The organism is Synechococcus sp. PCC 6716 (genome assembly GCF_022570815.1).
Lineage (GTDB): Bacteria > Cyanobacteriota > Cyanobacteriia > Thermosynechococcales > Thermosynechococcaceae > Thermosynechococcus > Thermosynechococcus lividus.
The window spans coordinates 1-57,346 of record NZ_JAKLTU010000010.1; the positions used below are offsets into that span (position 1 = coordinate 1).

57 protein-coding genes (1 of these 57 cut by a window edge) are annotated in these 57,346 nt (G+C 54.2%); 32 read left to right on the plus strand and 25 right to left on the minus strand.

The features are described from left to right. The 3 genes from L5220_RS06820 to L5220_RS06830 form a co-directional block, all read right to left on the minus strand. The coding region (locus L5220_RS06820) for an RNA-guided endonuclease InsQ/TnpB family protein (protein WP_499572546.1) at nt 1-499 on the minus strand (499 nt) is incomplete at its 3' end. Between the two features lie 149 nt (nt 500-648). Then, nucleotides 649-2,187, minus strand: a complete 1,539-nt coding sequence (locus tag L5220_RS06825; protein ID WP_499572548.1) for an NAD(P)H-quinone oxidoreductase subunit N — start codon at nt 2,185-2,187, stop codon at nt 649-651. 101 nt (nt 2,188-2,288) lie between these two features. Continuing rightward, nucleotides 2,289-3,020: a lipid-binding SYLF domain-containing protein gene (locus L5220_RS06830; protein WP_499572551.1), complete on the minus strand. Its 732-nt coding sequence runs from the start codon at nt 3,018-3,020 to the stop codon at nt 2,289-2,291. A gap of 284 nt (nt 3,021-3,304) precedes the next feature. Here L5220_RS06830 and L5220_RS06835 point away from each other — a divergent pair, with 284 nt between their 5' ends. The 9 genes from L5220_RS06835 (at nt 3,305) to sbcD (ending at nt 15,695) form a co-directional block, all read left to right on the plus strand. After that, nucleotides 3,305-5,278: an NAD(P)H-quinone oxidoreductase subunit 5 gene (locus L5220_RS06835; protein ID WP_499572554.1), complete on the plus strand. Its 1,974-nt coding sequence runs from the start codon at nt 3,305-3,307 to the stop codon at nt 5,276-5,278. 70 nt (nt 5,279-5,348) lie between these two features. Further along, a complete protein-coding gene (gene ndhD1, locus L5220_RS06840; RefSeq protein WP_499572556.1) occupies nt 5,349-6,929 on the plus strand; it encodes a photosynthetic/respiratory NAD(P)H-quinone oxidoreductase subunit D1 in 1,581 nt (526 codons plus the stop codon). Next, entirely contained in the window at nt 6,929-7,756 is an 828-nt protein-coding gene (locus L5220_RS06845; protein ID WP_499572558.1) for an alpha/beta hydrolase, read from the plus strand. Before ndhD1 ends, L5220_RS06845 begins: the two co-directional genes overlap by 1 nt. A 278-nt stretch (nt 7,757-8,034) precedes the next feature. Next, on the plus strand, nt 8,035-9,399 hold the full coding sequence (ftsY, locus tag L5220_RS06850; RefSeq protein WP_099798511.1) for a signal recognition particle-docking protein FtsY: 1,365 nt from the start codon (nt 8,035-8,037) through the stop codon (nt 9,397-9,399). Nucleotides 9,400-9,401: 2 nt separating this feature from the next. Further along, a complete protein-coding gene (locus tag L5220_RS06855) occupies nt 9,402-10,580 on the plus strand; it encodes an LL-diaminopimelate aminotransferase (protein WP_499572560.1) in 1,179 nt (392 codons plus the stop codon). Between the two features lie 136 nt (nt 10,581-10,716). Further along, nucleotides 10,717-12,528 (plus strand): translation elongation factor 4, encoded by a 1,812-nt coding sequence (lepA, locus tag L5220_RS06860; protein WP_448526177.1) that lies wholly within the window; start codon nt 10,717-10,719, stop codon nt 12,526-12,528. 11 nt (nt 12,529-12,539) lie between these two features. Further along, nucleotides 12,540-12,719 carry a hypothetical protein gene (locus L5220_RS06865; protein ID WP_499572563.1) on the plus strand — a complete coding sequence of 60 codons (180 nt, stop codon included), beginning with the start codon at nt 12,540-12,542 and terminating at the stop codon, nt 12,717-12,719. A 61-nt stretch (nt 12,720-12,780) separates the two neighbouring features. Beyond that, nucleotides 12,781-14,415, plus strand: coding sequence for an alpha-D-glucose phosphate-specific phosphoglucomutase (locus L5220_RS06870; RefSeq protein WP_499572565.1), 1,635 nt, complete (start codon nt 12,781-12,783; stop codon nt 14,413-14,415). A gap of 2 nt (nt 14,416-14,417) precedes the next feature. Further along, a complete protein-coding gene (gene sbcD / locus L5220_RS06875) occupies nt 14,418-15,695 on the plus strand; it encodes an exonuclease subunit SbcD (RefSeq protein WP_499572567.1) in 1,278 nt (425 codons plus the stop codon). Nucleotides 15,696-15,812: 117 nt separating this feature from the next. Here the strand turns inward: sbcD and L5220_RS06880 are convergent, their stop codons facing one another. Further along, the gene (locus L5220_RS06880) at nt 15,813-15,995 is read right to left on the minus strand and encodes a hypothetical protein (RefSeq protein ID WP_448526181.1); all 183 of its coding nucleotides are present in this window, start codon (nt 15,993-15,995) and stop codon (nt 15,813-15,815) included. Between the two features lie 39 nt (nt 15,996-16,034). Between L5220_RS06880 and L5220_RS06885 the strand changes: the two genes are divergently transcribed. Together L5220_RS06885 and L5220_RS06890 are read left to right on the plus strand one after the other, a co-directional pair. Continuing rightward, nucleotides 16,035-17,465 (plus strand): mechanosensitive ion channel domain-containing protein, encoded by a 1,431-nt coding sequence (locus tag L5220_RS06885; RefSeq protein WP_499572569.1) that lies wholly within the window; start codon nt 16,035-16,037, stop codon nt 17,463-17,465. 167 nt (nt 17,466-17,632) lie between these two features. Next, nucleotides 17,633-17,818: a hypothetical protein gene (locus L5220_RS06890; RefSeq protein WP_099798517.1), complete on the plus strand. Its 186-nt coding sequence runs from the start codon at nt 17,633-17,635 to the stop codon at nt 17,816-17,818. On the opposite strand, the gene L5220_RS06895 is transcribed toward L5220_RS06890, so the two are convergent. Continuing rightward, entirely contained in the window at nt 17,815-18,381 is a 567-nt protein-coding gene (locus L5220_RS06895) for an L-threonylcarbamoyladenylate synthase (RefSeq protein ID WP_499572571.1), read from the minus strand. The two genes, L5220_RS06890 and L5220_RS06895, sit on opposite strands and share 4 nt — an antisense overlap. Nucleotides 18,382-18,415: 34 nt before the next feature. Next, on the minus strand, nt 18,416-20,239 hold the full coding sequence (ggt, locus tag L5220_RS06900; protein ID WP_499572575.1) for a gamma-glutamyltransferase: 1,824 nt from the start codon (nt 20,237-20,239) through the stop codon (nt 18,416-18,418). 102 nt (nt 20,240-20,341) lie between these two features. Here ggt and L5220_RS06905 point away from each other — a divergent pair, with 102 nt between their 5' ends. The 7 genes from L5220_RS06905 to L5220_RS06935 all read left to right on the plus strand — a co-directional run bounded on the left by L5220_RS06905 (nt 20,342) and on the right by L5220_RS06935 (nt 25,372). Further along, nucleotides 20,342-20,683 carry a hypothetical protein gene (locus L5220_RS06905; RefSeq protein ID WP_499572577.1) on the plus strand — a complete coding sequence of 114 codons (342 nt, stop codon included), beginning with the start codon at nt 20,342-20,344 and terminating at the stop codon, nt 20,681-20,683. 12 nt (nt 20,684-20,695) lie between these two features. Continuing rightward, a complete protein-coding gene (locus L5220_RS06910) occupies nt 20,696-21,271 on the plus strand; it encodes a PD-(D/E)XK nuclease domain-containing protein (RefSeq protein WP_499572579.1) in 576 nt (191 codons plus the stop codon). A 298-nt stretch (nt 21,272-21,569) separates the two neighbouring features. Beyond that, nucleotides 21,570-22,352: a Fe-S cluster assembly ATPase SufC gene (sufC, locus tag L5220_RS06915; RefSeq protein WP_099798521.1), complete on the plus strand. Its 783-nt coding sequence runs from the start codon at nt 21,570-21,572 to the stop codon at nt 22,350-22,352. Further along, nucleotides 22,349-23,641 carry a Fe-S cluster assembly protein SufD gene (gene sufD, locus L5220_RS06920; protein WP_099798522.1) on the plus strand — a complete coding sequence of 431 codons (1,293 nt, stop codon included), beginning with the start codon at nt 22,349-22,351 and terminating at the stop codon, nt 23,639-23,641. Before sufC ends, sufD begins: the two co-directional genes overlap by 4 nt. A gap of 84 nt (nt 23,642-23,725) precedes the next feature. After that, a complete protein-coding gene (locus L5220_RS06925) occupies nt 23,726-24,328 on the plus strand; it encodes a 2OG-Fe(II) oxygenase (RefSeq protein ID WP_448526188.1) in 603 nt (200 codons plus the stop codon). Between the two features lie 16 nt (nt 24,329-24,344). After that, on the plus strand, nt 24,345-24,878 hold the full coding sequence (locus tag L5220_RS06930) for a hypothetical protein (protein WP_499572581.1): 534 nt from the start codon (nt 24,345-24,347) through the stop codon (nt 24,876-24,878). Between the two features lie 41 nt (nt 24,879-24,919). Beyond that, nucleotides 24,920-25,372, plus strand: coding sequence for a hypothetical protein (locus L5220_RS06935; protein ID WP_099798525.1), 453 nt, complete (start codon nt 24,920-24,922; stop codon nt 25,370-25,372). Here the strand turns inward: L5220_RS06935 and L5220_RS06940 are convergent. Further along, nucleotides 25,350-26,036, minus strand: coding sequence for a phosphorylase family protein (locus tag L5220_RS06940; protein WP_499572583.1), 687 nt, complete (start codon nt 26,034-26,036; stop codon nt 25,350-25,352). The genes L5220_RS06935 and L5220_RS06940 overlap by 23 nt on opposite strands. 264 nt (nt 26,037-26,300) lie before the next feature. Between L5220_RS06940 and L5220_RS06945 the strand changes: the two genes are divergently transcribed. From L5220_RS06945 to L5220_RS06965, 5 genes are all read left to right on the plus strand, one after another. Further along, nucleotides 26,301-27,356 (plus strand): phytoene/squalene synthase family protein, encoded by a 1,056-nt coding sequence (locus L5220_RS06945; RefSeq protein WP_499497802.1) that lies wholly within the window; start codon nt 26,301-26,303, stop codon nt 27,354-27,356. Between the two features lie 97 nt (nt 27,357-27,453). Then, on the plus strand, nt 27,454-28,326 hold the full coding sequence (locus tag L5220_RS06950; RefSeq protein ID WP_499572585.1) for a 6-carboxytetrahydropterin synthase: 873 nt from the start codon (nt 27,454-27,456) through the stop codon (nt 28,324-28,326). A gap of 3 nt (nt 28,327-28,329) precedes the next feature. Further along, nucleotides 28,330-28,740 carry an MAPEG family protein gene (locus L5220_RS06955; RefSeq protein WP_499572587.1) on the plus strand — a complete coding sequence of 137 codons (411 nt, stop codon included), beginning with the start codon at nt 28,330-28,332 and terminating at the stop codon, nt 28,738-28,740. Nucleotides 28,741-28,791: 51 nt separating this feature from the next. Next, complete coding sequence (gene sufU, locus L5220_RS06960; RefSeq protein ID WP_448526742.1) at nt 28,792-29,271, plus strand: Fe-S cluster assembly sulfur transfer protein SufU; 480 nt, start codon at nt 28,792-28,794, stop codon at nt 29,269-29,271. Continuing rightward, complete coding sequence (locus L5220_RS06965; protein WP_099798531.1) at nt 29,271-29,753, plus strand: Ycf51 family protein; 483 nt, start codon at nt 29,271-29,273, stop codon at nt 29,751-29,753. The genes sufU and L5220_RS06965 overlap by 1 nt, the downstream gene beginning before the upstream one ends. A 73-nt stretch (nt 29,754-29,826) precedes the next feature. Here the strand turns inward: L5220_RS06965 and L5220_RS06970 are convergent, their stop codons facing one another. Together L5220_RS06970 and L5220_RS06975 are read right to left on the minus strand one after the other, a co-directional pair. Then, complete coding sequence (locus tag L5220_RS06970; protein WP_099798532.1) at nt 29,827-30,675, minus strand: inositol monophosphatase family protein; 849 nt, start codon at nt 30,673-30,675, stop codon at nt 29,827-29,829. A 3-nt stretch (nt 30,676-30,678) separates the two neighbouring features. After that, a complete protein-coding gene (locus tag L5220_RS06975; protein WP_099798533.1) occupies nt 30,679-31,065 on the minus strand; it encodes a 2Fe-2S iron-sulfur cluster-binding protein in 387 nt (128 codons plus the stop codon). A gap of 221 nt (nt 31,066-31,286) precedes the next feature. Between L5220_RS06975 and wecB the strand changes: the two genes are divergently transcribed. The 4 genes from wecB to L5220_RS06995 all read left to right on the plus strand — a co-directional run bounded on the left by wecB (nt 31,287) and on the right by L5220_RS06995 (nt 34,538). Then, nucleotides 31,287-32,414 (plus strand): non-hydrolyzing UDP-N-acetylglucosamine 2-epimerase, encoded by a 1,128-nt coding sequence (gene wecB / locus L5220_RS06980; RefSeq protein WP_499572589.1) that lies wholly within the window; start codon nt 31,287-31,289, stop codon nt 32,412-32,414. A 5-nt stretch (nt 32,415-32,419) separates the two neighbouring features. Continuing rightward, nucleotides 32,420-33,073 (plus strand): diacylglycerol/polyprenol kinase family protein, encoded by a 654-nt coding sequence (locus tag L5220_RS06985; RefSeq protein ID WP_099799838.1) that lies wholly within the window; start codon nt 32,420-32,422, stop codon nt 33,071-33,073. 12 nt (nt 33,074-33,085) lie between these two features. Then, the gene (locus L5220_RS06990) at nt 33,086-33,523 is read left to right on the plus strand and encodes an acyl-CoA thioesterase (protein WP_499572591.1); all 438 of its coding nucleotides are present in this window, start codon (nt 33,086-33,088) and stop codon (nt 33,521-33,523) included. A gap of 133 nt (nt 33,524-33,656) precedes the next feature. Continuing rightward, a complete protein-coding gene (locus L5220_RS06995; protein ID WP_448526745.1) occupies nt 33,657-34,538 on the plus strand; it encodes a universal stress protein in 882 nt (293 codons plus the stop codon). A 40-nt stretch (nt 34,539-34,578) separates the two neighbouring features. On the opposite strand, the gene L5220_RS07000 is transcribed toward L5220_RS06995, so the two are convergent. From L5220_RS07000 to glyA, 7 genes are read right to left on the minus strand one after another with little or no spacing between them, the layout of a single operon-like run. After that, nucleotides 34,579-35,025, minus strand: coding sequence for a hypothetical protein (locus L5220_RS07000; protein ID WP_448514283.1), 447 nt, complete (start codon nt 35,023-35,025; stop codon nt 34,579-34,581). Then, on the minus strand, nt 35,015-35,617 hold the full coding sequence (locus tag L5220_RS07005; RefSeq protein ID WP_099798538.1) for a D-glycero-alpha-D-manno-heptose-1,7-bisphosphate 7-phosphatase: 603 nt from the start codon (nt 35,615-35,617) through the stop codon (nt 35,015-35,017). Before L5220_RS07005 ends, L5220_RS07000 begins: the two co-directional genes overlap by 11 nt. Further along, on the minus strand, nt 35,610-36,572 hold the full coding sequence (locus L5220_RS07010) for a glycosyltransferase family 9 protein (protein WP_499572595.1): 963 nt from the start codon (nt 36,570-36,572) through the stop codon (nt 35,610-35,612). Before L5220_RS07010 ends, L5220_RS07005 begins: the two co-directional genes overlap by 8 nt. A gap of 34 nt (nt 36,573-36,606) precedes the next feature. Beyond that, nucleotides 36,607-37,035: a hypothetical protein gene (locus L5220_RS07015; protein ID WP_499572597.1), complete on the minus strand. Its 429-nt coding sequence runs from the start codon at nt 37,033-37,035 to the stop codon at nt 36,607-36,609. Continuing rightward, on the minus strand, nt 37,032-38,282 hold the full coding sequence (locus tag L5220_RS07020; protein WP_499572599.1) for a competence/damage-inducible protein A: 1,251 nt from the start codon (nt 38,280-38,282) through the stop codon (nt 37,032-37,034). Before L5220_RS07020 ends, L5220_RS07015 begins: the two co-directional genes overlap by 4 nt. 4 nt (nt 38,283-38,286) lie before the next feature. Continuing rightward, complete coding sequence (locus tag L5220_RS07025) at nt 38,287-39,333, minus strand: glycosyltransferase family 4 protein (RefSeq protein ID WP_099798542.1); 1,047 nt, start codon at nt 39,331-39,333, stop codon at nt 38,287-38,289. A gap of 33 nt (nt 39,334-39,366) precedes the next feature. After that, complete coding sequence (gene glyA, locus L5220_RS07030) at nt 39,367-40,644, minus strand: serine hydroxymethyltransferase (protein ID WP_499572601.1); 1,278 nt, start codon at nt 40,642-40,644, stop codon at nt 39,367-39,369. A gap of 279 nt (nt 40,645-40,923) precedes the next feature. Here glyA and L5220_RS07035 point away from each other — a divergent pair, with 279 nt between their 5' ends. The 3 genes from L5220_RS07035 (at nt 40,924) to lipA (ending at nt 46,722) form a co-directional block, all read left to right on the plus strand. Continuing rightward, nucleotides 40,924-44,703, plus strand: coding sequence for a PAS domain S-box protein (locus tag L5220_RS07035; RefSeq protein WP_499572603.1), 3,780 nt, complete (start codon nt 40,924-40,926; stop codon nt 44,701-44,703). A gap of 85 nt (nt 44,704-44,788) precedes the next feature. Continuing rightward, complete coding sequence (locus L5220_RS07040; protein WP_227517585.1) at nt 44,789-45,826, plus strand: permease; 1,038 nt, start codon at nt 44,789-44,791, stop codon at nt 45,824-45,826. 2 nt (nt 45,827-45,828) lie between these two features. Then, nucleotides 45,829-46,722, plus strand: a complete 894-nt coding sequence (gene lipA / locus L5220_RS07045) for a lipoyl synthase (protein WP_499572605.1) — start codon at nt 45,829-45,831, stop codon at nt 46,720-46,722. Nucleotides 46,723-46,796: 74 nt separating this feature from the next. Here lipA and L5220_RS07050 read toward each other — a convergent pair whose 3' ends face one another. After that, on the minus strand, nt 46,797-47,447 hold the full coding sequence (locus L5220_RS07050) for an FHA domain-containing protein (RefSeq protein ID WP_448513961.1): 651 nt from the start codon (nt 47,445-47,447) through the stop codon (nt 46,797-46,799). Nucleotides 47,448-47,625: 178 nt separating this feature from the next. Here L5220_RS07050 and L5220_RS07055 point away from each other — a divergent pair, with 178 nt between their 5' ends. Next, complete coding sequence (locus tag L5220_RS07055) at nt 47,626-48,711, plus strand: hypothetical protein (protein ID WP_448526750.1); 1,086 nt, start codon at nt 47,626-47,628, stop codon at nt 48,709-48,711. A 34-nt stretch (nt 48,712-48,745) separates the two neighbouring features. On the opposite strand, the gene pth is transcribed toward L5220_RS07055, so the two are convergent. Genes pth through psbH form a run of 3 tightly spaced genes read right to left on the minus strand, consistent with a single transcriptional unit; the run spans nt 48,746 to nt 49,809 of the window. After that, the gene (gene pth, locus L5220_RS07060; RefSeq protein WP_448513963.1) at nt 48,746-49,366 is read right to left on the minus strand and encodes an aminoacyl-tRNA hydrolase; all 621 of its coding nucleotides are present in this window, start codon (nt 49,364-49,366) and stop codon (nt 48,746-48,748) included. A 5-nt stretch (nt 49,367-49,371) separates the two neighbouring features. Further along, nucleotides 49,372-49,605, minus strand: coding sequence for a TatA/E family twin arginine-targeting protein translocase (locus L5220_RS07065; protein WP_099798550.1), 234 nt, complete (start codon nt 49,603-49,605; stop codon nt 49,372-49,374). Between the two features lie 3 nt (nt 49,606-49,608). Then, the gene (psbH, locus tag L5220_RS07070; protein ID WP_099798551.1) at nt 49,609-49,809 is read right to left on the minus strand and encodes a photosystem II reaction center phosphoprotein PsbH; all 201 of its coding nucleotides are present in this window, start codon (nt 49,807-49,809) and stop codon (nt 49,609-49,611) included. Nucleotides 49,810-49,897: 88 nt separating this feature from the next. Here psbH and psbN point away from each other — a divergent pair, with 88 nt between their 5' ends. Continuing rightward, entirely contained in the window at nt 49,898-50,029 is a 132-nt protein-coding gene (gene psbN / locus L5220_RS07075; protein ID WP_099798552.1) for a photosystem II reaction center protein PsbN, read from the plus strand. On the opposite strand, the gene L5220_RS07080 is transcribed toward psbN, so the two are convergent. From L5220_RS07080 to alaS, 5 genes are all read right to left on the minus strand, one after another. Next, nucleotides 50,026-50,604, minus strand: coding sequence for a photosystem I assembly protein Ycf4 (locus tag L5220_RS07080; RefSeq protein WP_448526215.1), 579 nt, complete (start codon nt 50,602-50,604; stop codon nt 50,026-50,028). The genes psbN and L5220_RS07080 overlap by 4 nt on opposite strands. A gap of 64 nt (nt 50,605-50,668) precedes the next feature. Further along, a complete protein-coding gene (locus L5220_RS07085) occupies nt 50,669-53,263 on the minus strand; it encodes an O-antigen ligase family protein (protein ID WP_499572608.1) in 2,595 nt (864 codons plus the stop codon). 8 nt (nt 53,264-53,271) lie between these two features. Beyond that, a complete protein-coding gene (locus L5220_RS07090) occupies nt 53,272-53,682 on the minus strand; it encodes a hypothetical protein (protein WP_499572610.1) in 411 nt (136 codons plus the stop codon). Between the two features lie 46 nt (nt 53,683-53,728). Then, nucleotides 53,729-54,961 carry an LL-diaminopimelate aminotransferase gene (locus tag L5220_RS07095; RefSeq protein ID WP_499572732.1) on the minus strand — a complete coding sequence of 411 codons (1,233 nt, stop codon included), beginning with the start codon at nt 54,959-54,961 and terminating at the stop codon, nt 53,729-53,731. Between the two features lie 98 nt (nt 54,962-55,059). After that, nucleotides 55,060-57,346, minus strand: the 3' portion of a protein-coding gene (gene alaS / locus L5220_RS07100) for an alanine--tRNA ligase (RefSeq protein WP_499572612.1). It continues 389 nt past the right edge of the window; the window shows 2,287 of its 2,676 coding nt (coding positions 390-2,676); its start codon lies off the right edge, out of view — the gene reads right to left on this strand; it ends in the stop codon at nt 55,060-55,062.

Consider the following 57,346-nt stretch of genomic DNA (forward strand, 5'->3'; position numbering starts at 1 on the left):
TCCGATCTCCATCCTCAACGAGGATGGACACATAGTACCTCCCATCTGGATTGAGCGAAACCGTAGCCGATTTGATTTTCCCCTCAAACTCTCGATGTTGACAGCAGTACAATGTCCCAACGTTTCCAGGGAGTTTAACGTAATCTCCTTCTACTTTGACGTTTTGAGGATAAGTAATCGATTGACGACATTTTTTGGACTTGAACCTCGGCAGCTTCGCTCTCCCTTCAAAAAAGTTCTTGTAAGCCGTAGACAAATTCAGAGCCACGACTTGCAAGCATTGAGAGTAAGCCTCCTTCAGCCACGGGTGCTCCCTCTTTAGGTCAGGGAGTACTCCCTGAATAGCTGAGCGGGACAACCCTTTCCCAGTTGATTTGTAGGTTTCTTGGCACAAGTTGAGCGAGTAATTCCAGTACCAGCGGCAGCAGCCAAAGCTCTTGGCTAGGGCTAATTTCTGCTCGTGGGTTGGATAGGCTCTGAACTTGTACGCTTGCAACATTTAGCGTCTTTGGATGTTACTGATAATATCCTACCAGATAGCAAAGAGGATGTGCTACGCACGTTGATTTATGGGTCGCCATTCATCACACGATTCACCTGCGGTAGAATCGGGGACTTCTTGCGACATTTGTTAAATCATCGTTAAGCTTAGGGGGATTGGAGCGGCTGATAGGCCACCTCAACACTGAGGGGCTGAGCTGCCACACTCGGCACATCAAGGATCGCGGTATTCACCAAGTTAAAGATTGGGTTGGCCAGAATCCCAGCCAAAGAGGTAGCCACCACCATCGTCACCAGCCCCACCTGCAAAGGACGCATCCCAAAAGCAGACCACGAGACCTCTGGATAGCGCTGAACCGCCACGGACATTTCCTTGGGTTCCTTGACCACCATCATTTTGACAACACGGATGTAGTAGTAGATCGAGACCACACTGGTCAATAGCCCCAAAATTACCAGACCGTAGGCTCCCGCCTGCCAGCCGGCCCAGAACAGATAAATTTTGCCAAAGAACCCCGCTAGGGGAGGAATGCCGCCCAAGGACAGCAGACAGAGGCTCAAACCAAGGGTCAGCAGTGGATCTTTTTGGTACAGCCCCGCATACTCACTAATTTGATCGGTGCCCGTACGCAGTGAGAACAGGATCACACAGGTAAAGGCGCCCAAATTCATGAACAGATAGACCAGCAAATAAAACAGCATACTGGCATAGCCTGCTTCGGTGCCCACCACAAAGCCAATCATCACAAACCCCGCTTGGGCAATGGAGGAGTAGGCCAGCATCCGCTTCATACTGGTTTGGGCAAGGGCAACAATATTGCCTAAGATCATGCTGAGAATGGCCAGTACCGTAAAGATTAATTGCCATTGCGCCGTCACACTGGGAAAGGCCAAGGTCAAAAAGCGGATGGCCAAGGCAAACCCCGCTGCCTTTGACCCGACCGAGAGAAAGGCGACAACAGGGGTCGGGGCTCCTTCATAGACATCTGGCGTCCACTGGTGAAAGGGCACAGCGGAAATTTTGAAGCTAATGCCAGCAATCACAAACACCAAGGCCACCACTAAGCCAAGGGATTGGGAGGATAAGGCGTGGGCAATTTCGGTTAAGTGGGTATGCCCACCGGAGAGGCCGTAAAGGAGGGACGACCCGTATAGAAAGATAGCGGAACTCGCCGCACCAATCAGTAAGTACTTCAAGGCAGCTTCGTTAGAGCGGCTGTCGCGCTTTGTATAGCCAGTTAACAGGTAGGAGGCAATACTTAGGGTTTCAAGGGCAATAAAGATAAAGACTAACTCTTCGGCACCGGAAACAAACATGCCGCCAACGGTGGCCGTTAACAAAATCGTCATAAATTCGCCCAAGGAGCTACCGGTTTGCTCCACGTAGCGAATGGACATCAAAATTGTGCCCAACGCGGAGAGGGCAATCAAGCCGCGAAAGACAAGACTGAGGTTATCGGAGCGGAAGCTGCCCAAGAAGCTCACTGTCTCTGGCTGTCCCCATTGCGGAATCATGGCCAACACTGCTCCGGCCAAGCCGGCGATCGCCAAGTAAGGAGTCCAGCGATCGGCGCTGCGCCCCTGAATCAGATCGGCAAGAAGGACGATGAGAAGAGTAACAATAACAATTGTCTCAGGTACAATGGTACCCGCATTCAACTGTGCCGCCAGTGTTACCAGATCCATAACTATCCGCGCATTGATTGAGTCCCCCATATCATATCACCCACGTTTTCGTTTAATGGGGGCACTGCGATCAGGTTCTGCTTATACCTAGGATAGGTTTTTTAACGGGCAGCACGCGCTAGAGCATTGTACAGACCGTTGAGTACCGGCGGGGACGGCAGCGCAACAGCATTCTCGAAAATTTGAGTTGGTGTCAGGTTGCGCTGGCCATAGAAGCGGGTGTTGGCATTGCGGTCAAAGCTAATGGTTGCCCCTTCGATGGCAACCCCGGCAAACAACCCAGCATTGCGGGCATAGGAATAGACTTGAGGGCTAGGATCCGTAGGACTGACAATATCGCCCCCTACAGGTCCGGCGGCCACCGAGACATTGCCCCCCAGCCGAAAGGACTGTGCTAAACTGCGCAGGACAACGGATTTATCCATAAAGGCCAAAATGACATCGCTGGACTGGGCACCTATTTGCAGGCCAAAACTGCCGCCAGTAATGGTGATGAAGGCGGGTTTACTCCAATCGTTATTGTTGTCGCGCACTAGCAAAATGCCTGCCCCACGGCGACCACCAAAGAGGAACCCAGCTTGCACAACATTGGGAACAATGGCAATCCCCTGTGCCCGCTGGATAATCCGTGGCGGAATGCGTTGATTGTTATTGAAGCTAAACTGTCCGAGGACAAAGGTGGCGTTTTCTACCCGCTGCACCATACGGGGATCGGGTACAGTTTGAGCACTAACCCATCGGGGAAAAAATACCACGGCGATCGCCCCTAGGGCAATCAACCTCCACTGCCGGAGCACTCCGCCCCACCGCAAACGTACGTGTACAGTCATCATCGCTTCAAGCTACCTCAAATCAACCATAGAACCTATTGACAGCAGTAGCGGCAGCCCACGTTCCCGATCGCTTGTGTGTTCATCGTGCCCCCAAGGCGTGACAAAATCTAAAGAAAATCTGTTTTGTAATTTTCTGTAACCAGCACCACTACCCGTGTTCTTGAGGGGATATGGCAGAATGTAAAGGGTTTTGCCTAGACTAGCGATTAATACCTACTAAAGTCCGCATAGACCTAGAGTATATCCCTAGATAGAGCAGATCAGCTCAAGGTTAGGTTGCACACATGGAACCCCTGTATCAATACGCATGGCTCATTCCCGTCTTACCCTTGTTGGGTGCCTTAGTTGTTGGTTTTGGCCTCATTTCCTTCTCTGAGACCACCAGCCACCTGCGGCGACCCAGCGCCATTTTCATCATGGCTCTCATGGCGATCGCCCTTGGCCATTCCCTCGCCATTTTGTGGAGCCAAAGCCACGGGCACGCTCCCTACACCCAGATGATTGAATGGGCGGCAGCGGGCAGCCTGCACATCGTCATGGGCTATGTCATTGACCCGCTCGCAGCAATGATGCTCGTGGTGGTTACCAGCGTTGCGTTTCTGGTGATGCTCTACACCGATGGCTACATGGCACACGATCCGGGGTATGTACGGTTTTATGCCTACCTCAGCCTGTTTGGCTCCTCGATGCTGGGGTTAGTGGTCAGCCCTAACTTGGTACAGGTCTATATTTTCTGGGAACTGGTGGGGATGTGCTCGTACCTACTGGTGGGGTTTTGGTACGACCGCAAAAGTGCGGCAGAAGCGGCTCAAAAAGCGTTTGTTACCAATCGCGTTGGCGACTTTGGCCTGCTGCTGGGGATGGTGGGTCTCTTTTGGGCAACCGGTACCTTCGAATTTGGTGAAATGGGCGATCGCCTCACCGAGTTACTGAACAGTGGCTTGCTCTCTTCGCAGTTGGCCGCCATTCTGGCCATCCTTGTGTTTCTCGGTCCGGTGGCCAAATCCGCCCAATTTCCCCTGCACGTCTGGCTTCCCGATGCCATGGAAGGTCCCACCCCCATTTCGGCACTGATCCACGCGGCAACAATGGTGGCAGCAGGGGTGTTTCTCATTGCCCGCATGTTCCCCGTCTTTGAGCAACTCCCTATCGTCATGGACATCATTGCCTGGACAGGGGCATTTACCGCCTTCATGGGTGCCACCATTGCCATTACCCAAAACGACATTAAAAAAAGCCTTGCCTACTCCACCATTTCTCAGCTCGGGTACATGGTGATGGGGATGGGCGTGGGCGCGTACAGTGCTGGATTATTTCACCTGATGACCCACGCTTACTTCAAGGCCATGCTCTTTTTGGGGTCAGGTTCTGTCATTCACGGCATGGAAGGCGTTGTGGGTCACGATCCTAACCTTGCCCAGGATATGCGCTATATGGGAGGCTTGCGCAAATATATGCCCATTACGGGGCTAACCTTTTTAATTGGGTGCTTAGCCATTTCCGGGGTTCCTCCCTTTGCTGGGTTCTGGTCAAAGGATGAGATTCTTGGGGCGGTGTTCCATGCCAACCCTGCGATGTGGGTACTGACTTGGCTGACTGCGGGTCTAACGGCCTTTTATATGTTTCGCATGTATTTCATGACCTTTGAGGGATCGTTTCGTAACGTCCCTGCCGAGCTCCAAGCACATCATGATCAGGGTCATGGCAAACACCATGCTGCCGCACCCCACGAATCGCCTTGGACAATGACGGTTCCCTTGGTCGTGTTGGCTATTCCCTCAATGCTCATTGGTTTGCTGGGCACCCCCTTTAACAACCTCTTTGAAGCGTTTGTTCATGCTCCTGGAGAGGCGATCGCAGCCCATAGTTTTGATTTAACGGAGTTTTTAGTGCTGGCGGGTAGCTCCGTTGGCATTGGCCTCATTGGCATTACTGTTGCCTCCTTGATGTACCTCAAGGGCACGCCCAGCCCCCAAAGCATTGCCAAGGCGATCGAACCCCTCTACCAGTTTTCCCTGCACAAGTGGTACTTTGATGAGCTGTACGACGCAGTATTTGTCAAAGGCTGCCGCCGCTTAGCACGGCAGGTGTTGGAAGTGGACTACAACGTCGTGGATGGTGTGGTCAACCTCACCGGCTTTGTCACCATGGTCACCGGTGAAGGGCTGAAGTACTTTCAGAATGGTCGTGCCCAATTCTACGCCCTCATTGTTTTATTGGCGGTGCTGGGCTTCGTGATCTTCTCGGTGCAAACTTAAGCGCTTCTTCTTACCCCACCATTGACCATCATGGACATTATCTATTCCTTGAGGAGTAACGAGTACCCCCATGAGTAACTTTCCTTGGTTGACTGCAATCATCCTTTTTCCGATTGTGGCCTCCTTTGCGATTCCCCTGATTCCCGACCCTGAAGGGAAAGGACGACCCATTCGTTGGTATGCCCTTGTCATTGGCCTGATTGATTTTGCGGCCATTGTTTATGCCTTCACGAACTTCTACGACCTAAATACCCCTGGGCTGCAATTGTGGGAAAGCTATGATTGGATTCCGACCTTGGGGTTGCGCTGGTCTGTGGGGGCGGATGGTCTCTCAATGCCCTTAATTTTGCTGACGGGCTTTATTACCACGCTGGCAATTTTAGCGGCCTGGCCTGTTACCCTCAAGCCGCGTCTTTTCTACTTCCTGATGTTGGCGATGTACGGCGGTCAAATTGCTGTCTTTGCCGTCCAGGATATGCTGGTGTTCTTTTTGGCATGGGAACTGGAGTTGATTCCGGTTTACCTGCTGCTGGCCATTTGGGGGGGCTATAAGCGGCAGTACGCCGCCACAAAATTTATTCTCTACACCGCGGGTAGCTCCCTGTTTATTCTGGTAGCGGGCTTGGCCATGGCCTTCTACGGCGACACCATTAGCTTTGATATGCATACCCTAGCGATGAAAGACTATGCCATGGGCTTTCAACTGCTGGTCTATGCTGGCTTTTTGGTAGCTTATGGGGTAAAACTGCCAATTGTACCACTGCACACATGGCTACCGGATGCCCACGGTGAGGCAACCGCCCCGGTGCACATGCTCTTAGCCGGTATTCTCTTGAAAATGGGTGGCTATGCGCTTATTCGTATGAATGTGGATATGCTGCCGGCAGCCCACGCCACCTTTGCACCAGTCTTGGTGATTTTGGGGGTGGTGAATATTATCTATGCTGCTCTGACGTCCTATGCCCAGCGCAACCTCAAGCGCAAAATTGCCTACTCGTCAATTTCCCATATGGGGTTTGTGCTCATTGGCATTGCTTCGTTTACTAATTTGGGGATGAGCGGTGCTGTTCTGCAAATGGTGTCTCACGGTCTCATTGGCGCCAGCCTCTTTTTCTTAGTTGGGGCAACCTACGATCGCACCCATACGCTGATCCTCGAGGAAATGGGGGGGGTTGGCCAAAAAATGAAGAAGATCTTTGCTATGTTTACGGCCTGCTCGCTGGCCTCCTTGGCATTGCCAGGGATGAGTGGCTTTGTGGCGGAGCTACTCGTATTTATCGGCTTTGCCACCAGTGATGCCTACTCCTTGCCCTTTCGGATTATTGTGGTCTTTTTAGCAGCGGTGGGGGTTATCCTCACGCCCATTTACCTTCTTTCGATGTTGCGGGAAATTTTCTTTGGGCCAGAAAACAAGGAACTGACGGAGCATGAGGCGCTGATCGATGCTGAACCCCGGGAGGTCTTTATTATTGCCTGCCTGTTGGTGCCGATTATTGGTATTGGCCTATATCCCAAGCTGCTGACGCAAATTTACGATGCCACCACCGTACAGGTGATTGCGCGAGTGCGCGAGGTCGTACCGACCCTTGCCCAACACCCTAGCGCCTCAGTGGCCGACATGCCGAAGGTGGCACCAGAGCTAAACGCCTAATGGGGCAGCTGCGGCACTACCTGCTGGGGGAGGTTAGTTGGCAGCGGCTGGTGCGCTCAGCAGTCCTGATCTACGTCCTTGTGGCGGCCTACGTTTACGTCCGTGCTGATGCTATGATCTTTCGGCCGCCGCCTCCCACCTATGATTTGTTGGCTCAGATGCGCCTTATCCCCATGGAGGGGGGCGATCGCCTCGCGGTGCTGTATTTACCGAATCCCGCAGCTACGTTCACGCTGCTCTACAGTCACGGCAATGCCGAAGATTTGGGGGTAATTGAACCCCTCCTGACCCAGTACCGCGATTGGGGGTTTGCTGTGTTGGCCTACGACTACCGTGGCTATGGGCTGAGTACGGGCACCCCCAGCGAAGCCAATGCCTACCAAGATGCCAGAGCCGCCTACAAGTACCTGACCCAGACCCTCAACGTTCCACCAGAGCAGGTCATACTGTACGGGCGATCGCTCGGGGGCGGTGTCGCCACAGAACTGGCGACCCACGTACCTGTTGCTGGGCTGATCTTAGAAAGCACGTTTACCTCTGCCTTTCGGGTTGTGGTGCCTTTTCCCTTGTTTCCGTTCGATAAATTCACCAATCAAGCCAAGCTACCGCAGGTGCCGGTGCCGGTTTTAATCCTGCACGGAACTGCCGATGAGGTCGTGCCTTTTGAGCATGCCCAAGCCCTATTTGCCACTGCGGCCACCCCCAAATTTTCCCTGTGGGTTGAGGGTGCTGGTCACAACGATTTTAGTGCTGTTGCGGGCGATCGCCACCGGCAGGCACTGCAAGACTTTGCCCACATTCTGCACGGCTTGGGAACTAACGACTAGCGGTGTGCCATAGGTATGTTGCCGCCTCGTCCAAGTAAAGGTTGATTTTGGAGACCGGTTGCATCGGTCGCACACCTTTCTATGTCTGCTACGATAATGCCATGGCACCAGCCTGCCAGTACAAGGGATCGCAGGTCTACGCGCAACAGTCCCCCATGGAGCAGTGGCTCCATCGGTTGCGCTACCTGTACAACTAACTACCGGCAGATTGCCGCAACGGTGAGACATACAATAATCTGTCAGGGATTGATCTAGAAGGAATAAAGAGAGAAGAGCGGATGGTTTTTAACTGGTTTCGGCGTAAGTTTGGTGGTAGTGGCGAGAGTGAGGTACCCGCTGATACGGTTGCCACGCCGCAGCCAGAGGCTTCCGCAGCGCCACCAGACCTAGAACCAGACTCCCAGGCGGCTGAGGGCGGCCTTCTCAATTGGGCGAAAACGGCTCTGCAATCTATCCAGTCGCGCCAGAATCCTAGGACGACGGAAACAGCGGAAACAATCACTGCAACTGAGGTCAGCGATGCACCACCAGATGCTGTGTCCGAGGCACCCCCTCCGGACATCGTACATCCAGTGGCAGCAGAGGAACCGGAGGCTGCAGAGACCGTGGCACCGGTTGCTCTCGATGCTGGATTTTTGTGGTCAGCGGAAGTGTTAGCTGCCCAAGGTCGTCGCCCTGAAGAGGTGGATCTCGAGGAAATTACGTGGCTACAACGACTACGTCAAGGCTTAGGCAAGACCCGCCGCGGGCTGGTGCATCAACTGCGCTCCATTGTGGGTCAAGGCCCGTTAGGGCGTGATGCGGTTGAAGAGATTGAAATGCTGCTGCTGCAATCTGATGTGGGGGTGAAGGCCACGGATCAGATTATCGCCGCACTGCAAGCCAAAATTCGCCAAGAGACCTTACCCGCCGATCAGGCGATCGCCTACCTCAAGCAAATTCTGCGCGATACGCTAGATGCCCCTTTTCGCAACGGCTATGCCCAAGATTTTGCCCCCCAGAAAGGGCAGCTCAACATTTGGCTGATCGCTGGGGTGAACGGTGTGGGTAAAACGACGACCATTGGCAAATTGGCTCATATTGCCAGCCAATCGGGCTATCGCTGTTTGATTGCGGCGGCGGATACCTTTCGAGCCGCGGCCACAGAACAGGTTAAAGTTTGGGGGCAACGCTCCAATGTTGAGGTTATTGCCAATCCCGGTAAAAATACTGACCCGGCGGCAGTTGTGTTTGATGCGATCGGTGCTGCCCAAGCCCGGGGCACCGAACTGCTGTTGGTGGATACCGCCGGGCGGCTGCAAAATAAGGCCAACCTCATGGAGGAACTCAAAAAAATTCGCCGCATTATTGATAAAAAAGCCAGCAATGCCACCATTGAATCGCTACTAGTGCTCGATGCCACCCTAGGGCAAAACGGCCTGCGGCAGGCGCAGGTGTTTGCTGAGGCGGCACAGCTTACGGGGGTGATCTTGACGAAGTTGGATGGCACGGCCAAGGGGGGGGTTGCCTTAGCTGTGGTTCAAGAGTTGGGGCTACCGATCCGTTTTGTGGGGGCAGGCGAAGGCATTAAGGATTTACGACCGTTTTCCAGTTTTGAGTTTGTAGAGGCCTTGCTTTCCAGTGAGGTGGAGGTGGCGGCGTGATCTTGGCCGATCGCCTCGGGTACTTCCGCAGCAATGTCTTTGATGCCATGGATCGGGTTAAAGCAACCGTGGCGGCCACAGGGCAGTCGATTGTGGATTTATCCTTAGGCTCTGCGGATTTACCGGTTGCCCCCCATATTCTGAGGGCGATTGAAGCCGCCCTGCAGGATCCGAGTACCTATGGCTACCAGTTATTTGCCAGCACCGCTGCCTTTCGGGTGGCAGTGGCAACGTGGTATGAACGGCGATTTGGCCTAAAAGTTGACCCGGAACGGGAAGTGCTCACGCTGATTGGCTCACAGGAGGGAACGGCTCACCTCCCCCTTGCGGTGATGAATCCCCGCGAGTATGCTCTTGTGCTCGATCCGGGCTATCCGTCCCATGTGGGTGGGGTCTATTTGGCAGGCGGGCAGGTCTATCCCTTGCCGCTACGGGCAGAGAACCAGTTTTTACCGGACTTAGAGGCTGTCCCCTTAGCTGTTCGTGAGCAGGCCAAACTCCTGATTCTCAGCTATCCCCATAACCCTACCGCAGCAGTCGCCCCCCTAGCATTTTTCGAAGAGGCGGTGACCTTTTGCGATCGCCACGGTATTATTCTGGTGCACGACTTTCCCTACGTTGATTTAGTGTTTGATCGTGAGCGCGCCCCCTCGATTTTTGAGGTGGATCGCGATCGCCAAGTGGGGATTGAGTTTTATAGCCTATCAAAGTCTTACAATATGGGCGGCTTTCGCATTGGCTTTGCCATTGGTCGCGCTGACTGCATTGCTGGGTTGCGTCAGGTGAAATCGGTCATTGACTTTAACCAGTATGCGGGGATTTTACGCGGGGCGATCGCTGCTCTCACCGAGGATCAAGCCTGCGTGCGCCAAACTTGCGAGACGTTCCGGACGCGGCGGGATGCCTTTGTCCAAGCCCTCGCAGATCACGGCTGGTTCGTACCCCTGCCACCCGCCACCATGTACGTTTGGGCTCAGCTCCCCCCGCCGTGGCACCAAGACTCCCTTGGCTTTTGTCAATCCTTGGTCAAAGCGACTGGCATTGCAGCCGCACCTGGATCTGGCTTTGGCCAAGGCGGCGAAGGCTATGTCCGGTTTGCCCTTGTGCGCGATCGCCCCTGTTTAGAAATTGCGGCAGCTCATATTGCCGCCTTTACCCTAAAAGAAGGTTCACTTCTTTAGAGCAGCACGTCACCCTGTGCCTCAGGCGATCGCCAACACGTCATCAAACCCCCAATCAACCTCGTATGAGTAAGTAGTATGTCAAAATCAAGTCAGGGGCCTTTTAACATTTCTACAAGTTTGCGGCTGCATTTTTATGACTGACGTTCCAGTTTCCCATATTCGTAATTTTTCGATTATTGCCCACATTGATCATGGTAAATCGACCCTTGCCGATCGCCTCTTGCAATTTACTGGCACCGTCGATGCGCGGGACATGAAGGAACAGTTCCTCGACAATATGGATTTAGAGCGGGAGCGGGGGATTACCATTAAGCTGCAAGCAGCACGAATGACCTACACAGGGCGCGATGGCCAAACCTACATCCTCAACCTGATTGATACCCCCGGCCATGTGGACTTTTCCTACGAAGTGTCCCGCTCCTTGGCCGCCTGTGAAGGCGCCTTGCTCGTCGTGGATGCGTCCCAAGGGGTGGAAGCCCAAACCCTCGCCAACGTTTATCTTGCCCTTGAGCACAACCTTGAGATTATTCCAGTCCTCAATAAAATTGACCTACCGGGGGCAGAGCCGGAGCGAGTGAAGGGGGAAATTGAGGAAATTGTGGGGCTAGATTGCTCCCAAGCTGTCTTGGCCTCTGCGAAAGAGGGGATTGGCATTGCCGAGATTCTTGAGTCGATTGTCCACCTCGTGCCGCCGCCCCAAGATACTGTGGCTGACCCCCTACGGGCGTTGATTTTTGACAGTTACTACGACCCCTACCGCGGTGTCATCGTCTATTTCCGCGTCATGGATGGGGTGGTGCACCGGGGCGATCGCATCCGTTTAATGGCATCCGGCAAAGAGTACGAGATTGACGAACTAGGGGTGCTTGCCCCCAACCAAACACCCGTTGAGAGCCTCCACGCCGGAGAAGTGGGCTACCTCGCCGCAGCCATTAAAGCGGTAGGAGATGCCCGGGTCGGCGATACCATTACCCTTGCCACCAAACCAGCCAAGGCTCCCCTGCCGGGCTATACCGAGGCCAAGCCCATGGTATTTTGCGGGTTATTCCCCACCGATGCAGCGCAGTTTGAAGACCTGCGGGATGCCCTTGAAAAGCTCAAGCTGAACGATGCGTCCTTGCACTATGAGCCGGAAACCTCCAGTGCCATGGGATTTGGCTTCCGCTGTGGCTTTTTGGGGCTGCTGCACATGGAAATTATTCAGGAGCGCCTAGAGCGCGAGTACAATCTAGACTTAATCATTACCGCTCCGTCCGTGGTCTATCGGGTCACCACCTTGAAGGGGGATGTGCTGACCATTGACAACCCCAGCCTCCTGCCTGAGCCGCAATACCGCCAGAAAATTGAAGAACCCTACGTCCAAGTGGAAATGATTACCCCCGAAACCTACGTCGGCACCCTGATGGAGTTAGCCCAATCACGGCGGGGGATTTTTAAGGATATGCGCTATCTCACGCAAGGGCGCACCACCCTCATCTACGAGCTGCCCCTAGCGGAAATTGTTACTGACTTTTTCGACCAAATGAAGTCGCGATCGCGAGGCTACGCCAGTATGGAGTACCACCTGATTGGCTACCGTGAAAACGACTTGGTCAAACTGGATTTGCTCATTAACAATGATCCGGTGGATTCCCTAGCGGCCATTGTGCATCGCGATAAGGCATACTACGTTGGCCGTGCCCTTGTCAGCAAACTCAAAGACTTGATTCCACGGCATCAGTTTAAGATTCCCATTCAGGCGGCCATTGGTTCGCGCATTATTGCCAGTGAGAGTATTCCTGCTTTGCGCAAAGATGTGCTAGCCAAATGCTATGGCGGGGATGTATCGCGCAAACGTAAACTGCTAGAGAAGCAAAAGGCGGGTAAAAAACGCATGAAAGCCATTGGGAGTGTCGATGTGCCCCAAGAAGCATTTATGGCCGTTCTGCGGCTGAAGGACGAATAGGGAGCATACAGATGTCCACATCAAAATGGGTGGCCGTCGTCACCGGCGTTATTTCCTTACTGCTGGGGGTGGGCTACCTCCTACTGGTGCAGCTTTTAGATTGGCGGGGCGACTTCCAGCCCGCACCGATGGGACTATTACTTAGATTCGCCTTGCAGCTTGGGGGATGGTACCCCTCCAACGTTCTTTGACGTTGCCTACCGCAGCGCCCCAACTCGCAGTACACTAGCCTTGACAGGCTTAGGACGCGACATGGGTATTCAAGTCATTCCTACGACTCCCTTTAGTGATCAAAAACCGGGCACGTCCGGACTTCGCAAAGCAGTACCGGTCTTCCAGAAACCCCACTACCTTGAAAACTTTATCCAAGCAATTTTCGACACGATTGGCGATCCCCAAGGGCGACCCCTTGTCCTAGGGGGTGATGGTCGCTATTTCAATGCTGAAGCGATTCAAACGATCCTCAAGATGGCGGCGGCCAATGGCTTTTCCCGCGTCAAGGTAGGGCAAAACGGAATTCTTTCTACCCCTGCGGCCTCCTGCGTCATCCGCAAGTACGGTGCCATTGGTGGGATTATCCTTTCAGCTAGCCACAACCCTGCCGGTCCCCAAGGCGACTTTGGCGTTAAGTTCAACACCGCCAATGGTGGCCCCGCACCGGAAAAAGTCACCAATGCGATCTACGAACGCAGCCGTAGCCTCAGCCAGTACAGCATCTACACAGCACCCGATGTGAGCCTGCATACCCTTGGAGAGTTCCCCCTAGGGCAAATGGTTGTTGAGGTGATTGATCCGGTTGCTGACTATCAGGCGCTTTTGGAAAGCCTGTTTGACTTTGACTGTATTCACGATGCCATCACGGGTGGGCGACTGTCCCTGATCTTTGATGCCATGCATGCTGTCACAGGTCCCTATGCCCACCAGATTTTAGAGACGCGCCTAGGGGCACCCCCAGGCACCGTACAACATGGGGTGCCACTGCCGGATTTTGGCGGGGGTCACCCGGATCCTAATTTGGTCTATGCCCATGACTTGGTGCAGCAACTCTTTGGTGACGATCCGCCGGTGTTTGGTGCTGCCTCTGATGGCGATGGCGATCGCAACATGATTTTAGGCGCGAATTGCTTTGTTACCCCCAGTGATAGTCTGGCCATCTTAGCGGCAAACGCCACCTTAGTGCCCGGCTATAAGGAGGGTCTGGCGGGCATTGCCCGTTCCATGCCCACCAGCCAAGCGGCCGATCGTGTAGCGGCCACCCTAGGCATTGACTGCTACGAAACCCCAACGGGTTGGAAGTTTTTTGGCAATCTCTTGGATGCGGGCAAAGCAACCCTCTGCGGCGAAGAAAGTTTTGGCACTGGCTCTAACCATGTGCGAGAAAAGGATGGGCTTTGGGCGGTGCTATTTTGGCTCAATATTCTGGCGATCAAGCAACAGTCAGTGGCAGACATTGTGCAGTCTCATTGGCGCACCTATGGCCGTAATTACTATTCCCGCCACGATTACGAAGGCATCGACAGCGATCGCGCCCATACCCTGATGACCCAACTCGAGCAAAAGCTACCGCAGATGGTGGGGCAGTCTTTTGGGTCGTACACCGTGGCGATCGCCGATAACTTTAGCTACACCGATCCGGTGGATCACAGTGTTAGTACCCAGCAGGGTCTGCGTCTGATCTTTGACGATGGCAGCCGCATTGTCTATCGCCTCTCGGGTACAGGAACGCAAGGCTCGACCTTACGGGTGTATTTGGAGCGCTTTGAGCCGAATCCCCACCACCAGCACCTGGATGCCCAAGTTGCCCTTGCGGATCTCATTGAATTGGCCAACCAAGTGGCCAATATCCAAGGGTTAACGGGCCGCGATCGCCCCACCGTGATTACCTAGACATGAACGTCCTCCACGTTTCTGACATTCACCTTGGCAGTGGCCTCAGTCATGGCCACATCAATCCGGCCACAGGACTCAATACGCGGCTGGAGGACTTTATTGCTGCGCTGGGCACCTGCATTGATCGCGCACTTGCCGAGCCAGTGGATTTAGTTCTATTTGGGGGCGATGCCTTTCCCGATGCAACGCCCCCTCCCTTTGTTCACGAAGCCTTTGCCCAGCAGTTTCGCCGTTTAGCCGATGCCCAAATTCCTACGGTACTGCTGGTGGGCAACCACGATCAACACGCCCAAGGGCAGGGGGGCGCGAGTTTATCCCTTTACCGCACCCTCGGTGTCCCTGGGTTTATTGTTGGCGATCGCCTAGCCACCCATCGCCTGCACACCCGCGCTGGTGCTGTTCAAATCATCACCCTGCCGTGGTTGACCCGCTCGGCACTGTTAACCCGCCCGGAAACCGTGGGGCTGTCCCTTGCAGAGGTTCATCAACTGCTGCTGGATCGCCTGAGTGTTGCTCTTGAGGGCGAAATTCGCCAGCTAGATCCAGCACTGCCAACGGTGCTACTGGCTCATGCCATGGTGGATACTGCGCAGTACGGTTCCGAACGCTACTTAAGTGCTGGCAAAGGGTTCACGCTTCCCCTCAGCCTGTTGGCTCGCCCCTGTTTCGACTATGTCGCCTTGGGGCACGTCCATCGCCATCAAGTGCTGTGCCATGATCCGCCTGTGGTCTATCCCGGCAGTATTGAGCGGGTGGACTTTGGCGAAGAGGCAGAGGAGAAAGGGTACGTCCTGATTGATCTGCACAAGGGTAAAACCCACTTTCAGTTTTGCCCCCTGCCAACCCGACCATTTCAGACAATTCGAGTTGACCTAACGGAGATTGAAGGAGATCCCCAAGCCGCATTGTTAGCGGCGATCGCCCATCGCCCCACACGTGGTGCTGTGATTCGGGTGATTTACCAACTGCGTAGCGATCAACTCTCGCAGATTAACCTTGGGGAACTGCAACAATCCCTGACAGATGCCCACAGCGTTAGCTTTTTACCCCAACTGGTGAATACGCAGGCGATCGCCCGTCTTCCCAGTACAGCCCTAGAACAAGCCCTCGATCCGAGCCATGCCCTGCACCTCTACCTCGACCACCATCCTGAGCTAGAGCCACTGCGGCAAGACTTATTAAACGCCCTGCATACGCTGTGCCCCAGCGATACCGAGATCACTCCACAGCTCACCGAGGAGACTGAACTGAAAATTGAGCAGCTACGGCTAATTTGAGGGGTTCAGGGGGCTATAAGTCCCGCACTGTACCTGAAAGGTCAGCGTCGGGAGGATGTCACATTCTGCCGGTAAACAGGTCAAACGACCTCGCTTTTACACTAAGCTAACCGTAAGTCAAGCCAGCCCCGTCATGTAGCAACAGTACACGTGATCTGTTTCCTTGGGCAACAGGGCAGCGACAATACCTGTGGTATCGTAGGCCAAAGACTTTGGGCAGCTAGGGTTACCCAAGCTAGCTAGCTGGCGGTAACGCAGGAAATTGCTGGCGTGACCCAAGGACTCTCCGTGCATCCGCACTAGGGTTGCTGGGAGAGGATGTCGATACGAGGAACACCCATGCCCCCAGAAGTTCTCAGCTTTTGGAATGCCTTTCTACAAGTGGTAGAGACTCCCATTTTGAAGCTTGGCAGTGAGCCAATTTCAGTTCGCTGGCTCTTTCAGGTCATTTTGTTACTGGTGTTAGTCGCCATTTTGGCGCGTTTTTTTAAGGGAGTTTTGAAAAATCAAGTCTTGCCACGCTTTGGCCTTGATTTAGGGAATCGCGAGGCGATTTCTACAGTGGTGAGTGGGGCGGGCGGAGCCTTGGGTTATATCGTTGTCCTACAGGCCGTTGGTATTAACCTTGATTCTTTAGCGGTGATTATTGGCGGTCTGGGGGTAGGGATTGGTTTTGGATTGCAGGATGTGACCCGCAACCTCATTAGTGGCCTCACCTTGCTGATTGAGCGCAAAGTGCGAGTGGGAGACTTTGTGGAAATTGAGAATATTAGCGGCTATGTCCAGGAAGTTTCGATGCGGGCAACGGTCATTCAGACGTTTAATGGCTCTAATGTTGTGGTGCCCAACACATATCTTGCCGACAGCCCAGTGCTGAATTGGTACTATGAGACTCATCGGGGGCGCATTGACATTCCCATTGGTGTGGCCTACGGTACCGATCCAGTTTTAGTGACAGAAGTATTACTGAATATCGCCTATTCTGAACCAGAGGTGCTGAGCCAACCTGCGCCTAAGGTCATATTTCGCGAGTTTGGCGACTCTGCCCTCAATTTTGAACTATGGGTATGGACCGATGCCATTGAGCGACGTATTTTCATCAAAAGCAGCCTTAACTTTAAAATTGACTACTATTTTCGTCAACACAATATTTCCATTCCCTTTCCCCAGCGCGATTTGTGGATTCACAATCTCCCTGCTAAAGAATGTCAACCGGCAGCCGACCCCTCTCAACCAGTAGCCCTTGCCCCTGTCACCCCCTCCCTAAAACATTTACTGAAGCAGGTGAGTTACTTTAGCTGTATGAATGACTTGCAGTTACGGTTTCTAATTGAGGCGGGCTACCGTAAGCATTTGCAGGCAAACGAGATTTTGTTTAAGGCTCAGGAATTTACAACGAATTTTTATATTGTCCTCAAAGGGCAAATGGCTGCTGTTTATGAGCACGATGGCGAACTCAAGCAAATGCTCACCTTTAATGTTGGCGATCACTTTGGGGAGTTGCCCTTGATGCTAGGGGTTGCCTGCCCAACGACAATGATGGCGACCACCGATACGGTTTTGTTTGTGCTGCCACGGGAGGGGTTCGAGCAATTGCTAACCCAGCATCCTTACCTTGCAGATGATATTGCTGTGGCGATCGCCCAACGGCAGGATATCATTGCCCAACACCAAGATGCCCTACGACAACTTCACTCTACTGGCAAGAGCAGTGCTGGGGACTGGATTCGCGATCGCCTGCAAAAACTCCTTGGTTGGTCAACGTCGTAACATCGGCTCTTCTGAGCTGATACGCAACAGCCAGCACGCTTAGTTGAGTATTGAGCATATGAGACATCAAGAAAAGCTGTCCTTCAGGATGGAGCTTGTATCCCAGTGTTTTTGGTCAACGCGATGGAAGCAGTATGATATGTAGCAAAACGGCATGGAGCACTCCCATGGATTCAGCCCAAATTAAAGCCCTCGTCGAAAAAGCCCTTGAGGACAAAATCCTTACCCTAGAAGAGCACGGCCAAATTATTGATGCGGTGCTTGCGGATGGCCAAATTTCGGAGGAAGAGGAAAAAATTCTCCATGACCTTCTTGAGCGGGTTGCATCTGGGGAGGTGGACTCGCAGTACTAAGGAATAAACACGATTTGCCCTTGGCGCAGCACCTGCCATTCACCCTCTTGCCATTGCACCACGGTGGAGGGCTGAGGTGGGGTGGGGGGCAACTCCCATCCTTGGAGCGTTAGCACTTGGGGAAAGGTTTCAGCGATAGCCTTCAGGTCGGTGAGGGGTGGCTCTCCCGATCGATTAATACTGGTGGTGGCAAGAGGCCCTGTTTGCTCAAGTAGAGTCTGTGCCCTTGGCCAAGCCGGTACCCGCAGGCCAATTGTGCCTGTGTTTTGCGGATTTAACCCCACGGGCAACTCAGCGGCGGGCAGCACCAGTGTTACGGCTCCCGGCCAGTAGCGCTCAGCGATCGCCTGCCACTGCTTAAATTCAGCAGCAGTGCCTTTCACAAAGCGCCAAAGCTGTTCGGGGTTCGCTCCCATGAGAATCAAGGGCTTATCTGGTTGCCGCCCCTTGGCCGCATAGATCAGTTCACCGCGATCGCAGCGGCTAGCCAACGCCGGCACCGTATCGGTGGGAAAGCTAATGAGCCAGTTGCCTGATCGCACTGCAGCTACCAGGGCTGCCATGGTCACCTCTGCCATTGATTGCCTCAAGTTTCAGTCAAAATCCAGCTGCAATCCCCTCACCGCGAGGATCCGCAGCTCCTTCTAAGGTTCCATTATCTAGCACGCGGATGAGGTTGGCATTGCCCCAGGGCTGCGGTTGTACCACGGTATAGCCCCACTGCTGCCATGTGGCTAGCCATTCTGGGGATACCCCAGGTTCAACAAACAAAACATCTGGCTCCCACTGCTGGTGCAGGCGAGGACCAGCCAGAGCCGTGGGCGCGTCCTGTCCGTGGTCAATGATATTGAGCAGGAGTTGCAGCACCGCAGTGATAATGCGGCTGCCCCCTGTGGAACCCATGGCCATAACCAGTTGGCCATCGCGGGTAACAATGGTTGGGGTCATGCTAGAGAGGGGACGCTTGCCACCGCTAATGCCGTTAGCAAGGGGTTGATTGTTGACCTGTACCCCAACCACACCAAAGAGATTGGGCTGATTAGGGGCGATCGCGAAGTCGTCCATTTCATTGTTAAGGAGAATGCCCGTCTGGGGGACAACTACGCCAGCACCAAAGGCACCGTTAATGGTAAAGGTAAGGCTCACAGCATTGCGAGCGGTATCCACCACAGTCAGGTGGCTAGTATTACCTGACTCGGGGCGATGCAATTGGCTCGGATCAACCGCACGAACCCTGCTCTGAGGACGAGCCTGTTGGGGTAAAATCTCGCGGGCACGCTGTTGGGCATAGGCAGGGCTAGTGAGGAGGGCAATAGGTACCGCCACAAAATCACTATCTCCTAAATAGTGGGCGCGATCGGCATAGGCAATTTGCATCACACTGGCTAGCTGATGGCCGCGATCGGTGGGTGTGGTTGCCGGTGGCAATGCCTGAAGGAGGTTCAGCATTTGGATGAGGGCCACGCCACCGGAGGAAGGGGGCGGCATCGAACAGACCTGGAGGCCGCGATAACGACCGCACACTGGCGATCGCCAGATGGGTTGATAACTGGCCAAATCAGCGCGGCTCATTTTTCCCCCCGATTGCCCCATGAAATCAGCAATGGCTGTGGCAATCCAACCGTTGTAGAAGTTATTGGGATTGGTGGCGATCGCCCCTAACGTCTTGGCCAAATCCGGCTGGCGGATAACAGTGCCGAGGGTTGGCACTTGCCCCTGATCAAGAAAAATCTGTCGGGCAGTGGCATCTGCTTGGAGAACCGCAAGACGGAGGGTCGCTGCTCGCCGATAGCGTTCTGTGACGCTAAATCCCTCTTCTGCCGCATGGATCGCAGGTGCAACAAGCTGCCGCCAAGGGAGCTTACCATAGCGATGATGCAGAGCAGCCAAACCAGCAATCGTTCCTGGCGTCCCAGCAGCTAGCACCCCATCTAAGCTGGCTCGTGGAATTAGATTTCCGGCACTGTCTAAATACATCGCAGGGGTTGCGCTTAAGGGCGCCCGCTCACGAAAATCTAAGGCTGTAATGTCCTGGGACGAGGCATCATAGACAAGGGCAAAGCCACCGCCACCAATCCCTGCGGAAAACGGCTCCACCACCGAGATCATCAACGCCGTAGCTACCGCAGCATCCACGGCATTTCCCCCTGCCCTGAGCACCTCAACCCCCACGGTTGCCGCCGCTGGATGGGGCGCTACCACCATGGCTTGCAGGTTCTGGGTTGCTGCTTTGTTGGCGCGGATGGGAAGAATGACCAACCCTACCATAACCGTCAGCCAAGACAGAAATCGAACATGGAGCATGGCTCTATCGTTGCCGAGACCTGAGGGTGGGACTTTAGTATGGTAGCGGCTTGCGCCAGCAAAGCGTGCTTTCCAGCCTACCCTCCGTGCGACATGATTCAGTACAGAAAATGTCATATCAAATTTTAAATGAAAAATTAACAAAATAATATATTCCTAGTTGTTGTCGGTTGCCAACGATCTGCTATAGTCATCCACAAACCCTGCTGTAAATATAATATGTTTCAGAGAAAAACAGAACGCTCTGCACAGCCCCCTGCTCGTCAGTTATGGTCGCATATTCGATCTAAGTGGCCGGATAGCCTTGTTTTAAGTGGTTTGACGATCGCCACCATTGGCATTGGCTATGGTCATCCTAGAGTTATTGCTGGTGGTTTGTCGGTTACGGTTGGGGCAGCATGGGTCTCCATACAACGGCAGCAACAAGCCACTGTGCGGGATGTGAATCTGCTGAAGCAATTACGACCCCACATTGAAGAGAGTCAGCAAGAGCTACGGACATCACTCAATCAGCTACAGGAGCAGATTAGAGGCAACTTACTTCCAGCCGCAAATGCTTAGCTTCAAGATAGCTTGAAAAATGAAATCAGTGAATTTAGGCAGGATATTTCAAATCATCTGCAAACAATACAACAAACTCAACAAGCTATTAGACAAAAACTCTTCCCAGACCCTTGTGAAGATAGCATTAGTAAAATTATAGAAATATGCCAACAATTTCATGATTTAGCTGGTCAGCAGTTAAACATTCAAAACCTTAGAGAAAAAGATGTACAAGATGCTCTAGAACAACTTCTCAAACAGAAACTTAAAAATCATCAATCTGGCAAACCTGACATCAGGCGTGAGTACACAGTTCCGCAGACTTATTCTCATGGGTACCGTATTGATTTTTTATTGGTTGATCACAGATGCGCTATTGAAGTCAAACAGACACGTGCAAAATCTCAAAAAGAAATTGTAGAAGATTTAGCCATCGATTTTGAAGTCTATCGAAACACTAGTCACAGATTTCACACACTCATTTGCTTTATTTATGATCCACAATGCAAGCTAAGCAATCCTGCTGGCTTAATCAATGACCTCAGTGGCGATCGCGGCGGGTTTCAAGTCAAGACAGTCATATCCCCTTATGGCGCAACCAACTAATTTGAAGACCCTTGAACAATTCTTCAAGCTCCGTCTATATGGGTTCTTTCAGATCGGTGGTGAAAATCGTATAATTAGATACTTTTAATCAGAGGCGGTATCAACACAGGGTCATCCATGCCCCATAGTACGGCGCTCAAGGTTGACTTGTGTGCAATGGCTCCTAAAGCCAGCGATCGCCCGCTTCTGCTGTAAGCAATGCTCTGCTACCAACAACCTCAATCACAATCCGCGAACTAACTGCGCTACATTAAGGAAATATAAATTCATGACCAACGGCCATCAATGGAGGTAAGGCGTGATTCGTCCCGACAGTCAAGTGATCTTAGAGGTGCGTGACCTCACCGCAAATGTAGAGGACACGCCAATTCTCAAGGGATTAAATCTGACGATCCGTGCGGGCGAAGTCCATGCGATCATGGGGCCCAATGGCTCCGGTAAAAGTACCTTCTCAAAAATTTTAGCGGGACACCCTGACTACACGGTCACCGGTGGTGACATCCGCTACAAGGGTCAAAATCTTCTGGAGTTGCCCCCTGAAGAACGGGCACGGGAGGGAGTGTTCTTAGCCTTTCAGTATCCCTTAGAGATCCCGGGGGTGAGTAATCTGGACTTTTTGCGGGTGGCCTACAATGCCAAACAGAAGCATTTAGGGCGCGAGGAACTGGATGCCTTTGATTTTGATGATTTGGTGCGCCAAAAAATTGACCTTGTTAAGTTGGAGGATAGCTTCCTGCAGCGAGGGGTAAATGAAGGCTTTTCAGGGGGGGAGAAAAAGCGCAACGAGATTTTGCAAATGGCCTTGTTAGAGCCAACGCTAGCGATTCTTGACGAAACGGATTCGGGTTTAGATATTGATGCCCTACGAATTGTGGCCAATGGGGTGAATCAACTGACAACTCCAGATAACTGTATTTTGTTGATTACCCACTACCAACGACTGTTGGACTACATTGTGCCGGATTACGTCCATGTCATGGAGGCCGGACGCATTGTCCTTACTGGCTCTAAGGAGTTGGCGTTAGAACTAGAAGCACGCGGCTATGACTGGGTGCGGGAAGAGGAGGTGGTCACCCCATGACGATTACCGTTGTAGCGAACTCAGATCAGGCGGATCTACCGTTGGTGCCTGCGCAAAATGAACTCGAGCATCTGCTGGCTTTAGCACCCGCTTTTCAGGAGCCGACCTTAAGTGCACTGCGGCAAGCGGCGATTGCCCGCCTACGGGAACAGCACCTGCCTACCCCACGAGAGGAGGACTGGCGGTTTACCGATCTATCACGGCTGCGATCGCGATCTTTTCAGGCACCGATTGCCCCCCTTGCCCCTGAGATTGTTGCTGAAGTGCGGCATTTACTGTGCGAACGCGCTTTTGCTACGGCGGCACAACTCGTTCTTATTGATGGCCACTATTGTGCCGAGCTATCCCGCTTCAGTAGCGATCGCCTACAAAAAATACCCCCTCCCCAAGCCGTAGGTAGCATTGTCACTCCAGAGGTCTTCAGCGACTTAAATGCTGCCCTATTGGCCGAGGCAATTGCCTTGCGGGTAGAGTACCCCATTGCTGACCCCATTGAAATTTTTTACGTCAGTAGCCGTCAGCAGCAGAGCGTGGTGGCACCCCGACTGTGGGTAGAGGTGGCCGCCAATGCTGAGGCCACCTTAATTGAGCGGTTTATGTCCCTGACCGGTGACCAGCAGTTTACCAATAGTGTCACCGAGCTTCAGATAGCGGCGAATGCTCGCCTTAATCACGTGCGGATTCAACACCAGTCCCCCACTGCCCTGCATATTGGCTACACCGCCATCCGCCAAGATCGCAACAGTCGCTATCGGGGGCACGCCATTGATCTCGGCGGCAGCCTCAGTCGTCATCACTGGCAGATTCAGGCGATCGCCGCGGCTACGACCACTAGCCTCAAAAGCTTAGCTATTGGCATGAACGACCAGATTGTTGATACCCACTCAGTGGTTCTGTTCCAAGCCCCCCATAGCCGCAGTGAACAGGTTCACAAGTGCATTTTGGGCGATCGCGCCCACGGTATTTTTAACGGCAAAGTGATCGTACCGCAGCAGGCGCAGCTCACCGATGCCAGCCAATTAAATCGGACGCTACTTCTTTCTGATAAGGCTCGGGTGGATACAAAACCCCAACTGGAAATTGTGGCCGATAATGTCAAGTGCTCCCACGGTGCCACCGTCAGCCAGTTGGCCGCTGAAGATATTTTCTATCTGCGGAGTCGGGGTCTGGATGAGCGACAGGCGCGAGATCTATTGGTCAAAGCCTTTGCTTTGGAACAGCTTGCTGACCTTCACCCCGAACCCCTGCGGCAAGAGCTAGAGGAAGCCTTGCTGGCGGCTCTGCGCTAGGTGACGAATTGGGAGGATTGAGGTGCAACAGTCATCGCTAGTTGGTATTGAGCGTCCTTCCTCCTTCGGGATAAAGAGGAGTGCATGATGGCGGCGGCCACCTCCCCGTTGCAGATTCTAGATCTCGGCAGTGACATCCTGTTGTTTCAAGCCTTGATTCCCCCATCCCATTGCCAACAGATTATTGCAACGGCGGAAGCAGCGGGGTTTGCGGCTGCCCAGATTTTAATGGGTACGGTGGATCAGGACGTACGCGGTGGCAGTTTAGTACGATTTGACCCATCCCACCCGCAGCAAGCCGCCAGTCGCCAATTGCTGCTCCAGCACACCCAGACCATTCAAATTGTGCTGTACCAGCACTACGGTATCCGCTTTCCGAACGTGGAAAACTTTGGCATTCTGCGCTATCACGAGGGGGAAGGCTACCGTCGCCATGTGGATAACCTGCTCCTTGCCAGCCGCCAAATGGAAATGCAGCAAGGCATTCCCACCCGAGATGTGAGTCTGGTGGGCTATCTCAACGATGGGTTCGAGGGGGGTGAAACCTACTTCGATCGCCAAGGGGTCAAGGTTAGCCCCCGCACCGGGGATGTGGTGGTGTTTCCCGCCTACTATACCCATCCCCACGCCGCGTTGCCGGTGGTACGGGGCACAAAGTACGCATTTGCTACATGGCTATTCTATTAGGAGTCTGCCCAGAACGATGGCTAAACCTACACTGCGTTTGCGAACGTCATTCCTCATTTCCGGAACCTTAATGGGACTGTATGGGGCATTGACGCTGCCCTTGCCCTTTCTTGCCGAACATACCGCTGCGCCGCTACCGCTGTGGCTCCTGTGGGGAGCGATCGCCCTCGGTGCACTCGCGCTGTGGGGGGCACTGAGCCAGCGGGTTGAACTAGACCCTCAAGGCATCGGCATCACCTATCCCCACTGGGTTCCTGCGGTGTTGCGGCGGCAATGGCAAGTGCCCTGGGCCGAGATTACAGCTGTGCAACCTCGCAGTACCAGTCAAGGGGGACTGGTGTACTACTTGGTCACCACCTCAGGTCAGGCGTATTTACTGCCAATGCGCGTGGCGGGGTTTACCAAGATGCTACGGTTCATAGAGCAGCAAACAGGGCTGCCCACCGCCCTCATCAAACCCCTAGCGCAGCCGTGGATGTACGGCACGTTAGCCGTTTTCACCCTGCTCTTGGGTGCGATAGATCTTTGGGTTTTGCTGAGTATGGGATAATGAAGCACAATTGTTGCTAGTTGCTACGATGCCCTGAAACTATGCCTAAGCGAAGCCTATGCCCATGGATACAGCGGGGGGTAGTGGGTACACTGCTGGGGTTGCTGTGCTGGATGAGCCTAGCCTCAGCACCGGCGATCGCCGCCATCCAAGTGCGCCTATTTGACCTTAGCTACCGCGACTGTCCGCCAGAGGTGGGCAGCGGTGCCGTTACCCCCGGAGGCACTACCCTCAAAGCCAACTGCTACCTGATTACTGGCAAAGCAGAAAATAAATCCGGCAAAACTGTCGTTGATGCCGATGTCTTTGGTCGCATTTACGATGCCAATGGCAATCCAGTCATGCAAAACCGCACCCGTGTTGGCGCGATCGAGGAGATTCCCCCCGGCATCAGTGACTTTGAAATTCGCATTAGTGTGCCCTACGATCAACCCACACCCTTGCAGCTAGAGCAGTTTAAGGCCTCTGGGTTTACGGCAAAGGTGCGGGGGTAGGATCCGCCAAACACCTCACCACCTCTGGGGCGATCGCCTCCAAGACGGCCAGCGCCCGCAAACTACCCTGCACTAGGTAGGCCGCCGCCAACGGATTCCGCAGCATCGCCACCATGAGTGGCCATGGCCGCAAATTTCCCAGATGATCAACAGCATGGGTTAAATCCGGCAGATCGCGATCTCCCCCATCACTGATCACCCGCACCATCGCTACCGGTATTCCCAACCCTTGCAAGTGCCGCAGCAGAAGCACTCCCTCCATATCCACCACCTCAACTCCCCACCGCCTTGCTAATGCCTGCTTCTCCTTGGCTTTGCACATTACGCCTTGGGTGGTGATGGCCTTTACGAATCGCCAGCGATCGCCAAAGCGAGCCAGCAACAACCCATCGAGAGAATCCATGGCTCCAGCCTCATCCTGACAGGTGCGATAGACCACCACCTCCCCCACCGGATCCTGTGGTTGCAGGCCACCACACACCCCAAGAACGACCGCTACGGTAGGCCCATTGGCCAACGCTGCCGATAATGCTGGTGTGCTCAGGGCTGCCGCTCCCGCCCGCAGGGGAACCACCTGCCACCCGCGCAACCGCTGCCCCCGCAACCCCCGCTGTACCGCCCTGTATTCTGCCCCTTGGGGGACTAACACTAGTTGCCGATTCATAAACTGACCAGTCCAAAGAGTGGCACAATCAATCGTCCGCTAAGGTGAATGAGAGGCAATTTCCGCCAAATCTGATACCGTTATTTGTTGAGCGTATGCTATTGTTCTGGCAATCGGTGACAATTTCGATTCACAGGTAAAAACGCCTGCTCAACTATCACAGGCCACCTAGACAAAGAGTAATAAGTATGATAACTATAGATTCTGCTCAATCCTAATGGTCTAGGCTGTGCTTTATCAATGCGTGTAGGAGTGACCCCCCGTATGATTCAAATGGTGCTGGAAAACCCAGTTTCCGTCAAGGATGCAGAGCGGTTCTGCCAAGAGATATTGCCGCAAGTATCGCGCACGTTTGCTTTGAGCATTCGCTTCTTGCCGGGGCACTTGGGACGGGCGGTTCTCGTGGCCTACCTCATCTGTCGCATTGCCGACACGATCGAAGACGATCCTGTGGCCAGTATTCCAGCCAAAACAGCACTGTTGGATCACCTGCTGGAGTGTTTTGATAGCCCTGCCTTGGCCAATAGTTATGGGCAGACAGCGCGTGGCGTGGAAGGAGATGCCGCCCACGTGCAGTTAGTGCAAAACACCGGGTTAGTCTTTGCGTTGTATCGCACCCTACCCATTCGCTCACAGCAGCACGTTCAGCGATGGGTCAGCGAAATGGTGCACGGCATGAAAAAATTTGTCAACCTGCACCCCAATGGCATCCGTATTCAAACCCTTGAGGAATATAAAGAGTACTGCTATTACGTTGCTGGCACAGTTGGCTACCTCCTCACCGATCTATGGCATGAGCATTCCCCCAGCATTGGGGTTGACGAGTACCAAGTGCTGCTGAAGCGGTGTGGCGCTTTTGGGGAAGCCCTACAAACCGTCAATATCCTCAAAGACATTGCGTGGGATGCAGAGCACGAAAATTCCATCTATATTCCCAATGATGCCCTCCTGCAGCAAGGTAGTAGTCACCAGTTGATTTTAAGTGCGGCACACCTAGAGCAAAACCACGCTGCTATTAAGGATCTGATTGCCTTGGCATGGCATGATCTTGACGAAGCCCAAGCCTATCTCCTCTCGGTTCCCAAAGCTGCGGTACCGATTCGGATGTTCTGCGTGCTGCCACTGCTGTTTGCCTACGCGACCCTGCGGGATCTCAGCCACTCCACCGCCATGCTCAAGCCCGGCGGCGTGGTCAAAATTAGTCGTGCTGAGGTGAAGTCCTTAATGCTCATGGGGCCGATTTCGATCTTGAGCAACCATACCCTACGTTGGTTGATTAGCCAAGTTCGTCAAAAGCCCTTCATCCTCACTGGTATTTAGACCACACCTAGAAAAATACCAATGGTGCAGTGGCTCAGAATAGGCTACGATATGGGAAGATTTTCGCCTTGTTGCAAATCTTCACAAAGTAGCTGTAATGGTCTGTATTATCAACCGCCGTGCCGAATTTGCGGCTAGTCACCGCTACTGGTTGCCGGAGTGGTCTGAGGCTCAAAACCTATCTTACTTCGGTGCTTGTAGCCGTTTTCCGGGGCATGGTCACAATTATGAACTGGTTGTTTCCATGCAGGGAGACGTGGATGCCTTTGGCATGGTGCTGAACTTGTCGGAGGTGAAGCAGGTAATTCGGCAGCAGGTGATTGAGCCGCTCAATTTCTCGTACCTCAATGAGGTGTGGCCGGAGTTTCAAACTACCCTGCCCACCACAGAGCATCTTGCCCGCACGATTTGGGATCGGTTGGCTCCCCACTTGCCCCTTGTGCGGATTCGGTTATTTGAGCMCCCCCGCCTTTGGGCGGACTACACTGGAGACCCTATGGACGCCTATCTTTCGGTTGGTACCCACTTTAGTGCGGCACATCGCCTTGCCCTTGAGGAACTCAGCTATGAGGAGAACTGCCGGATTTACGGCAAGTGTGCTCGTCCCCACGGCCATGGGCATAATTACCATGTGGAAATTACGGTCAAGGGTGAGATTCATCCGCGTACTGGGATGATTGTGGATTTGGTGAAGCTGGAAGCAGTGCTTAAGGAATGGGTGATTGAACCCCTGGATCACACGTTTTTGAATAAAGATATTCCCTACTTTGCGACGGTGGTACCCACAGCCGAGAACATTGCGATTTATATTGCCGATGTCCTGCGGCAGCCCATTCGTGACCTCGGTGCCACACTCCACAAGGTGAAGTTGATCGAAAGTCCAAATAATTCCTGTGAGATTCTGTGTGAGGAGTCTGCCCAAGGCACATCCCCCCGCGAAACAGTATTACCAGTGTTGGAGCGCGTGTAGGACATGTTTCCAACGATTCGGTGGTTGTTGGCCGCTAGCCTAGTTGCTGCTACGGTGCTGATTTATTTTCCCTACATTTTTGTGGTGATTGGTCGGGTGCAGGCAGGGTTTGATGTGGCTGCCCCTCGGGCGCTGTTTGATAAGCTGCCACCCTTTGCCCAGCGGGCGGTGTGGGCGCACGAAAATTCCTTTGAAACTTTTATGCCCTTTGCGGCGGCGGTGCTGCTGACTCTTTTAACACATGTAGAGACTCAAACGGTGGCGATCGCCAGTGTGAGTTTTGTCGTTGCTCGCTTTCTCTACTCGATTTTCTATATTGCAAATATTCCCATTGGCCGCTCCTTGATGTTTGGTGTGGGGACTGCTGCTACCCTCACGCTCTTTCTCCAAAGTCTGGCGGCGCTTTCAGCGTAAAATGGAATAACTGATCCCTCAAAAATATGCTTTTGGCATAGAGTATAGTAAATGTCTCTAGACAATCTGCGCACCCTGTATCAGCAAGTTATTTTGGAGCACTACAAAAAGCCGCGGCATCGGGGGCAAGCGAATCCGGTAGATCGGCGGCAGCGGGGGCATAACCCCTCCTGTGGTGACACTATTGATTTAACCGTGGCCTTGGCCACGGATGATGCTGGTCAGTTGTTTATTAAAGACATTAAGTTTGAGGGAGAGGGCTGCGCGATCGCCATGGCGTCAGCGGATTTAATGGCGGATGCCCTGCGCGGACAGCCCGTGGGACGTGCACTGGAAATGGTTGAGCAGTTCCAATCCATGATGAAGGGGCAGTTTGAGTTCCCAAAAGAGTTTCGCAAGCTCAACGTGATGCAGGGGGTCGCCCAGTTTCCGGTGCGGATTAAGTGCGCCACGCTGACATGGCATACCCTGCGAGCCGCATTACAGCAACAGCAGAACAATGGCGTCATTAGCAACGAGGAGGAGGACTAGTGCTAACACCAACAGAGTTTGCCACCTATAGCCGTTGGGTTGGCATTGCCACAGTGGTGATGGCAGGTCTGACAGCTCTAGCGTTTTTATTGCGTTGGGGAGTCCGTTTTCGGTTTGTGGGTATTACTGGCTTTTTGGGGGTGGTGACGGTAGGGCTGTTTGCCCTGAGTATTGTGCCTATTGTCCATACCCCTGTCCCCGGGGCGGGCAAATATACACTGGTTTATGACAATGGTGCCACCCAAGTCGTGATTACAGTGCCGCCAGAGGTGACCACAGAGACCTTGGAAGCAACCCTAGTGCAGGCAGCTAATGACTTATTTTCCCTTGGCCGTTTGGGACGAGGGGGCGATCGCCTCGTGGTGATTGCCCGCACTATTCGCCATCCTCAACCGAATGTTTCCGAACCCGTGATTCTAGGGGTGGCCACACGCTCCCTTAGCGATCGCACCGACACCCACGTTGATGTGCAAATTCTTTGATACAGCGATACAGCGGCTTGGGGAGCGATAAAGTCCACAAAGTGACTCACAAAGTACTGACTAGGCAGGGGGCTTAGTCGTCAGGTAAGAAGGCAAAGCCTAGGGGCTTGACCCGCTGTAGGGCATGGCTCAGAGCCGCGTGTAAATGCCCATTAGTGGCTAAAATGCGCCCTGAGGCTAGATCAAATGGGGATTGATCGTAGGCGGTTACCACGCCCCCCGCCTCACGGACAATGACCACCCCTGCTGCTAAATCCCACGGAGATAGGCCTCGCTCCCAATAGCCATCAAGGCGACCACAGGCTAAATAGGCTAAGTCAATGGCTGCTGCTCCGCCACGGCGCACCCCTTGGGTGAGGTGGGTTAAGTAGCAAAACTCGGCATAGTTGTTGTCGTCTGTGTCGCGGCGATCGTAGGCAAAGCCAGTGACCAGTAGGCTTTTGCTTAGCTCCGAGGTGTCAGAGACCCGAATCCGTTGGCGATCGCGAGTTGCGCCTAGCCCCGTCGCCCCGCGAAATAATTCCCGGTGAAAGGGATCGTACACCACACCCACATGGGGTTCCCCAGCTACCAACAGCGCAACGGAAACCGCGCTAAAGGGGTACTGGTGCGCGTAATTGGTAGTACCGTCTAACGGGTCGATCGCCCACAGAAATTCATTCTGTTGCATCCCTGAAAAACCAGACTCTTCCGCCAGAATGGCATGGTGCGGGCAGTGGCGCTGCAGAACATCGAGTACCGCTGCTTCCGACTGGCGATCGGCAACGGTCACCAAGTCACCCGCTCGCCCCTTTTCTTCAATCTCTGAGAGCTTTCCCCAATACTGCTGTAGCACAGCCCCACCCGCAAGGGCAGCCTCGGTAGCAATTTCTAGGTAGCGCTGCCGCTCTACCTCCGGAAGGGAGCAGTTTACTGATGCCATACCCTAGTCCTCATCGAGGGGCAACCCCAACTGTACCCGTCCCTGACCAAAATAGCGACCAAATTGGAGTTCATAGACTTCGTCCTCGTCCTGGGTTTCAACATCCAGATCCGAGCGGGCGTAGCTAACGCAAAGGAGGGCATACCCTTGCGCCTGTAGTGCCGGAGATAACCCCATGGCCTCAGGCTGGTAAATATCCCCTGAGAGCACTCGCACAGCACAGGTGGTGCAGGCGCCATTGCGACAGGCAAAGGGAAGTGTCAGCCCTTGGCTCTCGGCATGGTGCAAAATGTAGCGATCCTCCGGTACCTCAATCGTATAGGTTTGAGGTGGCGGATCCCCAGGCTTGAGGGGGCGAACGCGAATCGTAACGCGATGGGTGTTGCTCATAAACTGCTATAACTACCCCAATACAGACCCGGACGAACGCAGCCAATTCTTAACTCCGGTTGCCGATTCGTTGCAACATTGTCCATCACTATCGCTGATCCTCGATCTCTGGGTATCCCGAAACCACAATTATCACAAACATAGCAACGATAGCTCAGTTCTGCCTATTCCTTTTTTGATAAGCTGAACTCGTTGCGCTTGTTTAGTCTGCTGCTGCGTTTATGGTTGCTTCCCCTATTCCTATCTGTATTACGCTGGGTACTCGCCCGGAAGCAATCAAGCTAGCGCCAGTTATCCAAGTGTTCCAGCGATCGCCCCACTTTGTCCCCTACGTGGTGCTCACAGGGCAACACCGCGAAATGGTGACCCAAGTGATGAACCTGTTCCACCTAACGGCGGATCGCAATCTGGCGATTATGCGTCCCAAGCAAACCCTCACAGAGATTACCTGCCGTTCTCTGCAAGGGCTAGAGCAGCTTTATCAAGAGTTACAGCCAAAGCTCGTACTTGTGCAAGGAGACACCACCACAGCCTTTGCCGCGACCCTTGCCGCATTTTATCAACAGATTCCCGTAGGGCACGTCGAAGCAGGGTTACGCACCGACCACCTCTACAATCCCTACCCCGAGGAAGCCAACCGACGGCTGATTTCCCAGTTAACACAGCTACACTTTGCACCGACAACCCAAGCCGTGGCTAACCTTAAGGCGTCGGGAGTGGTTGGCGGCATTCACCTGACCGGCAACACCGTTATTGATGCCCTTCTGCAAGTGGCCGATCGCCAGCCTGTGTGTACAGTGCCCGGCCTCGACTGGCAACAATATCGCGTTCTATTGGCCACAGTTCACCGCCGCGAAAACTGGGGAGACCCCCTTGCGGATATTGCCGCCGGTTTCTTGCAGATTTTGGACGCTCTCCCCGACACAGCCTTACTCCTGCCGCTGCACCGCAACCCCACAGTACGCGAGCCATTGCAAACCTACTTAGGCAAACATCCGCGCGTATTTTTGACCGAACCCCTCGACTACCCTGCCCTCGTGGCAGCTATCAAAGGGTGCACCCTCGTGCTCACGGACTCCGGCGGTCTCCAGGAGGAAGCCCCCAGCCTCGGTAAGCCCGTCCTAGTACTCCGTGAAACAACGGAACGTCCTGAAGCCGTCACTGCTGGCACCGCCAAACTGGTGGGAACTGCCGCCATGAGCATTGCTGCTGCCGCCCTCGAACTGCTTAACGATCCTGCGGCCTACAACCGTATGGCCAACGCCATTAACCCCTTTGGAGATGGTCACGCCAGCGATCGCATCTTCACAATTGTGCAGCAGTTTTTTTCTCAGACACCGCCCCCATGAGCACGATGTCAGCCCTGTGGGCAGCCCTGTGGGTCACCAGTTGGCTAGGACTGGTACTGTTGGCAGCGGAGCTTGTGCATTACTGGTTTCCCGATGCTAAGGAGTGGTCTCGGAAAGTGGTGCATATCGGTGCAGGGCAAGTTATTCTCATTGCCTATGTCTTGCGAGTTCCCACCAGTTGGGGCATTATTGCCGCCCTTATTGCCGCTGGCCTCACGTTGCTTTCCTATCGGATGCCCCTCCTCGAAAGTATTAGTAGCGTGGGTAGGCAAAGCTGGGGCACCTTTTTTTATGCCGTCAGTATCGGTAGTCTCATGGCACTCTTTTGGGATAAACTTCCGGAGCTTGCGGTCTTAGGGGTTTTGATTATGGCGTGGGGAGATGGCCTCGCTGCATTGGTAGGCATTAACTTTGGCCACCACCCTTTTTCTATTGCTGGCGCCACCAAAAGCTGGGAAGGAACCATTGCCATGTTTTTGATTAGCAGCCTTGTGGCAGCGCTCTCCCTTGCCCCACTTGCCCCCTTAGGTCTCTGGTGGGTTGCCCCGGTGGTGGGGCTAAGTGCAACGGTTCTTGAACTAGTGGCATGGCGAGGGCTAGATAACCTGACCGTTCCCATTGGCAGTGCCCTCATAGCTTACGCGTTGCTGTTGGTTTGAGGAGGGTGAGGAATGGAGCTTGAAACCTACGAATGCCGCGTTCACTTTGGCGATACTGATGCGGCAGGGGTTGTCTATTTTGCCAATGTGCTGCGGTTTTGCCATGAGGCTTACGAAAACCTACTGCAACAGTTGGGAGTGGATCTACGGCAGTTTTTTAGTGGTAGCGGCCTAATCGTCCCCATTACTGACGCACAGATACGGTTTCTGAAACCTCTCTACTGTGGCGATCGCCTGCGCATTATTGTCACTCCTGAGGCCGTGGATGGCAGTCGCTTTCAGCTAGGCTATAGGGTTCTAAGTTCAGAGGCCGACTGCGTAGCTGTTGCTCAAACTCACCATGTCTGCCTTGCCTTACCGGAACGACACAAGGCACCGCTTCCCCTGCCCCTCGCCGATTGGCTCACCTCGGAAATGCGCACTCCGCCAGCGAGAGGTTTTCCAGTATAGGCGATAGCTTCCCAAATTGTAGAACCTTCCATCCTCAACACCTACAATTCTAACGCTGGGACTACTAGCGCAACACCATGCTCCTAGGGTAATCTGCAATTAGAGTATGGCATCGGGGAGCAATAGGGCAGCAATGTTTAAGAACTTACTCGTTCCAACCGATCTACACGATGGTCTGCCCAAGCTCACAACCTATATTGACGCGCTAGCGGCAGCAGGTATCGAAAAGCTAGTGTTCCTTCATGCCTGCCCCATTGATGACGATGGCGACAAGCCACGGCTGCGGGAGCAAAAACTTGAACGCGCTCGTCAGTCGCTGAAAATTGACCCTACGCAGGTTCCAGCTAACATCAAGGCTGACGTCATTATTGATAATCGCCGCCCAGCCGATACCATCCTTGATACCGTTGAAAAGCACCAGATTGATCTGGTGTTGGTTAGTCGTCCTATTCGTAACCTCTTGGATGAAAAACTCTTTGGCAGTACCACCATTGGGGTGTTACAGCGGATTAAAATTCCGGTGATGATTTTCCGCCCACAGTTACTATGGGTTCTCACCAGAGCAGAATTAAATTTGCGCTGCCAGCAGTTGTTCCGAAATCTGCTAGTGCCCTACGACCACAGCCCATCGGCGCAGCATCTGATCCAGCAGCTACGCCAAGGGGTAAAGCGTCAGACGGGTACGGGTATTGCTTCAATGGCACTGTGCTGGATTATCAGCGATGCAGGTCAGGGGGAACTGGGGGTGGGCGAAGAACGGCCACGGGCAGAAAAAATCCTTGCCGAGCTAAAAAATGAATTTACCGGCTACGGCCTAAGCGTTGAGACAGAAATCCGGGTTGGGAATCCCATTGTCGAGGCGCAATTGGCGGCGCACGATCGCGATATTCATGCCATCGCGGTTTCCTCAGCCTCAGTGGGTAAAATCTGGGAGCTGTCTATCCCTAGCTTTGCCGGAGATATTATTCGCCGCTGTGTGTTTCCTGTTATTTATTTCCCGCCTGCGGGTCGCTAGAGCGGCAGCCGTTAAGCGGGTGCAAGCAATTGAGATACCCCTAGGCGATCGCCTGCGGCAGCAGATAGCGTCCGATCGTCCAGCCAATAAACACCCCTAAAATTGCCATCTGCATGATCACAATCATAATTTGCCAGTTGCGGTAGCCTGCGGCACGCATTTCGATACGCACGAGGGTTTCAGAACTCATGAGGATAGCAATCAAGCTAAAGATGGCAAAGGCATTAACGAAAAGCGTGACAATGGTGCTGAGAATCAGCATGGTCACAACACTGCGTGGCCCCATTTGCATGGAGCGAAAAAAGTTGGAGGTGCCCCATACCACCACAACGGTGAGGATGGCTGCCAAGATGCAGGCGTAGGCTGACCACATCCACGGGTAAGCAGATAAATGCCAACCCACAAGAATGTAACCCAAAACCACCAATGCCAGCAGCACTAGGGGAAATTTGGTAGAGTCCGCTTTGGGGGACGCCTTATGGGGCATGGCTAGGTGGGGGCAAGTGGGTTTGAATCCACTCTACGGCAGCCTGTAAGTCAGTAGCAATATAGTCCGGTTGGCTGGGGTGCTGGTAGCGCCCTGCAAGCACCTGCTGGCCAAAGCCCGTTTGCACCAGAATGCCATAGCAGCCCGCATTACGCGCCAGATCAATATCGGTGGCCTTATCCCCCACCATGACACTGCGGGTTAGGTCAAGATCGTGATCCCAAGCTGCCGCCACCAGCATCCCCGTATTGGGTTTGCGCCATGTGGTCCATCCGGCATAGTCGCTGACCACCCCCCCTTCGGGACGGCTCAGATCTGGACAGAAATAAATAGCATCCAGAACGGCACCAGCGGTGTCCCATAGTAGTTTTTGCAGGCGCTCGTGGAGGGCATGGACATGGTCAATGCCGTAGTAGTTACGGGCAGGCCCTGACTGATTGGAGGCCAAACAGCAAAACCAGCCCTGTTCATTTAAGCGCCGCACCGCTTCAGCGACACCGGGTAGTAACTGTAGATCCTCAAGGCGGTGGATATACCCGATTTCCTGATTGAGCACCCCATCCCGATCTAAGAAAACAGCACCTCTAGCCATGGCAAGCGGCCTGAATGACTGCGCTGACGGGAATATCTGCCATATTGCCCGTGGGGGACTTGATCGCACGAAAGCGAGGATCCGCAGGGAGCAGTTTTGCTGGATCCGTGGGGCCAAAGAGCGCTACCAAGGGGGTGCCCACTGCCACCCCAATGTGCATAGGGCCACTATCGGTGCACAGAATCTGCTGTGCCTGAGCCATGAGGGCGGCAAGTTTACCCAAATCAGGAGGGCGGGTGACGCGCACCTGCGGTAGGGCTTGGCTGAGGGCTGTGACCCATGCCTGATCCTCTGGCCCACAGGCCACAATAAAGGGCAGGTCGGGCTGCTGCTGCTGGAGAGCTTGCAACACCTCCACCCATGCGGCTGGCGGATAAATTTTGTTGATGCCTTTTGCCAGTGCCATCTGACTGGAGCCACCATGGAGGAGACGATAGCTCTCAGCAACCCCTAACCGTTGCCGCTCAGCGATCGCCCACGCTTGATCGTCCGGCTTGAGCACTGCCTTGGGCAAGGGGCAAGGGGTTGTAATGCCAAACGCCTTGAGCAGGTCATGGTACACGGCTGCACTGTACTGGTCTAAGTTAACGGGCACGGCATCGGTGAGTAACCCCAAGGGATTGAGCCTTGCAAATCCCACCCGTTTGGGAATGCCAGTGAGCCACAGGAGCAGGCGTACCGCTTTACTGCGCCCTAGGGAAAGAATAGCCTCGTATTCGGCATCTCGCAGAGTGCCGATGAGGTTGGCCCAATCTGCTAGGGCATTGCGATTTTTGAAATCAAAGGGAATGACCCGCGCTACGGATGCGCTAAGTTGATAAGCTGCCACCGCCCGTGGCTCAACGACCACATCAATTTGCACCTCTGGAATGTGCGCTTTGAGATCGTCGAGGGTGGGGAAAAATAAAATTTGATCGCCAATTCCACCGGGCACCAAGGCCACGACATTTTTCATAACTTTTGGGGATATATAAAAATGGAGGGCGACCTTATTCTACCCGTAAAGTTTCACCCATCTGTCGGAGGCGATCGCGCCACGCTAGAGCTAAGGGTAACTCGGTAAAGGGAATTCGATAGGCCACACCAGCACAGGATTGCAAGACCAGTTCAATTCGCCCAGATGATTTCTGCGTATCGGGAGTGTCATTGTCTAAGGGTTGGCCCCCGGCCATAACGCTAATTGCTGTTATCTCCTCTAGACCACAGGACTGAAGCTGGATGATCCCTTGGCGTGTTGGCTTTCCCCACACTAGGCGATCGCCCCGCTGCCCTAGCACCGCCAAAATATCGTACTTACTGTGCTCAAACTCCTTTGCCCAGTGACGGTAGTACTCTAGCTTGCGGTACTCCACCCACCCTAGGCGAGCAAGGGTCAGAAATACCGCCAACAAAGGGAACCAGAAAAGACCGTGGCTCATACTTGGCTTAGCAACTGTCGCCGCAGCACATCGAGGGCATTCATAGCACTCAAATGCCGTACCCACTCTCGTCCGCGCTGAGCACTCAGGCGAAATTCACGGGTGATCACCTCACCCTCTGGCAACGCCACGCCAATATACACTAACCCCACTGGTTTAGTAAGGGTTGCCCCCCCAGGCCCAGCAATACCGGTGATGCTGATTCCCCAGTCACTGCCAAGGCGGGTTTTAACCCCCACCGCCATTTGCGCTGCCACCGTCGCACTCACAGCACCTTCGCGTTCTAAATCCTCAGAATTTACTCCCAGTACCTCAACTTTGATGGCATTGCCGTAGGCAATCACCCCGCCCCGAAAGTAGTCAGAGCTGCCGGGAATACGGGTTAGCAGTTCCCCCAGCCCTCCCCCGGTACAGGACTCCGCCACCGCCACGGTGTGTTGCCGCTGCTGCAACAGCGTTGCCACACAGCCAGCAAGGCTATCGTCATCAGCGCCGTAGCAGTCTAGCCCGACAATTTGGCGAATCTCTGCTTCAACGGGACGAATCAGTTGCTGGGCTTCCGCTTCATTACTGGCGCGCACGGTAATACGCAGTCGGACTTCGCCATTACCAGCGTAGGGAGCAACGGTCGGGTGGGGACGAGCGATTTGGGCAGCCACTTTTTCTGCTAAGACCGATTCTGGGATCCCCCAAAAGCGCAACACTCGGCTGTAAATAATTTCTTTCCCCCATCCTTGCGAGCGCAGAAAAGGAACAGCCGTGTCATGCCACATCTGCTTCATTTCTGCGGGCACCCCCGGAAAGGTCATGATGATTAGGCCAGTACGCGGCTGCCAAATCATCCCTGGTGCACTGCCAATGGGGTTCGGTAAAATATCAGCACCCACCGGCAGTAAGGCTTGTTTGCGGTTACTGGGGCTAAAGCCACCGCGATGGGCATACTTCTGCTCTAAGTCAGCAATGATCTCGGGGCGTTCTGCGAGGGGGGCTTGGAAAAAGTCAGCGAGGGTTTCGGTGGTCAAGTCGTCGGGGGTGGGGCCCAGTCCACCCGTAAAAATTAACAGGCGGGCGCGATCGCAGGCAATGGCCACCACCTTTTTAATGCGGGTTGGATTATCACCGACGACGGTTTGATAGTAGTGGGGGATACCTAAGCTCGCTAACTGCTGCGCTAAAAATTGGGCATTGCTGTTGAGGATTTCACCCAAAAGCAGTTCCGTGCCCACGCAAATAATTTCTGCATTCATGGCCTTAATCGTTCTCGCTGGTGCCGATCCGCTGCCAGACATACCAAGTGGCAAACCCCATTAGCAATGATGCTGCCACCGCATAGCCCCAGCCCCCCGGCAGCCCCGCCAGTGCCATGGCCACACTGCCCACCCAAAACGTTAGGCAATAGATAAAGAGAACTGTTAACCGCTGGGACAGTCCTGCTCTGAGCAGGCGATGGTGGAGATGCCCTTTATCCGGGGCAAAGGGAGACTGACCTTGGCGCAAGCGGTTGACCACCACCGTCGAGGTATCCACAATGGGCACAGCCAAAATTAACAAGGGCAATAAAATAGCTGCAGCGGTATAGGCTTTCACCAAGCCAATCACCCCAATCCCGGCCAAGGTAAAGCCCATAAAGTAGGCACCGCCATCCCCCATGAAAATTTTTGCGGGATTGAAGTTGTAGCGCAAAAAGCCAAGGGCACCGCCGGCCAAGGCGGCGGCAATCAACCCCGCTTCTGGTTCCCCAAGGAGCATACAGACAAAAAGCATCAAGGAGGCAGCAATACCGGACACACCAGCGGCCAAGCCATCAACTCCATCAATAAAGTTAATGGCATTGGCAATGCCCACCAGCCATAGGGTAGTGAGGGGTAGGCTCAACCAGCCTAGGTCGATAATGCCGAAAAAGGGGACGGTGATGATCCGAATTTTGACCCCAACGGCCCAGACAATGCCGGCCACAACAAACTGAAGCACTAGGCGCAGCAGGGCAGGTAATGTGAGTAGATCATCCGCGAGGCCAATCAGGAAAAAGGCCACACCACCAAGGGTAACTCCCCAAATTTCGTACTCCGCAGGCTGGGGCATCACCCCGAAACCACCGGCATTCCAGACAAGGAGCAAGGCGACCAGATTGCCTAAAAAAATAGAGATGCCGCCAAGGCGCACCATGGGGCGGGTGTGAATTTTCCGCTCGTTGGGGCGATCCACAAACCCAGTCTTATGGCCCAGTTCGTTGACAACAGGGGTCACCAGTAAGACAACGGCAATGGCGGCAATAAACGCAATGAGGTGGTAAAGCATCCGCTGCGGTTAAACGATGGATACAGTTCCCTCTCAGGCTAGCACTGGTTGTAGCAATTGCAAGTGGGGATACAACGGAAATTTCTCGCACAGCTCGGCCACCCGTTGGCGACAGCGGAGTTTTACGGTTTCATCTGCTGGGGCATGGAGGCGATCGCCAATGATCTCTGCAATGGTGGCAAACTCAGCTTCCTTCATGCCACGGGTGGTCAATGCTGGCGTTCCCAGACGCAGGCCACTGGTCACAAAGGGAGAGGCGGGATCGTAGGGAATGGTATTTTTATTCGTCGTGATGTTGATCTCTCCCATGAGGCGATCGGCCTCTTTCCCCGTTAAGCCCACTGAACGCAGGTCAATCAGCAGCAGGTGATTATCGGTGCCGCCAGACACGAGGCGCAGCCGCTGGGCTTGCAGACCCGCTGCCAAGGCCTGGGCATTGCGAATCACTTGGCCAGAGTAGGCAGTGAATTCAGGCTTGAGAGCCTCCCCAAAAGCTACAGCTTTGGCGGCAATGACATGCTCGAGGGGGCCGCCTTGGGTACCCGGAAAAACGGCCTTATCCAGTTTTTTGCCCAGTTCAGCGTCGCGAGTCAGGATGAGGCCGCCCCGCGGGCCGCGCAGGGTTTTATGGGTGGTGGTGGTCACCACATCGCACACTGGCACAGGGTTGGGGTGGTGCCCTGTAGCAACTAGGCCAGCAATATGCGCCATATCCGCTAGGAGATAGGCACCCACTTCATCAGCAATCTCGCGAAATGCCTCAAAGGGAATCACCCGTGGGTAGGCGGAGTATCCGCAAATAATGAGCTTAGGGCGATGCTGCCGTGCCAAGTCCCGCACTTGATCCATATCTAGGCGTTCTGTATCGGGACTGACGCCGTAGTGAACCACATTGAACCACTTGCCAGAGACATTGACAGGCGAGCCGTGGGTCAGGTGCCCGCCATGGGATAGATCCATTCCGAGGATCGTATCCCCCGGATTCAAGAGTGCCAAGAAAACGGCAAAATTTGCTTGGGCACCAGAATGGGGTTGGACATTGGCATGGGCAGCACCAAATAACTCCTTTGCCCGATCAATGGCGAGTTGCTCAACTTCGTCGATAAATTCACAGCCACCGTAGTACCGCTTGCCCGGTAACCCTTCCGCATACTTGTTGGTCAAAACGGTGCCTTGGGCGGCCATTACCGCCGGGGAGGTGAAGTTTTCACTGGCAATCAGTTCTAGATGGTGCTGCTGTCGTTGTACTTCTCGCTGTACCATTGCAGCCACAAGGGGGTCGGTTTGGGCAAGCCAGTCTAGTTGTGTCATTGGGGTGTAAGTGTCAAGGTAAAGAATTTCTTTTCTATCTTATCGCGACAGCCTCTCTCGCAACCCTGAGCTTGCCTGCAACAGGAGCGGTGTTAGGGTTCACTAGCGGCAGATGAGGGCTATTTCGGAGTCAGGGAGATAGTATAGGAATTAAGACTTATGGCATACCGTTAGGTACCTATACATAGCTAGCACTCTCAAGGTGAACGTTAATCACCTTTTGTATTTACTTGTATTTATCGTTGTTGTTCCCGTTTTTTCATCCCGCAAGCCACCTCTATGAACGGCTCTGATCCTTTTCTTGCGCAGATCTTGGAACGGCTTCCCCACCCCGTTTTGGCGGGCGATCGCAAGGGGGTCGTTCTCTTCGCTAATGCAGCCGCAGAATCGTTGGTGGGGCACTTGGCCTGTAGTATGGTGGGCACACCTCTGGATACACTGCTAGGCATTCCCTTTCAGGTGTCTCAAGAGCGCATCCGCAACGTGCTGCAAACTCAGCGGGCTGAGCAATGGAACTGTTATGACCCCACCGATCAACGATGGTGGCAAGCAAACCTGACTCCAGACCCCACGGGGTTTACATTGATTTTAACGGATATTACCGAGCACCAACGCAGCCGCATTTTGCAGCAGGCGCAAGTCAGCGAATTAGAAAAATGGTGGCAGCGCTTTCGCACCCTCACCAACCTCGGACAGCACTTGTTTTGGGAGTGCTCTGGCGATCGCTGCCAGTGGAGCGGCAACAGTGAACGGGTGCTGGGGTATGCCCTAAGTGACCTGCCGCTGACTTTACAGGGGTGGCAACACCTCATTTACCCAGAGGATCGGGCGACCTTTGCCGACGCAATCGGCCTTAGTCAACGGCAGGCGGCCTGTTTTGTGCTCGAGTATCGCATCAAGCACGCTAGGGGGCACTACGTGTGGGTGTGCGATCGCCGTGAATTTAACCCTGACCTAGGGGGGCTAACGGCAGTGGGGTTAATCTCTGATATTAACGAGGCCAAGGAACAGGAACTACGGCTGCGCGAAAGTGAGCAACGCTACCGGAACCTAGTGGATCATCTGCCGGCGATTCTCTATCGCTGCGCGAACGATGAACACTGGACGATGGAGTACCTGAGTCCAACCTTTAGTAAGTTGGCGGGCTACCCTCACACGGAGTTAATTGGCAATCACATCCGCAGCTACGCCAGTATTACCCACCCCGAGGATGGCGATCGCGTCAACCGGATCATTCATGAGGGCTTAGCGAGCGGCCAGCCCTTTGATGTGGGGTATCGCATTCTCCATGCTGATGGCTCCATTCGTTGGGTGCACGAGTATGGCCAGGGGGTTTACGATGCAGCGGGGCAGGTGATCGCCCTCGAAGGCATTTTAGTGGATGAAACTGAGCGCATTGCCGCTGAGCGCGCCCTCCAGCAGAGTGAGTATCGCTGGCGGACGGTCTTTGAAAATGCCCAAGTTGGCATTGTGCTCACCAGTCCCGCCGAGGGCTACCGCCTCACCTACTGTAACCCCGCCTTCTGTCGATTTGTTGGCTACACTGCTCAGGAACTGGCTCAATTCACTGCCCATGATTTAACCTTTGCCGAAGACTGGCCGGAAGAAGCACCCCTGATCGAAGAGTGTCAATTGGGGCTGCGCAACACCTACCAAATCATCAAACGCTACCGGCACAAGCGCGGCCACACCCTTTGGGGCAACCTCACCCTCTCCTGTGTGCGGGATTCCCAAGGGCACCCCCAAATTTTAATTGCCCTCATTGCCGATATTACCACTGAGCGGCAGTTACTCCTTTCCCTTGAGCAGCAGCAGAACCGCTATCAGCAGTTAGTGGATAACTGTCCGGTACTCATTGTTACCCTAACCCGCGAAAAAACCCTGCTCACCACTAATTGGGCAGGCTTAGATGTCTTGGCTACCGCCCAAGTGACCCCCGGAATGCACTATGCTGCCTTACTTCATCCGCAAGAGTCACTGCAGCGTGTGAACGGCTTAATCGAGCGAGTATTGCAAGGGGAAACCCTCAGCGGCGAGGAGCTTCTCTTTCGCGGTAAGGACGAGCAACCTCGCTATATGCTCTCTCATCTATTTCCGCTGATGGATGATGAGGAGCAGCTTATGGGCTGTGTGCTAGTCAGCACCGATATTAGCGATCGCAAACGGGTGCTGGCCGAATTGGATGAACGGGAAGCCCAATACCGCAGTGTCTTTGAGTCAGTGGCAGAGGGGCTGGCTATTTATGATCCCCACGAAGAACACCTGATTGAAGTCAATACCGCCTTTTGCAGAATACACGGCTACAGCCGCGAGGAGATTTTACAACTGCCTCCCCAACAGCTTGTTCATCCCGACCATTTTCAAAAGGTTAAAGACTCTCTGGAGGCCATCCGCCAGCACCGCACTTGGCAGGGGGTCGCTCAACACTGGTGCAAAAAAGGTCGCCTCATTGATGTCGAGATTTTCGCTACCCCACTCCTCTATAAAGGCAAGGAACACATCCTGTACGTAGTTCGGGATATTACGCAACTGAATCGGATCGAGGCGGAGCGATCGGCAGCCGTGCACGAGCTAGAGCAGCGAAAAATACTGCTGCAAAATTTGCTTGCAGATTTAGATGTGGGCGTAATGCTCATCAGTGCAGATCTACGGGTGCAGCTTGTCAACCCTAAAGCATGCCAACTCCTAGGGGCTAGCGCCTCTGACCTGCTTGGGCAAGCTATTGTTGAGCACTCATGGCAGGCTCTCGATGCTGAGGGTAACACGATGCCACCAGAGCAATTTCCAGTGATGCTCGCGATACAGGAGCAACGCCGGATTCAAAATCGGGTGGTGGGGATTCTCAATCTGCGCACCCAAGAGCGCATTTGGCTTCAGGTGACAGCAGATCCTCAGTTTGCCCCGCATGGCACCCTTGAGCAAGTAATTGTTACCTTTAGCGACATTAGCGATCGCAAGCAGAAAGAAGACCGACTGCAACACCAAGCCGATCAACAGCACTGCCTCAGCCAGTTGATTCAAGCCATTCGCGACTCTGCCGACCTAAATACGATCTTCCAAACCGCCGTACAGGATACCAGCCGCCTGTTGCGCTGCGATCGGGCAGTCATTGTCAAGTATCACGCCGATCAAGGCCATTGGCTGCCCTTGGTTGAGCATCTTGGGCACGCCGACCTCAGGCCGACCCTAGGAGTAGCCATTCCCGATTGCGACAACCCCATTGCTGATCGACTTTCTCAGGGAGAAATGGCCGAACTGCCCTCCTTTGAAGCGGTTCAGCCCACAGATAGCATCAACCGGGGAATTGCCGAGCAGTTTGCCGGGGGCTGGTTAATCTGCCCTATTCAATTGAGCAAGCAGATTTGGGGGGCATTTTCCCTCCAACGGTTGGTGAATCCGTGCGGCTGGAGTGATGAAGAAAAAAAACTTGTACACACGATCGCTGGGCAATTGGCCGTTGCCATTGAGCAAGTGGGGCTTTACAACTACCTGCAAAGCAGGAATGCTGAGCTATCGCGCCTTGCCACCATGGATGGGCTGACGCAAATTGCCAATCGTCGCTACTTTGACCAGTACCTTGAACAGCAGTGGCAGTTGGCACAGCGAGAAAAAACTAGCATGACGCTGATATTAGGGGATGTGGATTTCTTTAAGGATTTTAATGATCACTATGGCCATCAAGCGGGGGATGAGTGCCTGATCGCGATCGCCAATACCCTGACTCAAGCGGCTCGTCGTCCGACGGATTTGGTTGCCCGCTACGGTGGCGAAGAATTTGCTCTGATTTTACCCAATACCACCCTACTCGGGGGAGTGCGCATTGCCGAGCGGATTCAGCACCTTGTGTATCATCTCAATATTCCCCATGCTGCGTCTGCGGTGGGCGATCGCGTCACCCTGAGTTTAGGGCTTGTAACCCTCATGCCCCAAGTCGGCCAAGCAGTAGCTGAGCTGATCCGGCTAGCGGACGAGCAACTTTACCGAGCCAAAAATAGAGGCCGCAATATCTACTGCTGCTATCCTGAGCACCCTGCCAGCACACAGAAGGAAACTTTATAGCGTTCTTGCGCGACCTTAGAAAACAGCCGCTGGCTGCCCATGACTGCTACTAGGGTGCCGAGCACTGCGGCAGATCTTTGATAGGATGAGCCTCAAGGAGTTGCCGCCTGTATTGCCCATGAACCTTGCCAATCAGTTCCAAAGCGGTTTCACCCTCTTTCTGAGTTTATTAGTAGAGGCATTTCCGTTTCTTTTATTGGGAATTCTCCTCTCCAGTCTGTTACTGCTGTTTATCGATGAACAGGCGCTGATCCGCCGCCTGCCGCGATCGCCGCTGTTAGGGGCATTGGTGGGTAGTTGCATTGGCTTTTTGTTCCCAGTGTGTGAGTGCGGCAATGTGCCGGTCGCTCGCCGGCTGCTTGTTCAAGGAATGCCCGCCTCGGTGGCTATTGGTTTTTTGTTGGCGGCTCCCACCATTAATCCAATTGTGATCTGGGCAACGTGGATTGCCTTTCGCGATCAACCGGAAATTGTTGTTTTTCGAGTGCTCTTTTCGCTGGCGATCGCCACCATCGTTGGCTGGGTCTTTAGCTGCCAAGCCGATCTACGCCCTTTTTTGCAACCCACCGTCACAGCGATGATGCCGCGCCCCCAACCCGAAACCGTTGCAGTTCCGGCACTGCTGCAATCCGGCACCTACCTGCTAAGTTCCCCGGGTCAACCCCTTGCCCTTGACACCCTCACCCTAGCCCCTAGGGTCTCCCCCCAACCGTGGCCACAACGGCTACCGCTCCTGCTGGATAACATTCTCCAAGAGTTTCGGGAGCTAGGGGGGATTTTAGTCCTTGGTAGCCTCATTGCCGCTGCCATTCAAGTGGCCGCCCCCCGCGAACTGATCCTCAGCCTAGGCCAAGGCCCCGTCATTTCCATTGTGGCCATGATGATTCTGGGCACCGTTATTTCCATTTGCTCAACGGTGGATGCCTTTTTCGCCCTTGCCTTTGCAGCGACCTTCACCCCCGGTGCCCTGTTAGCTTTTTTAGTCCTTGGCCCGATGGTGGATCTCAAAGGTATTGGCCTGCTGCTGACCATTTTCCGTCCGCGGGCGCTGATCTATATCTTTATACTGGTGGCACAACTCACCTTCTCCCTTTGTTTATTTCTGAATTTGCAGTGGAGTTAGCCGTGGTCGTCAAACCAGACTGGTTACGGGTCAAAGCCCCGCAGTGGCAGCGGGTTGGCAATGTCAAAGAACTGCTACGGGATTTAGGCTTAAATACTGTGTGCGAAGAAGCCTCCTGCCCCAACATTGGCGAGTGCTTTAACGAGGGGACAGCAACATTTTTAATGATGGGCCCTGCCTGTACCCGTGCCTGTCCTTACTGCGACATTGACTTTGAAAAGAAACCCCTCCCCCTTGACCCCACAGAGCCCGATCGCCTTGCCGAAGCCGTCGTCCGGATGCAGCTCAACCATGTGGTCATTACCTCGGTGAACCGCGATGATTTGGCGGATGGAGGAGCGAGCCAGTTTGTTGCCGTCATTCAACGGATTCGCGATCGCGCAGCCCACACCACCATTGAAGTTTTAATTCCGGATCTGTGCGGCAATTGGGAGGCACTTGATCGCATCCTGGCGGCTGGCCCAGATGTCCTCAACCACAATACCGAAACAGTGCCGCGCCTCTACCGCCGTGTCCGCCCCCAAGGCAGCTACCAGCGCAGCCTAGACCTGTTACAGCGTGTCCATGAAACAACACCGTGGATCTACTCGAAATCCGGCATTATGGTTGGTCTCGGGGAAACTGTTGCCGAAGTGGAAGCGGTTATGCAGGACCTGCGACGGGTGGGCTGTGACATCCTCACTATTGGTCAGTACCTGCAACCTAGTTCTAAACATCTAGGCGTACAAACCTTTGTGCATCCAGAGCAATTTGCAGCTTGGCGCACCCTTGGCGAATCTATGGGCTTTTTACAGGTGGTGTCGTCGCCGCTGACGCGGAGCTCCTACCATGCCGAGCAGGTACGCTCACTGATGGCGCAATACCCCCGCCAACGCCCTTCACAACAGCTGTCCTAATTGGCATGACATCCTCCCGACGCTGACCCTACGGGTGCAGCCCGAAACGTATCGCTCCCTGCACCCCTCATTAGTTAAGATTCGGGTTGCGTTGGTGGTGCCTGCTCCGGGGGCGGTTGTTGTTGCCACACAGCAACGCCAATACCCAGTACCAGCGCCACGGTCACGGCAATGACCACAATCCATAGCAGCGGAGACTGGGGCGGGGGCGAGGGGGTAAACCGCACCGTCTTTTCAACCATGGGGGGCGGCACGGCATTAAAGTTCGTTTCTTCCACACCTTCGTGCTCTTGCTCTTCATCAACAATGGTGGCGGTCGTCGTCAGGGGGACTGCTTTAATGCTGTGATAATTGATGCTGTTGAGATATTTCGTAAATTCAGCCTCTGCCATGGAAACGGTGGTGTAGTGGGCTTTGACATGGCCGCCGAAGCTGATTTCATCCCCGGGGTTAAGATTATGACTTTGAACCCGTTTACCATTGACCAGAATGCCATTGGCACTTCTTTTGCCATCGGCATTGCCATCGACAATGCGATAGCGGTAGCCCGAGGGGGAAGGTAAACGTAATAACAAGGCGTGTTGTCGTGAGACACCGTGCCCCTGAATCACGATTGCGTTACTGGTGTCCCGACCCACTGAATAGGTGGCGGCATCTAACGGAATGGTTCGTTTTCCTGTTTCATCTTCGATGTTGAGCAGATGATACTCACTGTTACTGTCCATTAGGGAACCACCTCAACAGCAGCCGTAACACCTTTATATTACTTGGGCATCAGCAGTATCTGGTAGGATCAGCAAAGTGAGTTTGCAAGCGATGGTTACTTCTTTGCGTGTTGGGCTAGGGAAATGGCTGATACTGCTCAGCGTTTTCTCCCTTGCTCCTGGATGCTATGCGACTACGATGCCGCAAGCATCGGTGCCTGCGCCCCCCCCAAGTCCTCTGTACACTGCTGTTGATGAATTTGGGCAGCCAGCCTTTCAAATTGATGGTCGTGCTCTGTTTCGCGATCGCCCCTTGCCCAGTGGCTCTATTGTCACCGCTCCGCTGAAACTGTTGCGGGTGTTACGCAATACGCGGCAGTATTTTCACGAGTACGGTGCAGCGGATCCGGTGGTGCAGCGCGAGGGGATTCTTGCTGTCCAAGGGGTGAGCCTCACGGACGTATTAGCCACCCTTGATTTTATGATTGCCACCCTCACGGAGGACATTAGCAATAAACGCCCCATCCGTTTGCAAGATCCAGCGTTTATCAATCAGCATTTTCGGGTGATCCAGTGGCTCCCCCACAATCCTCGCGATCGCCAACAAACCCAGCAGCTGCGTCTGACCAACTACGCCGTTTTCACCCACACTGGCTCCCGCAGCCGCACCGCCACCTACAATACTGCCCTCTACGCCCTGCCCGAGCGCCAACCGGATCAGCCGGAAGATACCTTTTATAGGCAGTTAACGAAGCAGCAGGTGCTCGCAGGTATTTTTGAACCTGGTGGCGCGCTGCACGGACGAGTCCGACCACTGGCTTACCTCACCCGTGCCGCCTTTGAAGATGCCCTGATGCAGGGAACCATCCTAGTCAAGTTTACGGATGGCGGCAGTGCCTTTTTTAATGTGGATCGCAACAATGGTATTGCCTTTGTTAAAGGGGTGACGCCTTACGATCAGCGGCGTTACTGGTACTTTCGCCAAGTGGCCGCCATCAAAGGCTATGGCAGCAGTATTGAAAACAAGATCAACATTGAGCCAGAAGTGACCTTTGCTGGGGATGTCTGGAATGTAGGGTTGGGTCGCGTGGTCATGATTGAAGATACGCGCGGTGGGCGATCGCAGCTACGCCTAGGGGTTATTGCCGATACGGGTGGGGCGTTTGCACCGAACCTGTACCAATTAGACTTTTTGGCTGGGATTTTCCCCAATCCCTCAGCGTACCAAGCGGTTGCCCGCACGCTACCGGACTATGTCCGGGGCTACATCCTCATCAAAAAGTAGGTATGTGGCGAGACCCTGCTCCATACCCTAGCCCTTAAGACTGGGGGAGAGGAATACATTTACCGTTGTAATGGTTCATGGCTGCCTCTAGCCCCGCTTCGATACTGTGGTCAATAGCCGCCACGGCAAGGTCGAGGACGTGGGGCAACACCATGAGTTCAGCCGCTGAAAAGTTCCCCAGCACAAAGGGAACAGCGTTGCGAGGGCCGGTTTGGGTGAGGCGATCGCCAAAGGCAATCCCCACCTTTAAGCGCGGAAACTCTTGAGAGTGAAAGTGCTGCACAATGGACTTAATGCCGTTATGCCCCCCTGTTGAGCCACTCAAGCGCAGCCGTAGTCGCCCTAGGGCAAGGTCGGCATCGTCATAGACCACAAGGGTACGCGCAAGGGGTAGCTTATAAAAATTTAAGAGGGCATACAGCGATCGCCCCGAGCTATTCATATAGGTAGTGGGCTTAAGAAGGCGAATTTTTTGGCCGTGCAGCACACCTTCGCCCACGTCCCCCAAAAACCGCCGCTGCGCAGTTAAGGTAATCCCATGCCGCTCGGCAAAGGCATCAAGCACCCGGAAACCAATGTTATGCCGCGTTGCCGCATACTCACTGCCGGGATTTCCTAGGCCAACAATGACACAGGGTTGAATGAGTGCCGCCATTACCCCTAGGCTGAAGGCTCGCGGCTAGACTCACCCTCAACAGCAGTCTGCTTTTCCTGCTCAAGGGCAGCGGTCTGCCGTTTCATCTCATCTTGGAATTCGCGGGAGGCTTCCTCAAAGGCGCGTTTGGTTTTACCCAAGCTGCGGCCAATTTCCGGCAACTTTTTCGGACCAAAAATGAGCAGCGCCACCACCAGAATCACAATTAGTTCCGGCAGACCAATACCAAAAACGTTCATTACCTATCCCAGAGCTTTCCAACTCACGTTAACACCATCGAGGATGAGTGTCGAGTTGTAAATCTGGAGGATAATCAGCAAAAACACCAAAAATAACCCCATGAACACGGCCATTAAGGGAGTGGTGCCCCAACCAGGAGCAACTTTACCGTATTCCGAGTTAAGGGGGCGCAGAACATCGCCAAGCCAAGTACGTCGTGCCATAAATGCCTTTTGGTGAACTAAATGAACAGCGGTTTAATGTTTCGTAATATTATAGAACCATATCTTGTTCACATTTTCGATCTATCCTATGGAACCTGCAATAGTTCTTAGCATTGGCCTTGCTGCGGTCTGTATTGGCGTTACTGGCTACTCGATCTACCTCTCCTTTGGGCCACCCTCTAAGGAGTTGGCGGATCCCTTTGACGATCACGACGATTAGAGGCCTTCGATGGGGACGCCCAAGAAGCTGGCGATCGTTGCTCCTTGGGTTTCTAGCTCCGCAAGGGGCAGCGGTGCCCCCACGCGCGTTAGCGGAATGTCGCCCCGGCCTTTGATCTTGAGGTAAAGGCTACGCTTGGGGTTTAGCCCGTCTTTGATCACAATCTTGAGGGCTTGGACATCACTGAGGGGGCAACTGACTTCAATCTGGCGATGTTTGCCGGGAAACCCCCAGCGAAAGATGCGCACAACGCCCGTGTCTTTATTAAATTCATTAAACCCGCCACCAACGTCCCAAGCGATCGCCAACCAGAGGTAGGTGGCCAAGAGCAGCGCCGCCACCCCATAAAAACCGATGGCAATCCCTTGGGGAATAAACGCTAGCTCTAGCGGGTTGCCAATGGGCAGCAGGTTCACGTGCAGATAGCTCGAAAGACCTGCCAAGAAAAACCCCAGCCCACCGATAGATACAACAGTTGCCCAAAAGTAATTACTCAGACGGCGGGAGCCGAGCACCGCATAGCGAAGACAGGATTCTTGACGGGGAGACTGCTCAGTTACGGTTGGGTTCGCCATAGCTGCAATTCATCAAAGGATTAGGAATGAGGAGCCTGCTGGGTATTCCCCTAGGCTCTTTATCCTATGGTACACGGTGCCGCTCCTGTGCCTTCAGGGCATTGAGCAGGTGGTGGCGATCGCCCTCAAGAGCCTGATCCAGCTGCGGCAAAAAGACATTATCAGGCCAAAGCGCTTGAAACAGAGTCACCATGGGTAAATTGTCAATGGCAATAAAAAAATCCGTGGGTTGCGGGCCATCAACGATGCGGCTGTTGACTCCAAAGCCAGCCCGACGATAGCTGATTCCCACCGCTGGTGCGGCTGAGCGCAACCAATCGAGGGGATTGTTTTGCCCCCGGAGGGAGCGCACAATCTGCTGGAGTTGCTCAGTATTGATGGTGGTGCCAGCCCCATACCGCCACGCGGTTTCCAGTAGCAGCAAGCGGTTCCGTTCGTCATACCATGCCCGCAGGAAAAGCTGCCCCACGTTGGGGGGATGGGGAGCTTCATGGGGGGTGCTGGGGAACTCACTAATGGTTAGCAGCGGCTCTAAGAGATCGCGAAAGGCAGAGGGCGGCAGGGCGCTCAAACGGTCTTTGGCGGCTGCTAGGTTTCCCTGCCACCACTGCAAAACGGTGGCAATTTGGCGGACGTACTCAGCAGCGGCACTCGTTGGGGGCAGTTCTGTTTCGAGTTGGGCATAGCGACGGCTCACGGCTTGGAGAACGGGGGGATAAAAGGGGGCAAGGGGAGCACTGCGCCATGCTGGGCTGGTGATGAACAGTGGATGGCGCAGAACTTCTAAGGTGAGCGCCTCTGTCGCTAGCTTAGGTTGATTGTTGGCAATGAGAGCCAGCCCCAAGCCAAGAAAGTTCCCCCGTTTGGCAGGGACAAGCTGGGCGGCTTGGGCAAACGCTGTGGCGGCTTGGGCAAATTTCCCTTCACGCCAGTAGAGCCAGCCCACATTACTGTAGCCAAATTCTAGGTAAGGAGAGCGTTCAATCCCTTTCTCGAATTCGGCGATTGCCGTGCGTAGCAGTGCAGATTGCGCCTCGACAGTCTCTGTTCCTATACCCCGTTGACCGTAATTCCAGCCCAGTTGTAGCGGATAGTAGGGTTGCCACGGCGCTAACTCCTGGGCCTGAAATAATTTCTCGGTAAACCTGTTCCACTGGGGTGGTTCCTCAAGGAGGGCTAAAAAGCCGTCACTGGCCGCCCACCAAGCGCGATGGATGGGGGTTAACCATGCGATCATTGCCATCATCACCCCTAACCCACTGGCCACGAGTAACAGTGCCCAGCGCGGTCGCAGTCGGCTCGGAGGATTTTGGTGCTGGCCAGTGCGCAGTAGGGTTGCCAGCAGGGTGAGTTCCAGCAACAGCAGCCCGCCAATGCCAATATTGTCTAACTGAAAGTCCGTGAGGCTAAGGACGCTATAGCCAAGCAGCGCCAGATATATTGCGAGAGCCAAGCGCTGCTCATGAACGCTCAACTGCAGCCACCAGCGCCGATAGCGTACGGCCCAATAGGTTAAAAGAACGATGCCTAAGACGAAAGCGCCAATTCCCCAAATCCCTAGCTCAGCCCACAATTGCACGGGGGTACTGTGGAGTTGATAGATCCACTCCGCTTCGCGACCTGCCCAGGCAGGACGGTAATGCTGATACCACAGGGGGACACTCCCTAACCCATTGCCCGTCAAGGGCTGGGCGGCTCCCATGCGCCACCCCACAATGCTGGTGATCCAGCGGTAGGCCAGTTCCGCACCTTGACCGCCTTGACTCAGCGCCACTAGACTGCGCCGCAGGCGATCGTTGGCCAAGGCAATCACCAGTAAGCCAATGATCGTCAGCCCCCCCATCTGAAGCCACCGCCGCGAAGCCTGCCGTTGCTGCCAGATCAAGCCGATGAATAGGGCGATCGCCATCGCCATTAAGCCAAGGCCACCCCCCCGCGAGAAGGTGGTGTAGAGATCCACCAGACCCAATAGGAGCACCCCCAACCAAAAGGGGCGCGATCGCCACCAGCGAGACTGCGGCTTAGCCTGGAGTGCCAACACCCCCACCAAGGGCAAGGCCAGCAATAGATAGCCCGCCACATAGTTTTGATGCCCAAAGGGAGCCCAATTGCGCAGCTCAAGGGCATCGGTATTGATCTGAAGTGACAATCCTTGGGTACTGAGCGTTGCTTGGCGCAGCCATTCTGGCACCAATGTTGTCCCCAGCCATACCCCCAAACTCACCACCACAAAAGCTGCCGTCAGATACCCTTGGGCTTGCACCAGTTGCCAGCGCCGTTCTGGCGATCGCAGCCATGCTCCAAGGGGATAGATCACGGCCAGTCCCCCTAACAACGCCCAACCATACCAACGCGCCTGATTGGGAAAGGCACTAACGGTTCCCGAAATGGCCAACCCCGCTAGGAGCAGCAGTACCACCCCATCCAAGCCATTGCCAAGGGGTTGCACTCGCCGCTGATAGGCCAACACCTGTAACAACCACAGCAGCGGCACCCCTAACGCAGCTTGCCATAGCAGCACCCACGGCCACGCCACCATCAGACTATGACTATCGGGAAGCAGGGTAAAAAAGGCATACCCCGCTGCCGTCAACAGACCAAGCAGAACCCCCTCTTGCTTAGTGGCCTGCTCTGCCCAATGGGGTTGCACTTCAGCCATGGGTCAACCTAAAATCCAAGGGTATAGGGGTCAAAGCCCCCCCAGCCACCCAACTCATCTAAGCCGATTTGGTCGCCGCCAGTGCTGTAGATATAGTTGGGGCTGCCGACATAACCATCGTTAACCAAGGCATAGTCCTGAGCTTGACGAACCACATCGGCAACCGCCTGTCGTTGGGCTTGCTGGGCAGCTTGATCCAGAACTTGGCTATCCTGTTGGAGATTGGGGGCAGGCTGGGTCAGGGGTAGTCCCTGAGCTTCAATTGCCCCCCCTTGTTCGAGGGGAGCAGCCGTGGCTCCTTGGGCAAGGGGTTGAGCAAAAGGGTGCTGGCGTTCTTCTCGCTCAAGGATTAGAGCCATGGCCGTACCACTCCATAGGAGTCCCATACCCAATCCTAGGGTCAGCGCACGTCTGAACATCTGGCTCTCCTGCAATCGTTCCTACAGATTCTAACGTATCCCCCCTTTAACCCAAGGTTGCCACCACCCGTGCCATTGCCTCGATTACATTTGCTGGGCTATTAAACGCTGAGAGGCGCAGATAACCTTCTCCGGCTGCCCCAAAGCCCGCTCCTGGGGTTCCCACAACGTAGCAGGTGTGTAGGAGCGTATCAAAAAAGTCCCAACTGCTCATGCCGTTAGGGGTTTTCACCCACACGTAGGGGGCATTCACCCCCCCATAAACCGCCATCCCTGCTTTACTGAGGCGATCGCGAATCAGGCGGGCATTTTCAAGGTAAAGGCTCACTAATTGGCGCACTTGGGTTTGACCCTCTGGAGAATAGATCGCCTCAGCACCGCGCTGCACAATGTAGGAAACGCCGTTAAACTTGGTGGACTGTCGCCGTTGCCACAGTGACCAGAGATCTACAGCGTCACCGCTAGGGGTATAGCCTTTCAGCCCCTTGGGCACAACTGTAAAGGCGCAACGGGTGCCCGTAAAACCAGCATTCTTAGAAAATGAGCGAAACTCGATGGCACAGTCCCGTGCGCCTGGAATTTCGTAGATGGAGTGGGGGATGGCAGGATCGGTGATAAACGCTTCGTAGGCGGCATCAAAAAAGAGAATAGCGCGGTGCGTGCGGGCATAGTCCACCCACGCCTGCAAATGCTCGCGGCTGGCCACCGCACCCGTTGGATTATTGGGAAAGCACAAATACACCAAGTCAACGGGGTCACTGGGGAGGGTGGCGGTAAAGTTATTCTCGGCGGTAATGGGKAAATACACTAATCCAGCATACTCGCCGCGATCGTTGGCCTCGCCGGTATGCCCTGCCATGACGTTGGTATCCACATAAACGGGATAGACCGGATCAGTCACAGCAATTTTATTGCTATCACCAAAAATATCCAGAATATTGCCGGTATCACATTTCGAGCCATCGGAGATAAAGATTTCACTGGCATCAATGTCGCAGCCACGGGCTTGAAAATCATGGGCCGCAATTTTTTCACGCAGCCAACTGTAGCCCTGTTCGGGGCCATAGCCTTTGAAGGTGGCGCGATCGCCCATCTCCTCCACCGCTTTGATCATGGCTTCACGGCAGGCGGCGGGCAAGGGTTCGGTCACATCCCCAATGCCTAAGCGAATGAGGGGAGCATCGGGATGATCCTTGAGAAAGTGATTGACGCGGCGGCTAATTTCCGGGAACAGGTAACCGGCTTTTAACTTGAGGTAGTTTGCGTTAACAACAGCCATAGGGGTGGAGGTATCGAAAATATAACGGCAACTAACGGCAGGGCGCTGCATCCATACTCTGCGCCCTACGTAATCGTGGCTAGAACAAACAAAGTGTATCAGGATTCGAGGACGGCGGTGAGACGAGTCTGGGCAAGGTCTAGTGCCGCTGCTAATTTTTCCGGCTGTGAGCCACCCGCCTGCGCCATGGTGGGCCGACCGCCGCCGCCCCCACCACAGACCTTGGCCAGTTCTGCCACCAATTGACCGGCATGAACCCCCCGCTGCACCACCTCTGCGCTAGCCGTTACAATGAGATTCACTTTCGCTGGGGCGGGTTGAGTCCCCAGAACCACGACCCCTTGCCCCAGTTTGCTCAGGAGCCACTCCGCAGCGGTTTTTAGACCTTGGGGATCCACACCGTCTAAGCGGCTAATGAGGACGGCGGTGCCACCGATAGTTTGCACGTCCCCTAGTAGGGCCTGGGTTTTGGCAAGGGCGAGCTCGGTGTTAAGCTGCGCTAGCTGCTTTTGTTTGGTTTTGACCTCTTCTTGGAGTTGGCTGACTCGCTCTAGGATCTCGTCTGGTTTGGCTTTGAAGCGATCGCACAGGTTCCGGACAATGGCATCCCGCTGCTGTAAGTAATCGCGCACGGCAGCCCCAGCAATGGCTTCAATGCGACGAATGCCTGCGGCAACGCCACTTTCACTAATGATCTTGAACAGGCCAATTTCGGCGGTATTGCTGACGTGGGTGCCGCCACAGAGTTCCATCGAAACCCCCGGAATATCCAGAACGCGCACCTGTTCGCCGTATTTTTCCCCAAACATAGCGATCGCCCCTTTGGCTTTGGCCTCGTTGATCGCCATGATGGTGGCAGAGGTGGGATGGCTTTCGCTAATCCAAGCATTGACTTGATCTTCGACCTGTTGCAGTTCGTCGTGGCTGAGGGCACGGGGGCAGTTAAAGTCAAACCGCAGGCGATCAAAGGCAACAAGGGAACCTGCTTGGGCAATATTCTCGTCAATGAGTTTTTTCAGAGCCGCTTGCAACAGATGGGTAGCGGTATGATGTGCCTGTACCCGCCGCCGACAACTCAGGTCAATTTGGGCGGTGAGGCGATCGCCCACCTTGAGGGTGCCCCGCTCCACTTTGCCATAGTGGATAAACACCTCCCTCTGTTTTTGGACATCGGCAATACGCACAAGGCAATCGGTACCCGCTAAATAGCCGCGATCGCCAATTTGCCCGCCAGACTCGGCATAGAAGGGGGTTTGCGCCAAAATGACTTGGACATTGTCCCCCGCTGCGGCGGTCTCTGCTGGATGCCCCCCCACAAGGAGAGCAGTCACAGTTGTGGTCACAGCAGACTGGTTATAGCCGCAGAATTCGGTAGGATGCAGTTCCTCGCCCAGGGAATCTAGCCCTTCTTGCACTGTAATATCAATGGTTTCATGAGCTGCTTGTGAGCGTTGGCGCTGCTCGGCCATACAGGTTTCGAACCCAGCGACATCGACACCAATCCCCTGCTCAGCAGCAATCTCTTGCGTTAATTCCAGCGGAAACCCATAGGTGTCAAAAAGAATGAACGCATCGCGCCCCGACAGTTGAGCAGCCTTCTGTTTCTTGTGCTTTGGCCGCTTCAGGGGCGCTAGCATATCCGCCAAGAGCTTCTCACCGCGATCTAGGGTTTTGAGGAACTGCTCTTCCTCGCGCTGTAACTCACTGAGAATCACTGAGCGCCGCTCTTGCAAGTTCGGATACACTGGAGCCGCCAACTCTATTGCCACCGTGGCCAACTGGGGGGTGATGACGTCGCTAATGCCCAGCAAACGGCTATGGCGGACAATGCGCCGAATCAGCCGCCGCAGAACATAACCGCGCCCGACATTGCTGGCAGTGACCCCATCGGCAATTAGGTGCACCACTGCCCGACTATGGTCGCCAATCACCTTTAGGGATGTTTGTTGGCTGGCATTTGCTCTAGAGTAGGTCAGCCCCGCTAGGGTTGCTGCCGCTGTCATGATGGGCAAGATCAAATCTGTTTCGTAGTTATTAGGAACGCCCTGTAGCACCTGCGCCATGCGCTCTAGACCCATGCCAGTATCGATATTTTTGGCGTTGAGAGGGGTGCGATGCCCTTCATCGTCTTGGTTCAATTCCATGAAAACCAAGTTATATAGCTCAATAAACCGGCGATCGTCGTCCAGATCAATAGCGTCCAAGCCCTTTTCAGGGTAGAAATCATAGTAAATTTCTGAACACGGGCCACACGGACCCGTTGGGCCAGCACTCCAGAAGTTACTGTCTTCGCCCATGCGTTGAATGCGCTCTTTGGGCAAGCCCACTTGGCGATGCCAAAGCTCAAACGCCTCGTCATCCTTTTCAAACACGCTTACCAAGAGG

Coding starts and splice junctions, on each gene's coding strand:
- L5220_RS06825 (WP_499572548.1), bottom strand. CDS start 2,187: ATGGATCTGGTAACACTGGCGGCACAGTTGAATGCGGGTACCATTGTA.
- L5220_RS06830 (WP_499572551.1), bottom strand. CDS start 3,020: ATGATGACTGTACACGTACGTTTGCGGTGGGGCGGAGTGCTCCGGCAG.
- L5220_RS06835 (WP_499572554.1), top strand. CDS start 3,305: ATGGAACCCCTGTATCAATACGCATGGCTCATTCCCGTCTTACCCTTG.
- ndhD1 (WP_499572556.1), top strand. CDS start 5,349: ATGAGTAACTTTCCTTGGTTGACTGCAATCATCCTTTTTCCGATTGTG.
- L5220_RS06845 (WP_499572558.1), top strand. CDS start 6,929: ATGGGGCAGCTGCGGCACTACCTGCTGGGGGAGGTTAGTTGGCAGCGG.
- ftsY (WP_099798511.1), top strand. CDS start 8,035: ATGGTTTTTAACTGGTTTCGGCGTAAGTTTGGTGGTAGTGGCGAGAGT.
- lepA (WP_448526177.1), top strand. CDS start 10,717: ATGACTGACGTTCCAGTTTCCCATATTCGTAATTTTTCGATTATTGCC.
- L5220_RS06865 (WP_499572563.1), top strand. CDS start 12,540: ATGTCCACATCAAAATGGGTGGCCGTCGTCACCGGCGTTATTTCCTTA.
- L5220_RS06870 (WP_499572565.1), top strand. CDS start 12,781: ATGGGTATTCAAGTCATTCCTACGACTCCCTTTAGTGATCAAAAACCG.
- sbcD (WP_499572567.1), top strand. CDS start 14,418: ATGAACGTCCTCCACGTTTCTGACATTCACCTTGGCAGTGGCCTCAGT.
- L5220_RS06885 (WP_499572569.1), top strand. CDS start 16,035: ATGCCCCCAGAAGTTCTCAGCTTTTGGAATGCCTTTCTACAAGTGGTA.
- L5220_RS06890 (WP_099798517.1), top strand. CDS start 17,633: ATGGATTCAGCCCAAATTAAAGCCCTCGTCGAAAAAGCCCTTGAGGAC.
- L5220_RS06895 (WP_499572571.1), bottom strand. CDS start 18,381: ATGGCAGCCCTGGTAGCTGCAGTGCGATCAGGCAACTGGCTCATTAGC.
- ggt (WP_499572575.1), bottom strand. CDS start 20,239: ATGACATTTTCTGTACTGAATCATGTCGCACGGAGGGTAGGCTGGAAA.
- L5220_RS06905 (WP_499572577.1), top strand. CDS start 20,342: ATGTTTCAGAGAAAAACAGAACGCTCTGCACAGCCCCCTGCTCGTCAG.
- sufD (WP_099798522.1), top strand. CDS start 22,349: ATGACGATTACCGTTGTAGCGAACTCAGATCAGGCGGATCTACCGTTG.
- L5220_RS06925 (WP_448526188.1), top strand. CDS start 23,726: ATGATGGCGGCGGCCACCTCCCCGTTGCAGATTCTAGATCTCGGCAGT.
- L5220_RS06930 (WP_499572581.1), top strand. CDS start 24,345: ATGGCTAAACCTACACTGCGTTTGCGAACGTCATTCCTCATTTCCGGA.
- L5220_RS06935 (WP_099798525.1), top strand. CDS start 24,920: ATGCCTAAGCGAAGCCTATGCCCATGGATACAGCGGGGGGTAGTGGGT.
- L5220_RS06940 (WP_499572583.1), bottom strand. CDS start 26,036: ATGAATCGGCAACTAGTGTTAGTCCCCCAAGGGGCAGAATACAGGGCG.
- L5220_RS06945 (WP_499497802.1), top strand. CDS start 26,301: ATGATTCAAATGGTGCTGGAAAACCCAGTTTCCGTCAAGGATGCAGAG.
- L5220_RS06955 (WP_499572587.1), top strand. CDS start 28,330: ATGTTTCCAACGATTCGGTGGTTGTTGGCCGCTAGCCTAGTTGCTGCT.
- sufU (WP_448526742.1), top strand. CDS start 28,792: ATGTCTCTAGACAATCTGCGCACCCTGTATCAGCAAGTTATTTTGGAG.
- L5220_RS06970 (WP_099798532.1), bottom strand. CDS start 30,675: ATGGCATCAGTAAACTGCTCCCTTCCGGAGGTAGAGCGGCAGCGCTAC.
- L5220_RS06975 (WP_099798533.1), bottom strand. CDS start 31,065: ATGAGCAACACCCATCGCGTTACGATTCGCGTTCGCCCCCTCAAGCCT.
- wecB (WP_499572589.1), top strand. CDS start 31,287: ATGGTTGCTTCCCCTATTCCTATCTGTATTACGCTGGGTACTCGCCCG.
- L5220_RS06985 (WP_099799838.1), top strand. CDS start 32,420: ATGTCAGCCCTGTGGGCAGCCCTGTGGGTCACCAGTTGGCTAGGACTG.
- L5220_RS06990 (WP_499572591.1), top strand. CDS start 33,086: ATGGAGCTTGAAACCTACGAATGCCGCGTTCACTTTGGCGATACTGAT.
- L5220_RS06995 (WP_448526745.1), top strand. CDS start 33,657: ATGTTTAAGAACTTACTCGTTCCAACCGATCTACACGATGGTCTGCCC.
- L5220_RS07000 (WP_448514283.1), bottom strand. CDS start 35,025: ATGCCCCATAAGGCGTCCCCCAAAGCGGACTCTACCAAATTTCCCCTA.
- L5220_RS07005 (WP_099798538.1), bottom strand. CDS start 35,617: ATGGCTAGAGGTGCTGTTTTCTTAGATCGGGATGGGGTGCTCAATCAG.
- L5220_RS07010 (WP_499572595.1), bottom strand. CDS start 36,572: ATGAAAAATGTCGTGGCCTTGGTGCCCGGTGGAATTGGCGATCAAATT.
- L5220_RS07015 (WP_499572597.1), bottom strand. CDS start 37,035: ATGAGCCACGGTCTTTTCTGGTTCCCTTTGTTGGCGGTATTTCTGACC.
- L5220_RS07020 (WP_499572599.1), bottom strand. CDS start 38,282: ATGAATGCAGAAATTATTTGCGTGGGCACGGAACTGCTTTTGGGTGAA.
- L5220_RS07025 (WP_099798542.1), bottom strand. CDS start 39,333: ATGCTTTACCACCTCATTGCGTTTATTGCCGCCATTGCCGTTGTCTTA.
- glyA (WP_499572601.1), bottom strand. CDS start 40,644: ATGACACAACTAGACTGGCTTGCCCAAACCGACCCCCTTGTGGCTGCA.
- L5220_RS07035 (WP_499572603.1), top strand. CDS start 40,924: ATGAACGGCTCTGATCCTTTTCTTGCGCAGATCTTGGAACGGCTTCCC.
- L5220_RS07040 (WP_227517585.1), top strand. CDS start 44,789: ATGAGCCTCAAGGAGTTGCCGCCTGTATTGCCCATGAACCTTGCCAAT.
- L5220_RS07050 (WP_448513961.1), bottom strand. CDS start 47,447: ATGGACAGTAACAGTGAGTATCATCTGCTCAACATCGAAGATGAAACA.
- L5220_RS07055 (WP_448526750.1), top strand. CDS start 47,626: ATGCCGCAAGCATCGGTGCCTGCGCCCCCCCCAAGTCCTCTGTACACT.
- pth (WP_448513963.1), bottom strand. CDS start 49,366: ATGGCGGCACTCATTCAACCCTGTGTCATTGTTGGCCTAGGAAATCCC.
- L5220_RS07065 (WP_099798550.1), bottom strand. CDS start 49,605: ATGAACGTTTTTGGTATTGGTCTGCCGGAACTAATTGTGATTCTGGTG.
- psbH (WP_099798551.1), bottom strand. CDS start 49,809: ATGGCACGACGTACTTGGCTTGGCGATGTTCTGCGCCCCCTTAACTCG.
- psbN (WP_099798552.1), top strand. CDS start 49,898: ATGGAACCTGCAATAGTTCTTAGCATTGGCCTTGCTGCGGTCTGTATT.
- L5220_RS07080 (WP_448526215.1), bottom strand. CDS start 50,604: ATGGCGAACCCAACCGTAACTGAGCAGTCTCCCCGTCAAGAATCCTGT.
- L5220_RS07085 (WP_499572608.1), bottom strand. CDS start 53,263: ATGGCTGAAGTGCAACCCCATTGGGCAGAGCAGGCCACTAAGCAAGAG.
- L5220_RS07090 (WP_499572610.1), bottom strand. CDS start 53,682: ATGTTCAGACGTGCGCTGACCCTAGGATTGGGTATGGGACTCCTATGG.